The 57,671-nt window shown below is 49.5% G+C and carries 54 protein-coding genes and 1 tRNA gene (1 of these 55 running past the window's edge); 25 read left to right on the top strand and 30 right to left on the bottom strand.

The annotated features are described in order from the left end of the window. From flgH to WG68_RS17780, 9 genes are all read right to left on the bottom strand, one after another. Positions 1 to 108: the beginning of a flagellar basal body L-ring protein FlgH gene (flgH, locus tag WG68_RS17820; RefSeq protein WP_046559079.1), read on the bottom strand. Its footprint begins 567 nt before the window's first position; only the first 108 of its 675 coding nucleotides appear in the window; it begins with the start codon at positions 106 to 108; its stop codon lies off the left edge, out of view. A gap of 11 nt (positions 109 to 119) precedes the next feature. After that, positions 120 to 908, bottom strand: coding sequence for a flagellar basal-body rod protein FlgG (gene flgG / locus WG68_RS17815; protein ID WP_046559078.1), 789 nt, complete (start codon positions 906 to 908; stop codon positions 120 to 122). Between the two features lie 38 nt (positions 909 to 946). Continuing rightward, positions 947 to 1,693, bottom strand: a complete 747-nt coding sequence (gene flgF / locus WG68_RS17810) for a flagellar basal-body rod protein FlgF (protein ID WP_046559077.1) — start codon at positions 1,691 to 1,693, stop codon at positions 947 to 949. 129 nt (positions 1,694 to 1,822) lie between these two features. Continuing rightward, complete coding sequence (flgE, locus tag WG68_RS17805) at positions 1,823 to 3,178, bottom strand: flagellar hook protein FlgE (RefSeq protein ID WP_046559076.1); 1,356 nt, start codon at positions 3,176 to 3,178, stop codon at positions 1,823 to 1,825. A gap of 25 nt (positions 3,179 to 3,203) precedes the next feature. Further along, positions 3,204 to 3,887, bottom strand: coding sequence for a flagellar hook assembly protein FlgD (locus WG68_RS17800; RefSeq protein ID WP_046559075.1), 684 nt, complete (start codon positions 3,885 to 3,887; stop codon positions 3,204 to 3,206). Between the two features lie 10 nt (positions 3,888 to 3,897). After that, the gene (gene flgC / locus WG68_RS17795; RefSeq protein ID WP_046559074.1) at positions 3,898 to 4,320 is read right to left on the bottom strand and encodes a flagellar basal body rod protein FlgC; all 423 of its coding nucleotides are present in this window, start codon (positions 4,318 to 4,320) and stop codon (positions 3,898 to 3,900) included. A 2-nt stretch (positions 4,321 to 4,322) separates the two neighbouring features. Next, the gene (gene flgB, locus WG68_RS17790; protein WP_046559073.1) at positions 4,323 to 4,724 is read right to left on the bottom strand and encodes a flagellar basal body rod protein FlgB; all 402 of its coding nucleotides are present in this window, start codon (positions 4,722 to 4,724) and stop codon (positions 4,323 to 4,325) included. Positions 4,725 to 4,795: 71 nt separating this feature from the next. Then, positions 4,796 to 5,629 (bottom strand): CheR family methyltransferase, encoded by an 834-nt coding sequence (locus tag WG68_RS17785; protein ID WP_046559072.1) that lies wholly within the window; start codon positions 5,627 to 5,629, stop codon positions 4,796 to 4,798. A 16-nt stretch (positions 5,630 to 5,645) separates the two neighbouring features. Further along, positions 5,646 to 6,575, bottom strand: a complete 930-nt coding sequence (locus tag WG68_RS17780; RefSeq protein WP_046559071.1) for a chemotaxis protein CheV — start codon at positions 6,573 to 6,575, stop codon at positions 5,646 to 5,648. Positions 6,576 to 6,752: 177 nt separating this feature from the next. On the opposite strand from WG68_RS17780, the gene flgA reads away from it, so the two are divergent. From flgA to flgN, 3 genes are all read left to right on the top strand, one after another. After that, a complete protein-coding gene (gene flgA / locus WG68_RS17775; protein WP_046559070.1) occupies positions 6,753 to 7,463 on the top strand; it encodes a flagellar basal body P-ring formation chaperone FlgA in 711 nt (236 codons plus the stop codon). 77 nt (positions 7,464 to 7,540) lie between these two features. Next, positions 7,541 to 7,870: a flagellar biosynthesis anti-sigma factor FlgM gene (flgM, locus tag WG68_RS17770; RefSeq protein WP_046559069.1), complete on the top strand. Its 330-nt coding sequence runs from the start codon at positions 7,541 to 7,543 to the stop codon at positions 7,868 to 7,870. Then, on the top strand, positions 7,870 to 8,304 hold the full coding sequence (gene flgN, locus WG68_RS17765; RefSeq protein WP_046559068.1) for a flagellar protein FlgN: 435 nt from the start codon (positions 7,870 to 7,872) through the stop codon (positions 8,302 to 8,304). Before flgM ends, flgN begins: the two co-directional genes overlap by 1 nt. 29 nt (positions 8,305 to 8,333) lie before the next feature. Here the strand turns inward: flgN and WG68_RS17760 are convergent, their stop codons facing one another. Next, positions 8,334 to 8,789 carry an LPP20 family lipoprotein gene (locus WG68_RS17760; RefSeq protein WP_046559067.1) on the bottom strand — a complete coding sequence of 152 codons (456 nt, stop codon included), beginning with the start codon at positions 8,787 to 8,789 and terminating at the stop codon, positions 8,334 to 8,336. Between the two features lie 184 nt (positions 8,790 to 8,973). On the opposite strand from WG68_RS17760, the gene WG68_RS17755 reads away from it, so the two are divergent. Together WG68_RS17755 and WG68_RS17750 are read left to right on the top strand one after the other, a co-directional pair. Then, a complete protein-coding gene (locus tag WG68_RS17755) occupies positions 8,974 to 10,107 on the top strand; it encodes a flagellar assembly protein T N-terminal domain-containing protein (protein ID WP_046559066.1) in 1,134 nt (377 codons plus the stop codon). Positions 10,108 to 10,207: 100 nt separating this feature from the next. Then, positions 10,208 to 10,282: transfer RNA gene (locus WG68_RS17750), tRNA-Arg, on the top strand. A 23-nt stretch (positions 10,283 to 10,305) separates the two neighbouring features. Here WG68_RS17750 and WG68_RS17745 read toward each other — a convergent pair. The 8 genes from WG68_RS17745 to rppH all read right to left on the bottom strand — a co-directional run bounded on the left by WG68_RS17745 (position 10,306) and on the right by rppH (position 17,810). After that, positions 10,306 to 10,980, bottom strand: a complete 675-nt coding sequence (locus tag WG68_RS17745) for a FlgO family outer membrane protein (protein ID WP_052749159.1) — start codon at positions 10,978 to 10,980, stop codon at positions 10,306 to 10,308. 70 nt (positions 10,981 to 11,050) lie between these two features. Continuing rightward, positions 11,051 to 11,707 carry a FlgO family outer membrane protein gene (locus WG68_RS17740; protein WP_052749158.1) on the bottom strand — a complete coding sequence of 219 codons (657 nt, stop codon included), beginning with the start codon at positions 11,705 to 11,707 and terminating at the stop codon, positions 11,051 to 11,053. After that, positions 11,704 to 12,324, bottom strand: coding sequence for a FlgO family outer membrane protein (locus tag WG68_RS17735; RefSeq protein ID WP_046559065.1), 621 nt, complete (start codon positions 12,322 to 12,324; stop codon positions 11,704 to 11,706). The genes WG68_RS17740 and WG68_RS17735 overlap by 4 nt, the downstream gene beginning before the upstream one ends. A 92-nt stretch (positions 12,325 to 12,416) precedes the next feature. Continuing rightward, entirely contained in the window at positions 12,417 to 13,250 is an 834-nt protein-coding gene (locus tag WG68_RS17730; protein WP_046559064.1) for a thymidylate synthase, read from the bottom strand. Continuing rightward, positions 13,247 to 14,080, bottom strand: a complete 834-nt coding sequence (gene lgt / locus WG68_RS17725; RefSeq protein ID WP_046559063.1) for a prolipoprotein diacylglyceryl transferase — start codon at positions 14,078 to 14,080, stop codon at positions 13,247 to 13,249. Before lgt ends, WG68_RS17730 begins: the two co-directional genes overlap by 4 nt. Positions 14,081 to 14,130: 50 nt before the next feature. Further along, on the bottom strand, positions 14,131 to 14,925 hold the full coding sequence (locus WG68_RS17720) for a sulfite exporter TauE/SafE family protein (protein ID WP_046559062.1): 795 nt from the start codon (positions 14,923 to 14,925) through the stop codon (positions 14,131 to 14,133). A gap of 76 nt (positions 14,926 to 15,001) precedes the next feature. After that, the gene (gene ptsP, locus WG68_RS17715; RefSeq protein WP_046559061.1) at positions 15,002 to 17,260 is read right to left on the bottom strand and encodes a phosphoenolpyruvate--protein phosphotransferase; all 2,259 of its coding nucleotides are present in this window, start codon (positions 17,258 to 17,260) and stop codon (positions 15,002 to 15,004) included. 46 nt (positions 17,261 to 17,306) lie between these two features. Continuing rightward, positions 17,307 to 17,810, bottom strand: coding sequence for an RNA pyrophosphohydrolase (rppH, locus tag WG68_RS17710; protein WP_019676950.1), 504 nt, complete (start codon positions 17,808 to 17,810; stop codon positions 17,307 to 17,309). Positions 17,811 to 18,197: 387 nt separating this feature from the next. Between rppH and mutH the strand changes: the two genes are divergently transcribed. Continuing rightward, entirely contained in the window at positions 18,198 to 18,887 is a 690-nt protein-coding gene (mutH, locus tag WG68_RS17705) for a DNA mismatch repair endonuclease MutH (RefSeq protein WP_046559060.1), read from the top strand. Here the strand turns inward: mutH and WG68_RS17700 are convergent. From WG68_RS17700 to WG68_RS17690, 3 genes are all read right to left on the bottom strand, one after another. Further along, complete coding sequence (locus WG68_RS17700; RefSeq protein WP_046559059.1) at positions 18,884 to 19,708, bottom strand: substrate-binding periplasmic protein; 825 nt, start codon at positions 19,706 to 19,708, stop codon at positions 18,884 to 18,886. The two genes, mutH and WG68_RS17700, sit on opposite strands and share 4 nt — an antisense overlap. A 72-nt stretch (positions 19,709 to 19,780) precedes the next feature. Beyond that, the gene (locus WG68_RS17695) at positions 19,781 to 20,635 is read right to left on the bottom strand and encodes a sterol desaturase family protein (RefSeq protein ID WP_046559058.1); all 855 of its coding nucleotides are present in this window, start codon (positions 20,633 to 20,635) and stop codon (positions 19,781 to 19,783) included. A gap of 39 nt (positions 20,636 to 20,674) precedes the next feature. Continuing rightward, positions 20,675 to 21,592: a LysR substrate-binding domain-containing protein gene (locus WG68_RS17690; RefSeq protein WP_046559057.1), complete on the bottom strand. Its 918-nt coding sequence runs from the start codon at positions 21,590 to 21,592 to the stop codon at positions 20,675 to 20,677. Positions 21,593 to 21,698: 106 nt separating this feature from the next. Here WG68_RS17690 and metE point away from each other — a divergent pair, with 106 nt between their 5' ends. Further along, complete coding sequence (gene metE, locus WG68_RS17685) at positions 21,699 to 23,966, top strand: 5-methyltetrahydropteroyltriglutamate--homocysteine S-methyltransferase (RefSeq protein WP_046559056.1); 2,268 nt, start codon at positions 21,699 to 21,701, stop codon at positions 23,964 to 23,966. A gap of 91 nt (positions 23,967 to 24,057) precedes the next feature. Here metE and cysB read toward each other — a convergent pair whose 3' ends face one another. After that, positions 24,058 to 25,035 (bottom strand): HTH-type transcriptional regulator CysB, encoded by a 978-nt coding sequence (cysB, locus tag WG68_RS17680; protein WP_046559055.1) that lies wholly within the window; start codon positions 25,033 to 25,035, stop codon positions 24,058 to 24,060. A gap of 156 nt (positions 25,036 to 25,191) precedes the next feature. Here cysB and WG68_RS17675 point away from each other — a divergent pair, with 156 nt between their 5' ends. Together WG68_RS17675 and WG68_RS17670 are read left to right on the top strand one after the other, a co-directional pair. Next, positions 25,192 to 25,881 carry a sensor histidine kinase gene (locus tag WG68_RS17675; RefSeq protein WP_046559054.1) on the top strand — a complete coding sequence of 230 codons (690 nt, stop codon included), beginning with the start codon at positions 25,192 to 25,194 and terminating at the stop codon, positions 25,879 to 25,881. Between the two features lie 74 nt (positions 25,882 to 25,955). Next, positions 25,956 to 26,720, top strand: a complete 765-nt coding sequence (locus WG68_RS17670; RefSeq protein WP_046559053.1) for a hypothetical protein — start codon at positions 25,956 to 25,958, stop codon at positions 26,718 to 26,720. Between the two features lie 65 nt (positions 26,721 to 26,785). Here WG68_RS17670 and topA read toward each other — a convergent pair whose 3' ends face one another. After that, positions 26,786 to 29,392, bottom strand: a complete 2,607-nt coding sequence (gene topA / locus WG68_RS17665) for a type I DNA topoisomerase (protein WP_046559052.1) — start codon at positions 29,390 to 29,392, stop codon at positions 26,786 to 26,788. Positions 29,393 to 29,620: 228 nt separating this feature from the next. On the opposite strand from topA, the gene astB reads away from it, so the two are divergent. Further along, positions 29,621 to 30,961, top strand: coding sequence for an N-succinylarginine dihydrolase (astB, locus tag WG68_RS17660; protein WP_046559051.1), 1,341 nt, complete (start codon positions 29,621 to 29,623; stop codon positions 30,959 to 30,961). A gap of 59 nt (positions 30,962 to 31,020) precedes the next feature. Here the strand turns inward: astB and WG68_RS17655 are convergent, their stop codons facing one another. Further along, the gene (locus WG68_RS17655; RefSeq protein WP_046559050.1) at positions 31,021 to 33,285 is read right to left on the bottom strand and encodes an Ig-like domain-containing protein; all 2,265 of its coding nucleotides are present in this window, start codon (positions 33,283 to 33,285) and stop codon (positions 31,021 to 31,023) included. A 168-nt stretch (positions 33,286 to 33,453) separates the two neighbouring features. On the opposite strand from WG68_RS17655, the gene WG68_RS17650 reads away from it, so the two are divergent. Next, the gene (locus WG68_RS17650) at positions 33,454 to 34,788 is read left to right on the top strand and encodes a dicarboxylate/amino acid:cation symporter (protein ID WP_046559049.1); all 1,335 of its coding nucleotides are present in this window, start codon (positions 33,454 to 33,456) and stop codon (positions 34,786 to 34,788) included. 58 nt (positions 34,789 to 34,846) lie between these two features. Here WG68_RS17650 and sohB read toward each other — a convergent pair whose 3' ends face one another. Together sohB and WG68_RS17640 are read right to left on the bottom strand one after the other, a co-directional pair. After that, on the bottom strand, positions 34,847 to 35,848 hold the full coding sequence (sohB, locus tag WG68_RS17645; protein WP_046559048.1) for a protease SohB: 1,002 nt from the start codon (positions 35,846 to 35,848) through the stop codon (positions 34,847 to 34,849). Between the two features lie 108 nt (positions 35,849 to 35,956). Then, positions 35,957 to 38,320 carry a VolA/Pla-1 family phospholipase gene (locus WG68_RS17640; protein ID WP_046559047.1) on the bottom strand — a complete coding sequence of 788 codons (2,364 nt, stop codon included), beginning with the start codon at positions 38,318 to 38,320 and terminating at the stop codon, positions 35,957 to 35,959. A 238-nt stretch (positions 38,321 to 38,558) separates the two neighbouring features. Between WG68_RS17640 and WG68_RS17635 the strand changes: the two genes are divergently transcribed. Next, positions 38,559 to 39,302: a YciK family oxidoreductase gene (locus tag WG68_RS17635; RefSeq protein WP_046559088.1), complete on the top strand. Its 744-nt coding sequence runs from the start codon at positions 38,559 to 38,561 to the stop codon at positions 39,300 to 39,302. A 72-nt stretch (positions 39,303 to 39,374) separates the two neighbouring features. On the opposite strand, the gene WG68_RS17630 is transcribed toward WG68_RS17635, so the two are convergent. The 3 genes from WG68_RS17630 to WG68_RS17620 form a co-directional block, all read right to left on the bottom strand. After that, the gene (locus WG68_RS17630; protein WP_046559087.1) at positions 39,375 to 39,899 is read right to left on the bottom strand and encodes an H-NS family histone-like protein; all 525 of its coding nucleotides are present in this window, start codon (positions 39,897 to 39,899) and stop codon (positions 39,375 to 39,377) included. Between the two features lie 104 nt (positions 39,900 to 40,003). After that, complete coding sequence (locus WG68_RS17625; protein WP_407637688.1) at positions 40,004 to 41,482, bottom strand: phosphohexomutase domain-containing protein; 1,479 nt, start codon at positions 41,480 to 41,482, stop codon at positions 40,004 to 40,006. Then, on the bottom strand, positions 41,442 to 42,866 hold the full coding sequence (locus WG68_RS17620; protein ID WP_046559046.1) for a mannose-1-phosphate guanylyltransferase/mannose-6-phosphate isomerase: 1,425 nt from the start codon (positions 42,864 to 42,866) through the stop codon (positions 41,442 to 41,444). Before WG68_RS17620 ends, WG68_RS17625 begins: the two co-directional genes overlap by 41 nt. A gap of 202 nt (positions 42,867 to 43,068) precedes the next feature. On the opposite strand from WG68_RS17620, the gene can reads away from it, so the two are divergent. Further along, positions 43,069 to 43,713 (top strand): carbonate dehydratase, encoded by a 645-nt coding sequence (gene can / locus WG68_RS17615; protein ID WP_046559045.1) that lies wholly within the window; start codon positions 43,069 to 43,071, stop codon positions 43,711 to 43,713. 80 nt (positions 43,714 to 43,793) lie between these two features. Here can and purU read toward each other — a convergent pair whose 3' ends face one another. Further along, positions 43,794 to 44,627, bottom strand: a complete 834-nt coding sequence (gene purU / locus WG68_RS17610) for a formyltetrahydrofolate deformylase (protein ID WP_046559044.1) — start codon at positions 44,625 to 44,627, stop codon at positions 43,794 to 43,796. Between the two features lie 151 nt (positions 44,628 to 44,778). On the opposite strand from purU, the gene tsaA reads away from it, so the two are divergent. The 12 genes from tsaA (at position 44,779) to WG68_RS17550 (ending at position 57,417) form a co-directional block, all read left to right on the top strand. Next, entirely contained in the window at positions 44,779 to 45,486 is a 708-nt protein-coding gene (gene tsaA / locus WG68_RS17605) for a tRNA (N6-threonylcarbamoyladenosine(37)-N6)-methyltransferase TrmO (RefSeq protein WP_046559043.1), read from the top strand. After that, positions 45,443 to 46,516, top strand: coding sequence for a Kelch repeat-containing protein (locus WG68_RS17600; protein WP_235357780.1), 1,074 nt, complete (start codon positions 45,443 to 45,445; stop codon positions 46,514 to 46,516). The genes tsaA and WG68_RS17600 overlap by 44 nt, the downstream gene beginning before the upstream one ends. Before the next feature lie 49 nt (positions 46,517 to 46,565). Further along, positions 46,566 to 48,290 carry a proline--tRNA ligase gene (locus WG68_RS17595; protein WP_046559041.1) on the top strand — a complete coding sequence of 575 codons (1,725 nt, stop codon included), beginning with the start codon at positions 46,566 to 46,568 and terminating at the stop codon, positions 48,288 to 48,290. A gap of 202 nt (positions 48,291 to 48,492) precedes the next feature. Further along, positions 48,493 to 49,242 (top strand): sulfite exporter TauE/SafE family protein, encoded by a 750-nt coding sequence (locus WG68_RS17590; protein ID WP_046559040.1) that lies wholly within the window; start codon positions 48,493 to 48,495, stop codon positions 49,240 to 49,242. Positions 49,243 to 49,259: 17 nt separating this feature from the next. Further along, on the top strand, positions 49,260 to 49,661 hold the full coding sequence (locus WG68_RS17585; protein ID WP_046559039.1) for a rhodanese-like domain-containing protein: 402 nt from the start codon (positions 49,260 to 49,262) through the stop codon (positions 49,659 to 49,661). A gap of 9 nt (positions 49,662 to 49,670) precedes the next feature. Continuing rightward, positions 49,671 to 50,072, top strand: a complete 402-nt coding sequence (locus WG68_RS17580; RefSeq protein ID WP_046559038.1) for a YeeE/YedE family protein — start codon at positions 49,671 to 49,673, stop codon at positions 50,070 to 50,072. Positions 50,073 to 50,083: 11 nt separating this feature from the next. Then, on the top strand, positions 50,084 to 50,515 hold the full coding sequence (locus WG68_RS17575; protein WP_046559085.1) for a DUF6691 family protein: 432 nt from the start codon (positions 50,084 to 50,086) through the stop codon (positions 50,513 to 50,515). Next, entirely contained in the window at positions 50,512 to 50,715 is a 204-nt protein-coding gene (locus WG68_RS17570; protein WP_046559037.1) for a YgaP family membrane protein, read from the top strand. Before WG68_RS17575 ends, WG68_RS17570 begins: the two co-directional genes overlap by 4 nt. Positions 50,716 to 50,744: 29 nt before the next feature. After that, complete coding sequence (locus tag WG68_RS17565; protein ID WP_046559036.1) at positions 50,745 to 54,077, top strand: efflux RND transporter permease subunit; 3,333 nt, start codon at positions 50,745 to 50,747, stop codon at positions 54,075 to 54,077. Continuing rightward, positions 54,074 to 55,150 carry an efflux RND transporter periplasmic adaptor subunit gene (locus tag WG68_RS17560; RefSeq protein WP_046559035.1) on the top strand — a complete coding sequence of 359 codons (1,077 nt, stop codon included), beginning with the start codon at positions 54,074 to 54,076 and terminating at the stop codon, positions 55,148 to 55,150. Before WG68_RS17565 ends, WG68_RS17560 begins: the two co-directional genes overlap by 4 nt. Beyond that, the gene (locus tag WG68_RS17555; protein WP_046559034.1) at positions 55,147 to 56,310 is read left to right on the top strand and encodes a cation diffusion facilitator family transporter; all 1,164 of its coding nucleotides are present in this window, start codon (positions 55,147 to 55,149) and stop codon (positions 56,308 to 56,310) included. Before WG68_RS17560 ends, WG68_RS17555 begins: the two co-directional genes overlap by 4 nt. Positions 56,311 to 56,382: 72 nt before the next feature. Beyond that, positions 56,383 to 57,417, top strand: coding sequence for a porin (locus WG68_RS17550; RefSeq protein ID WP_046559033.1), 1,035 nt, complete (start codon positions 56,383 to 56,385; stop codon positions 57,415 to 57,417). Positions 57,418 to 57,671: the final 254 nt, after the last annotated feature.

The following is a 57,671-nucleotide window of genomic DNA, read 5'->3' as shown; positions in this document are numbered from 1 at the left end:
CGGCTCCGGCGGAATAGGCGAATAGTACGGATCGTCAGCAAACGGCTGCTGCATAGACGAACATGCCGATAGCAGTAAGGCTGATAACACTGCAATAATAGTACGCATAACGCCTCCGCTTATAATTGCTGGATAGCAAAGCCCAGCATTTGATCCACCGATGAAATCACTTTAGAGTTCATTTCGTAAACCCGCTGCGACTCAATCAGGCTGACCAGCTCTTCAGTAACATTAACATTCGACGTTTCCAGTGCACCCTGAACAATAATACCCAGCCCTTCCAGGCCCGGAATGCCCTGCACCGGATCACCACTTGCCGCGGTTTCTTTAAATAAATTCTGCCCCGTAGGCTCTAAGCCTGCCGGATTAATAAAGTTGGTTACCGTCAGCTGCCCCAGCACGGCATTATCTACCTGCCCGGCCAGACGCACCGATACTTCACCGTCTTGTGATACGGTAATACTGGTCGCATCAGGCGGAATAACAATATTTGGCTGTACCTGAAAGCCAGCACCTGACGTCACCAGATTGCCATCACCATCGACAGTAAACTGACCATTGCGGGTATAGGAAATCGTGCCATCTGGCATTAGTACTTCAAAAAACCCGTGGCCCTGAACCATCATATCCAGGCTATTCTCAGTGGTAATCATATTGCCCTGAGTAAAGTTTTTCTGAGTCGCCACCACCTTAGTACCGGCGCCAATCATTAAACCGTTTGGCAGCTCGGAGTTTTGCGACGAGCGCCCGCCAGGCTGATTGACGTTCTGATACAGCAAGTCTTCGAACACTGCGCGGCTTTTTTTAAAACCGATGGTGCTGGCGTTAGCCAGGTTATTTGAAATAACCGAAATATCCCGCTGTTTGGCGTCTAAGCCGGTTTTACTTATCCACAGAGCTGGATGCATCTGCTACCTCCCGGGGCTGTCGCCCATTAATCAGTTAACTAGCCCATGATCCGCAGCAAGGCGTTTTGCTGACGGTCCATATCTTCGGCACTCTTCATCATTTTCACCTGCAGTTCAAACTGACGCTGCAGGCTTATCATATAGGTCATTTCACCTACGGCATTCACGTTGCTGCCTTCGTAAGCACCGTGCAGTAAGCTGACATTGATGTCCGCCGCCGCTAACTGGCCGTCTTTACGCCGGAACAAGCCATCAGTACCTTTGGTAAGATCGGCGTAGACCGGGTTTACCAGTTTAATCCGCGCCACCTCTTCCATGGCATTAGCAGGTGCGCCCTGAGGTAACGCACTTATCGTACCGTCCAGACCTATTTCTAATTTGGCCAGAGGAATGGGCAGCTGAATTGGCCCGTCATCGCCTATGACCGCCCTGCCATTGGCAGTTTCCAGCATGCCGGTTGGGCTTAATTGTAAATTACCGGCCCGGCTATACGCTTCATTGCCATTGGCGTCTTGTACCGCAAACCAACCATCGCCCTGAATGGCAATATCCAGTTCACGGTCGGTCATAATCATCGGCCCTGCGTCAAAGTTTTGACCGGGCTGCTCAGTCATTGCAAACACCCGGGTAGGCAAGCCTTCACCAAACGCCTGCATCGCCCGCGCTTGCTCAAAGTCAGCTTTAAAGCCCACCGTATTGCTGTTGGCCAGATTATTCGCCCGCACGCTGATGCCATGCATATTTTCTTTGGCACCGCTCATGGCGATATATAATAAATGGTCCATAACCTGCTCCGCTTGTTATCGCTGTATACTAGATAAGCAAAAATAGTGCCACTTAGCTTGACCTTGAGCTGATGAATAAAAAAACACCACCCGCAGGTGGTGTATACTCACATGACTACGCCATCAAGCTTAGCGGATCTGCAACACTGTCTGTTGCAGCGTGCTGTTCACTTCCAGCGCCCTTGAGTTGGCCTGGAAATTGCGTTGGGCACTGATTAAATCAACCAGCTCGGTGGTCAGGTTAACGTTTGACTGCTCCAGCGCTGATGCGTTTATCGCGCCAAAAGTCCCGGTATTGCCCTGACCGCCTATAGGCTCACCTGAGGTTAAGCTTTGTTTCCACGAGGTATTTCCCACTTGCTTTAAGCCCTGCACATTAGCAAACCGCACCAACGTCACCTGAGATAAGTAAGAGGAGTCACCATTACTGTAAGTAGCCAGCACCCGGCCAAAGGAGTCAATATCAACCCCGGTTAAATTGCCTACGGTAGTGCCATCCTGGCTCAGGTTGGTAACATCAAACGCGGCCGCATACTGAGTGGGTCTTCTTACCCCTGAAGCATCACGGAAATTCACTACTACGTCAGTTAAAAACTGGGCGCCATTAGTCAGGTAACCATTGTTAGGTTCATTTAAATCTGCAAACGGCAAGCCAATAGTTGGCGCAGGTATGATGTCGACAAAATTACCATTAGAGTCAAACTGAATATTGTTACCCTGGAAGAAGGAATTAGGGTTTCGGGTAGCGGGTGGCACCGGCGCAGGCAATAATGGATTGGCGGTATTATCATCCCAAACCACAAAAGTTTCCCACTCACTGTTGGCCGGTGGCACCGTTTCAAGTTTTCTGAAATAGGTGGTTACGACATGCGACTCACCCAGACTGTCATATACCGTTACCGACGTGGAATGGTTGTATGAAGCCCGATCTGTTGGATCAAACGCTAAGGCAACGTTGGGAGCAACCACTCGCGAATCGAGGTTCATGCTAAGGAAGATATTATTGGTTGCCCTTGGTGCGCCGGCAGAAGTGGGTATCGAAATCGGCTGGCTGGTACTTAAGCTGACTGACTGATTCTCACCGGTTACCGGGTCGACAGTAAAGCCCTGCAAAAAGTTGCCATTGTTATCGACAATAAAGTTGTCTTTATTCAGTTTAAACGCACCAGCACGGGTATAGGTCATATCCTGTGAAAAACGATCCGGTGTGGTGGTAAAAAAGCCCTCACCGGTGATCGCCAAATCCAGCGAGTTATTGGTAAATTGTAATGCGCCCTGATTAAACTGCTGCGCCACCGTTGAAGTTGCTACACCATCACCGACCTTGGTACGTCCGGATGAAAAGATCGATGTAGCGTATACATCTGCAAATTCTGCCCGCGACTCTTTAAAGCCCGTGGTATTAACGTTAGCAATATTGTTTGCCGTGGTATCCAGATCTTTCTGGGCTGCCGCCAGGCCGCTTAATGCTATTTGAAAACTCATAAATCACCTCACCTTAAACGGTTGTTTAACCGTAAGAAACTTCCAGAACATCAGTTAATTTTACTGCCCCTAACCCAATCAGGTTAAGGGTAATACCTTTGCCATTACCGGCCAGGCTGACGCTCGATACCGGGGTAAATACGTGCACCGGTATCGACTCATTCTTGCCATTAAAACTGGCTTCAACTTTAATTTTATAAACACCTGGTGGCATAGGCTCGCCATTGGCATCAGTACCATCCCAGACGAACTCATTTTTACCCAACGCCGGGCTGGCCACATTAAAATTGGTTACCAGCTCGCCATTCGGTTTTTCAATGCTTACCCGCATACTGTCGGCAGCCCGGTCCAGGTTAATATGGCCCCGGGATAAGGTTTCGCCGGTAAACACTATCTGATCAGACTGAGTTAACACGCTGCGCCCAACCAGTGATGAGGCCTGTAACGCCTGATTAGAGGTCATGCTGTCGGCAAAGCCTTTGAAACTTTCGTTTAACTGGCCGATACCATCTGCCATGGTAAAATTAGTCATCTGAGCAATCATCTGATCATTTTCAACCGGCTTGGTTGGATCCTGAAAGGCCAGTTGCTGGGTCAGCAGCGCAAAAAAATCAGATTGGGTCAGCGCACCGTTATTCTTATCCGGCACTTTATTGCCGTTGTCCCAGTACATGCCATCTAGGGCCGGGGATTTATTAATAGTACTCATAGCTTATTCCTTATTGTCCCTGGCCCATGCGTAACGTCCGCATCAGCATTTGCTTGGCGGCATCAGCCGTTTGCACATTAGTCTCATAAGAGCGGGACGCCGAAATCATATTGGCCATTTCTTCCATAATGTTGACATTGGGCTTATAGATATAGCCATTCTCATCAGCCAGCGGATGATTGGGCGCATACTCTACGTTCAGTGGTGCATCAGACTCAACAATGCCTAACACTCTGACGCCGGCACTATCGCCCTGCTGGCGCCGGGCTTCGGATAACTCAGTAGCAAACACCGGATGGCGGCCACGATAGGTTTCTTCAACACTGCTGCTGACACTGTTGGCATTAGCAATGTTGCTGGCGGTGGTATTCATCCGCACCGACTGGGCAGTCATGCCGCTACCGGCGATATCAAACACTTTTGAGATGCTCATAGTTATTGTCCTGTACCGGTAATGGCTTTTTTCAACCCCATAATGCGGTTGTTTAGAAAGGTTAAGCTGGTCTGATACTCGAGGCTGTTTTGCATTACTGCGTTGCGCTCGCGATGAATATCGACACTGTTGCCATCGCCAGTATCAGGTTGATCGGGATTGCGAAATAAGGTGTCTTTGCGCATAGTAGACGCAATATGGAAGTGTTGTTCATGGGTGCGGCTGGCACTTTGCCCCTGGCGCGACTGGGCTAAAGACAGCGCTTGCTGAAAATCAATATCCTTAGCCTTATAGCCCGGCGTATCGGCATTAGCAATATTCTCGGCCAACACTTCTGAGCGCTTTTCACGAATTAATAAAGCGTGGGGGTGCATCCCAAATGCTTTTTCAAAACTGATTGCCATTTTTTTGCCACCTCATTTGCAACTATGGCAAATCAAATGCAAAACACAGGCCAGTTTTTCAGCTGTTACCGTTAAACCTTTTTACGGTAAATAATGCCTGGGTTGCAGCGGATCATTTCGAAGTCATTATTCACGCTGGAAATAGATTCAGATGCCCCCAGAAACAAATAGCCTCTGGGGTTAAGGGATTGGGCGAACTGTTTGATAATCTTGGCTTTTAGATCGGGTGAAAAATAAATAAGTACGTTGCGGCAAAATATAATATCGAACTTACCCAGTAAGGTGTAGCTGTCTAACAGGTTTAAGTGGCGGAAACTGACATTCTTACGCACAAAATCTTTGACCCGCATCATACCGTTGCCGCTGTCGTCAAAAAACTTGCTACGCCGCTCTGGCGATAAACCGCGGGATAAGGCTAAGCCGTCGTACTCTGCCCGCTGACAATGTTCCAGCATAGTGTTCGAGATATCCGTCCCCAGAATATTCAAACCTAAACTAAAAGCACCAGGCCGGCCTTGCTGATACTCCAGTCCGGTCATCGCTATAGAATAGGGCTCCTGACCACTTGAGCTGGCGGCAGACCAGATTTTTAAAGTGCGGCAGCTTTTTTCCAGCTCCGGCAAAATTTGTTTCTTCAATAGCTCATACGGATAAGTGTCACGAAACCATAAAGTTTCATTGGTTGTCATGGCGTCGATCACGGCCGAGCGCAACTGCCGCTCGAACGGGCTCAGGGTTTTACTTACCAGCTCAGATAAGGTAGCAATACTAAACCGCTGCATTAATGGCCCCAGCCGGCTTTTTACCAGGTATTGTTTATTCTCACCCAGCACGATGCCACACTGCTGCTCGAGAAAATCCCGAAACAGTTTATATTCACTTTCCTGCAGCTCTTTATTAGTCACTAGGTACCCTTAGCGCTTATTCTGTATGTAACCACTTTTGCACCGACTCAGCCAACTCATCCGGATTAAACTTGGCGATAAAGTCGTTAGCGCCCACTTTTTGCACCATTTGCTGATTAAACACTCCGCTTAACGAAGTATGCAAAATCACATGCAGGTTTTTTAATTGTGGGTCGAGCTTTATCTCAGCCGTCAGGGTGTAACCATCCATTTCTGGCATTTCTATATCGGATATCAGCAGACCAACTTTTTCGGTCACGGATACACTACATTCCTTCGCCACCTGCTGCAGGTACTGTAATGCTTCACGGCCATTATTAACCAGGTGCATTTTTACGCCCAGCCCTTCCAGCGCCCTTTTAACCTGATTACGTGCAACGGCAGAATCGTCAGCAATTAAAATCAGCCGGTCGCCTAAATCTGAGCTGATACTTGCCGTATCCACCGTAGTGCTGATAGTGGTTGGTGAGGGTGAAATTTCTTCGAGAATTTTTTCGACATCCAGAATTTCAACCAGCTCTTTGTCAATTTCAGTTACCGCCGTCAGATAACTTTGTTTACCGCCGGTACCCTTGGGCGGCGGCATAATGGCTTCCCAGTTGATATTAATGATCCGCTCAACTGAACTGACCAAAAAACCCTGCACCGAGCGATTATACTCAGCAATAATAATAAAGGCGGTACTCAAATCCTCGATCGGCTTACCACCGGTAGCCAGACTTAAGTCAATTACCGAAATTGTCTGGCCACGGATATGGGCAATACCCCGGACAAATTTATTGCGTTTAGGTATAGCCGTTAATGCAGGACATTGCAGCACTTCACGCACTTTAAAGACATTAATTCCGTAACGTTGCCGGCCGGCAAGTTTAAACATCAGCAATTCCAGGCGGTTTTGACCAACCAATTGGGTTCGCTGATTAACAGAATCTAAAATGCTGGCCATCTGCCACTCCTGTTGCCTTTGTTCTGGCGCTATATTTGCATAACTAAACCCAATCGCCAGAATAGGTTGTCTTTGGCTCAGAAACCCCTTTGCAGTTTCTTAACCAAGGCCATTTATTGAAACTGGTTATACCGGCAATGGTATAACTGTTAGCCAGTAAAGCATAGCTGAAACCATATGAAGAAGTACGAAAAATTTTATTTACTCAACTTTATCTTGTTATTTTTTATCAGCAATCTGAGCTGGGCGGATAGTGCTGACCCGGGGCATTATAGCCCGGAACAACTGACTGACATGACAGCACAATGGCTAAACCAGGAACTGGCTATTACACCAGAGGGCGCAATCAAACTAGAGGTAACCCCGCTGGACAACCGGATTGGCACTAAGATTTGTGATGAACAACCCCAATTTAATCGGCCGCAAAACGCCAACAACCGCCAGTTTACGGTAAATATCAGCTGTAATCTGCCGGTAGCATGGCAATTATATCTCCCGGTCAGAATCACAGAAATGGTTGCTGCGGCGACGGTTCGACAAAATATTGCTACAGGTACGGTGTTAACGGCCGATATGTTAGAAATCAGCGAGCGGGAGCGGCGGTTCGTACGCGGCAATCTGGTGACTGACCTGCGTCAGATTGTTGGCGCACGAAGTAAACGCTCATTAAGTAATGGCCAGCTGATCACAATGCAGGATCTTTGCCTTGTCTGTCGCGGGGATGTTGTTACAATAGTGATTGACAATAGTGGCCTTGTCGTTTCGGCCAGTGGTATTGCTGAGCAGGACGGTACGCTTGGTGATACCATCGCCGTTCAGAATCAGCAGTCTGGACGTAAAGTGCAAACAGAAGTGGTCGCTGTTAATCAGGTAAGAGTAAAATTTTAAAAAATTTATTAAAGTTTTTTAAAGCGCAGCCGTTAACCTGAACATAGGGAACTGGTTTAAGGTAAAGAGGTTCTATCATGGCTATAAATATCAATAACCTGCAGAGTAATCCGCAGGTAAAAAACGACAAAGTTGAACAAAATGTTCAGCGGCAGCAAACAACTGTGCAGCAAAATGCTACGCAACAGGCTGCCCAGCAAGGTGCCCAGCGCCAGGATTCGGTATCGATAACCCCGCAGGCCAAGCAGTTTACTAAACTGCAGGAAAAAGCTAATGCGGCCAGTGGTATCGATCAGGAAAAGGTTGATAAAATTAAGCAGGCGATCGCTGAAGGCAAATACAAGGTTAATGTTGAACAACTTGCCCGGCGAATCATGCAATTTGAAGGTGACTTGTTCAAAAAATAATGACTAGCCACTATGAACCTCTGACCACACTGCTGCAACAGCAACAAGCGCAATTGGATGCGCTGTTGCTGTTATTACGGCAAGAACTTGTCGCCCTGGCCAGCCGCGATATTGATACCTTAAATACCTTAACGGCAGACAAACAAAGCTTACTGAATGAAATCCAGCTAACCGACAGCCAGATAGCTGGCAATGATTTATTGCCAAGTGCTAAAGCAGAAGCCTGGTTTGAACAGCACATTGCTGAATTAGATAAGATATTGGCTCAGTGTAAACAGCAAAATGCTGTCAATCAACAGACAGTAGAACACAGCCAGCTAACCTTGCAACGCCTGAAAACCGAATTATTGTCGTCCCAGGGCAAATCTGGTTTAACCTATACCAATAAAGGCAAACCCACTGTTGATAACATGGGTAAAGGTATCAAAGCCTGACATTTGCGTAATTCATCCTTATCTTACAGCTAATAATAATGAATACTTTTTAGCGTCTGACGCGGATAGACATTCTGGTACAAGTGATACACCTGCTGAAAATCCAGTTCTAACTCGGTAAAGTATGCATCGTCCACCGCATAGGTTCTAATCACTTTCGCACCACGGATCACTCCTTGCACTGAAGCACCAAACTGATCGTTCCCCGCCACCATGGCGCTGACACTGTTGCTGCTGTCAATTCTTTGACCATATACCTGCTCGGCCAACTCGCGATACGCTTCTAGCTTGGATGCCCGCATCGCCAGCAAGATTTTCTGGCTGTCTGATGTACCCGGTTGCAATGAAATCGGTGCCATACCTACCGCATGTAACAGCGGAAATACCTCAGGCTTAACCTGGGTATATTCGACATGCTTATCGAAGATCTGGCTGCAGCCAGTCAACAGTAGTGCAGAGAGTGTGATACCAGCTAATTTCATCATGTTACATCCATCATCAGGCTTGCCCGAGTTAATTTAGATTGATCAGCAGATTTAAAGCAAATTCTGCGCCAGTTTCTGGTTAATCCAGCAGACAAGCGTTGCTAAACACATGGCTTGCCAATAAAGGCATAGTTTTTGCTTTATCCAGCTAACCAAGAGAGTTTCAACTAATGATTGGCGAACTATGAAATTATCAATAGTAATAAGTGCCTGTTGTACGGTGTTGTTAAGCGCCCCACTTTATGCCAACTGGTATGAAATGACCGGGCAGGCGCCAATAGAGCAAGGTAATATCAACCAGGCCAAGCAAGCAGCCATTAGTGATGCACTGGAGCGGGCGGCACTGTTTGCCGGCGTGCGGGTAACCAGCCAACAGCAGCTGGTGGCCGGGATAATGCAACAACATCAGCTTAGCCTGGACAGCAGTTCAGAGATCCGGGAAATCAGGCTGCTGAGTGAAAACTACGGCAACGACAGGGTGACGGTTACCCTGCAAGCAGAAATTCTGCCACAGCGCCAAAGTTGCCAGGGCGCAATGCAGAAAAAGCCACTGCTGCTTACTCAGGTAGAACTGGCCGCCCGGCGCGATGCCATTCATGGCCAGCTATTTGAGCTTGGCCAAAGCGCGACCAGTCAGTTAGCCCGCCACCTGCAGGATTACAGCCCGGCACTGTCTGTCAGTAGTGCAGATTACAGTTTAAAACCCGGGCAAATGACCGACAATGTTAACCGCCAGCTGTTCGCTGACGGGCAGCAGTTTGTGCTGCTGACCAGCATCAGCGATTTATCACTGGGTAAGCGCACCAGCCGCTTCTGGCAGGATGATCGCTGGCAGCGCTATTTCGCGCTGGATGTTGCCTTATTCGACTTATTTAATAACCAGCTGGTATATCAGCAGCAATACCGCACCCAGGCAGAATGGCATAGCGATACAAGCGCAGGCAGCAGCCACAGTCAGCAGTTCTGGCAGCAAGCCTATGGCCGGAAAATTGATACTGTACTTAAAGCGGTAGCAAAAGATGTGCAACAGCACACCCATTGTCAGGGTTTGCTGGCTCAGGTCAGCCATATTAACCAGCATCAACTGGCAATGAATAAAGGCTCACGTCAGGGACTAAAGCTGGGCGACACGGTAACAGTAATGCAAATTCAGCGCTTTGCCGGCAAAGATGGCCTGCAAAAACTGCATAAAAGCCCGGTACAACTGAAAATTACCGAAATAAGCACCGATAACGCCTGGGCCAGCGCCAGCACCCCTGCGTTGTTAAGCCATTTGCAAATTGGTGATTTAATCAGTATCGGCAGTGCCAGGTTCTAACTCGGCTGTTCTGATCTGCAACGCTAAAACGGCACACTGTTTTACCGTTCACTTAAGCTATTTATTCTGTTAAACTTTCGCGCGTTAATAACCGCACTCTTGCCCTATAGTTAAATGGATATAACGGCCCCCTCCTAAGGGGCAGTTGCAGGTTCGATTCCTGCTGGGGCAGCCATTTTTATCCCAACAACTTCACTTTTACCATCTGAATGGCTCAGTATCTAACACAAACTGTGGGATCAACTGGCTGGCGCTGGCAAGTACTGCATTGCTTTTTAAATTCATAATACGTACATGCACCATGGCACCGCGCTGGCTTTGTTGCACCGTGCCGCTAAGCACATAATCGATATGCTGGTTAGCAGCAATCTGCCCTGCCCTGTTACTGAACACCTGATCGCCTGCGGCAGTAAGCGTAATACTGCCGGTCAGCTTATGATCAACCATGCTGATGCCATAACGTGGCAGTTGCTGTAAAAAGCGCTCGGCCAGGGCGTTACCCAATGGGTGCAAGGTATCCCGTGCCGGTGATAAATTTGCAAAGCCGGCTACCGCGACGGTACCGTTTGTAAGGGGCGCAGCGCTGTTCTGATACAACTGCATCGCAAGTTCGGCCACGTAATCATCCAGCAGTTTATGGCTGGCATAAAGCCCGCCGGCTTGCGGATAGCTGGCCATCTGGTAGTCAGCAGTGGCTTGCTGCATATCAGTATCAGACGTCAGAATATAAGCGCTAGCCGAGTATGGTTGCGCCGATGGCGCGCTCTGCTGGCTTTGCCAGGGTAATTGCAGCGTGCTGCAGCCGGTTAACAGCAGAGCTGCGCTCAGGCTGGTGACAAATAAGCGGCAAGTGACAAGCAAGGTTTTAGACATAACGGGCCCGATATACTGACAATCTGTTACAGTGTATCGGCCCTGAGTATCACTTCTTTAGGGTAATGCCTTATTTAATCCGCATAACCTGCTCGCCCTGACGGGACACGACGGCCTGCACTATATGGCGTGGAATAAAGGTGCGGGCGGCTGATATCACCCTTTTATTATCAATTTGTACCAGCCGGGCATTCACTAATACTCCTTGCTGATGCGTGGTCAGGGTGCCGGTGACCACATAACGAATAGCCACGGTTTCAGATAGCTCCTGAAAGTTACGGCTTAACACAAAGTCGCCGCTGTCAGTCACTCTGATGTAATCTGTAACTTTGTAATCCAGCACGGGTACGCCAAATTTATGCAGATCGTAAATCATCGCTTCGCTCAGATAATTACTGAATACCGTACCCTGATCTAAGCCGGTGTCTACATAACTAAAGTCCGTTACGCCAAGCTGGCTGTCACTGTCCAGGCTATGCTGCAGCGCCATTAACTCATGCACCAGATTACGCACATAATCGTTTACTGTCAGCAGGGGTTGCTGCGACGGGCTGTGTTGTTCATGGCCTGACGGCGCAGCGTGAGATGGCTGTAACGCAATGCGCTCTGCCCGACTATCCGGTTTGCCCACCTGCCCCGCCACATTTACCGTGCGCTGGGCTGATGCACAGCTGCTCAGCACCATAGCTGCCACTATGCTTACTGTTAACATTACTAACCACTTCATTTGCGCTCTCCTGCCGGGCTTTGCCGGTAAAACATTTCACCACGCTTATTAACCTGTTGCATGCCCCACAATACGTTTGTCGGAATATAATCAGTTACTGCTGCCAGTACCTGTCTGGATGGAATATGAATCAGCCGGGCATTTACAATAATGGCATCTTGCTGCAGGGTATAGGTGCCCGTCAGCAAAGTATTTGCATTGCTTTGACTATTTATTTCGCTAAGCTGCCGACTGAGTGCCTGTTCATAATCGGCTGCCAGCGTCACCTGATTACTCAATCGATACTCATATACCGGATAGCCAAACTGGCGGCCATGCGCCAGCATGCTCTCGCTAAGCTGATTGGCGAAATCACGTTGCTCACTGTTGGCATCGCGCAAGTGCAGCGCTGTTGCCGGTAAAAAGCTGCTTACGGCAATTTGTGGCCGGGTTAGCCAAAGCGGGCTGTCGTCCAGCTGGGCAAACAATTGCCGCGCTAACCGCTCAGTGTAAAACCCCAGCGGCTGGGCGCTAAGCTCAGTATTTGCCGATGTGGCCTGGTACTGGGTTGCGGGTTGAGCGCAGCCTAGCAATACAGCTGGCAACACAGTTAGCAACACTAACCTTGAAAATCTCATATCCACCTCATTGCTGTGGCCTGCATGCTTATGTCATGCCTGTAGCACCACAAAAGCAAGAACCAGGCCAAAAAACTAAAGGGATGGCGCCATTAAATCGCCACTGGCGCCTTAATATGCGGATGAGCCTGATAATTCTCTAAGGTAAAATCATCAATAGTAAAGCCAAAAATATCGGCAACCTCTGGATTTAAGCGCATGGTCGGCAAGGGGTGGGGCTGGCGCGCCAGCTGAGTATTAACCTGCTCTAAGTGGTTTAAGTAAAGATGGGCATCGCCAAAGGTATGCACAAAATCACCCGGTTTTAAGCCACAGACCTGCGCCACCATCAGCGTTAATAAGGCATAGCTGGCGATATTAAATGGCACGCCGAGAAAAATATCGGCGCTGCGCTGATACAGCTGGCAAGACAAGCGACCATCATTCACATAAAACTGAAACAGCGTATGACAAGGCGGCAGAGCCTGTTTACCCATGGCGGCGTTTTCTTTAGGCGAATAGCGGGTGTCGGGTAATACGGCGGGGTTCCAGGCGCTGACAATTAACCGGCGTGAATCCGGTGTGCGCTTAATATCGCTAATCAGCTGGCTGATCTGGTCAACCACCTGACCGTCAGAACTGGTCCAGCTGCGCCACTGCGCACCATACACCGGCCCCAGTTCTCCGGCATCGGTTGCCCACTCATTCCAGATTGATACCCCGTTATCCTGCAGATAACCAATATTGGTTTCACCTTTTAAAAACCATAGCAACTCATGAATAATAGAGCGCAAATGACACTTTTTAGTGGTGATAAGCGGAAAACCCTGCTGTAAATCGAAACGCATCTGGTAACCAAACACACTGATGGTACCAGTTCCCGTGCGGTCCGTTTTTTTGTGTCCATGTTCCAGCACATGGCGCATTAAATCCAGATATTGCTTCATTTACTCCCCCGTGCAGGCACTGCAGGTTTACGGTTAACATATATTATCAGACCCAGACCTATCGCGATCATTGGCAGGCATAACCATTGGCCCATGGTCATGCCGGCTTCTGCAAGTTGACGTAGATGGGCATCGGGTTCACGGAAAAATTCCACGAAAAAGCGAAACACGCCATAGCCCAGTAAAAACACGCCGCCCAGGGTACCGGTAGCTGGCTTTAAACGCCTTACAAACACAATAATAATGAACAGCAAAATGCCCTCAAGCAGCACATGATACAACTGTGATGGGTGGCGGGGAACACCGCCGGCATTAGGGAACATCATCGCCCAGGGCACATCAGTCGTGCGGCCCCAGAGTTCGGCGTTAATAAAGTTGCCCAGCCGGCCGGCTGCCAGGCCTAGTGGAATTAAAGGGGCCACAAAATCGCCCAGCGCCAGGTAAGATTTCTGATGGCGCCGGGCAAACCACAGCATCGCCAGTAAAACGCCAAGTAAGCCACCATGAAACGACATGCCGCCCTGCCAGGTTTTAAATAAATATAACGGTTCAGCCAGTAACTGCTCGAAATTATAAAACAACACATAGCCTAAGCGGCCACCCACTATAACCCCTAAAAAGCCATAGAACAGCAAATCACTAACCTGCTCTTTGCTCCAGCCAGAGCCTGGTTTAGCCGCTGCCCGACTGGCCAGCCAGTAAGCTAAAGCAAACGCCACCGCGTACATCACGCCATACCAATGAATGTTTAGCGGCCCAAAGCCAAACAGAGGCCCAATAGACACTAATACCGGATCGATATTGGGGAACTCGAGATAGGAACTTGTCATACTTACCCTTATAAACGCCTGCCCAATGGCTAAAGCTGAAAAAAACCTGACTAACTGAATACCATTCTGGCCGCGACCAGCATCAGAAACACCCCAAATACCCGTTTAATTGTCAATACAGGCAGGCGCTGCGTCATGGCAGCCCCCCACGTTGCGGTAAATACTGAGGTAGAAACAATACCAATTAATGCCGGCAGATAAATGTAACCCAAAAAACCATCGGCAAACTGGTAGTGTTGCCAGCCGGCAATAACATACCCCAGGGTACCAAACACAGCAATAGCAATACCACTGGCCGCAGCACAGCCAATAGCCCGGCGCATGTCAACCGAGAAATAATTTAACACCGGCACGACCAGTGCGCCGCCCCCGATCCCCATCAGGGCCGCAATACCCCCCAGGGCGGCGGCAATAGCGGCCAGTAGTGGCTTTGCCGGCAACAGCGCCCGGCCAAGCACCGCGCGCGAACCCAGCATGCGCAACGCTAACAGGAATACAGCCACCCCAAAAAATATTTTTAAGGTAGCGCCATCAAGATGATGAGCAACCAAGCCAGTGATCCCGGCACCAATGCCAGCACCAAGCATCACGGTGCCAGCCAGCGACCAGCTGACGTTATTGCGTTTATGATGAGCGCGGATAGACGAGCCCGATGTAATAATAATTGAGGCCAGAGAGGTCGCAATCGCTACCACCATGATTTCCTCGCTGCTAACCACCCCCAGAGCAGGTAATAACACCACCAATACCGGCACGATAACCAGGCCGCCACCAATTCCGAGCAAGCCAGCCAGAAAGCCCGCCAAACAACCAACCAGTGCAGAAATAAGGATTACTGTTAACAAGGTATTTCTCAACCATGAAACGCAGCACCGCACAGCGGGCTGGTTTGTAAAATTTATACCAGAGCGTCGTGTTAACTCAGGCTCTTAGCTGACTCAGCAGCTGCTTGTGTTCCAAAAAGCGCTGCACCTGCTGTTTCACCTGCTTGGGTGACTGGCAGGCCAACACCTCGGGCAGCAAGGCTTCCAACTCAGCGATATTTACCCGCCGTAATAACCATTTAATTTTCGCCAGGTTACTGTTGTTCATACTAAAACGACTATAACCCATTGCGGCCAGCACCAGCACGCCTGCCGGTTCGCCAGCCAGTTCGCCACAAATGCTGATCGGAAACTGCAGTTGTCTGGCCTCTGCTGCCAGCCGGTGTAAGGCTCGCAGCACCGAAGGATGCAAGGCATCGTATAGATTCGCCACCCTGGCGTTATTGCGATCTACCGCCAACAGATACTGAGTAAGATCATTGGTACCCACCGAGCAGAAATCGACCCGAGCCGCCAGCTCAGGTAACTGATACATAATAGAGGGTACTTCAATCATCACCCCGATTTTCGGCTTAGGCAGGGCGATGTTCAGCTCATCACTGACTTCAAAACTTGCTTGTTTAATCAGGCGGATCGCTTCGTCTACTTCTGCCAAATCAGAAATCATCGGCAGCAAAATATGCAAATTATCGACGTTAATGTTCGCTTTTAGCATCGCCCGGATTTGGACCAGGAAAATTTCTGGATGATCAAGCGTCAGCCGAATCCCCCGCCAGCCTAAAAACGGGTTTTCTTCCACAATACTAAAATACGGCAGGGCCTTATCGCCACCCACATCTAAAGTGCGCATCACCACGCCTTTGCCGGCGTAACTATTTAGCACTTTGCGATACAGCTCCACCTGCTCTTGTTCAGTAGGAAAGCGATTTCGCATAATAAAAGGGAATTCAGTACGATACAGACCAACCCCATCGGTGTATTCAGCATTGCTGGTTTCAAGCTCTATCGCCAGACCACAGTTTACCATCAGCTTAAAAGGTTTACCGCAGGCCGACTGTGACGGCAACGCCACCTCTTGCTGATAACGAGCGCTTAGCGCGGCATCTTCGCTGATTAACCGTTGATACTCGGCGCAAATAGCGTCAACCGGCGATAACAAAATATGGCCTTCGTAGCCATCAACGATCACTTGCTGACTTTGCCAATGCAGCAACGGCAACTCGTTAACTCCCATCACTGCCGGGATACCGAGTGCCCTGGCCATAATGGCTGCATGGGAGTTAACCGATCCGCGCAACGAGACAATGGCAACCAGTTGCTCACGCGGCACTTCTGCCAGCATCGTTGCTGTGACATTGTCAGCTACCAGCACTACCTGCTTCGGCAATTTCACCTTGCGCTGCTCAGAATCAAGCAGGTTATTCAGCACACGCTGGCCTAAATCACGAATATCTGTACCCCGCTCGCGCAGGTAAGGGTCGTCCATATCATCAAACTGACGGGCAAATTTCTCTACCACCCGTTTCAGGGCACTCTTGGCGCACCAGCCTTCAGCAATTTGCTGTTCAATTTCCCGCCCCAGGCTGGCGGCATCCAGCAGCTGGTGATACACATCAAATATGGCCAGCGCATCGGTTGGGATATGCCCAGCCATTCGCTCTGCCAGCCGGTTAAACTCAGCCTTGGTGATTTTTACTGACCGGTAAAACAGCGCCAGCTCTTTCTCTGGTTCATCTGATTTTTTCAGGGAGATAGCGTCAAAATCACTCGACGGCTGCAGCACATAGGCCTCACCAATGGCCATCCCCGGTGCACCAGGCAAACCAGTTAACTGGCCGGCCTGCGTCATGGTTGAAGGGCTTTGGCTGGCAGCATCACGCATTTCAGCATTGGCCAACACCGACGCCAGTTGCGCACCAAGCGTAACCAGAAAGGATTCTTCATCTTCGCTAAACACCCGCTCAGCAGACTGCTGAATGGTCAGTACCCCAAGCACTTTACGATGATGAATAATAGGACAGCCCAAAAAGGCCGAGAAACGGTCTTCACTTACCTCTGGGGTAACCCGAAACCGCGGATGCAGCTGAGCTTGTGCCAGGTTGATAGGCTCTTCCCGTTGGCCCACCCAGCCAATTAAGCCTTCAGAAAAACCAATAGCCACCTTACCAACGGCATCCTGGTTTAAGCCGTCGGTGGCCATTAACATAAAATGTTGCTGCTGATAGTCAGCCAGATAAACCGAACAGCATTCTGTGGCCAGTGCTGTTTTAATACTGGATACCAGGCCAGCTAAAGCATTGTCTAGAGCTGGCTCCTGGGCCACATCCTGAACAATTCGCCGTAACTGGCTTAGCATAAGAACCTCATTGTACTGTCGGTTTTGGCACGTTTAATATTTTTTCTTAATACTTTTTCTTAACATCTCTGCGGGTAAAAGGCAAAGCAACCGGGGCAAATTCGCGCATGACTTTACGATACACTTCTCGTTTAAAAGCCACCACCTGCCGCACCGGATACCAATAACTGACCCAGCGCCAGTTATCAAACTCGGGATGCGACGTTACAGCCAGATTTACATCTTCTTCCCGGCAGGTCAAACGCAATAAAAACCACTTCTGCTTTTGCCCAATACACACAGGATTACTGTCTTTACGAATTAAACGTTTCGGAAGTTTGTATCTTAACCAATGTTTGGTAACACTGATAATTTCAACATCTTCAGGCCTTAAGCCTACTTCCTCATGCAGTTCGCGATACATGGCCTGTTCTGGCGTCTCGCCATCATCAATGCCACCCTGTGGATACTGCCAGGAATGCTGGCCATATCTTTTTGCCCAAAACACCTGTCCCTGGGTGTTACAAATTACTATGCCGACATTGGCCCGAAAACCTTCGGCATCGATCACACAAACCTCTAGCGAGTCTAATTCAGCTATAACAAAGATTCTTTCACAAAGTCGCACTTACAGCAAACGGAATTTAACCCCCAGCTCAGCCCTGGGCCTACCCAACTTATCCACATTTGTTGTTTTTATTACCCACCCTATGTGAACTTCTTCACAGCATCTGTGGATAAGGTTGTTGTTAAGTTGCGGATGCTACCAGAATAAGCCAGGGAACCAATAAAACTAACGTCATAACTTTGAACCTAAAATATATAATTACAATAACTTATAAAGATATCCTGCGTAATATTTGATAATGCCGGCTGTGCATAAGTTGGTTTGTTGGGTTTTTAAGCAGCGCCCGCCGTGCAAAAGTGCTAGGGTAGTGTTTTGCTGCAACCGTTGACGATGGCGACATATCCAGTGCACGATACGCTATTAACTACAGAGCAATTACTGCAACGCTGTCAACTGATTGCAGGCTTAACCCTTGGCCAGCTGGCAAACCAGTTACAGGTTAGCGTACCTGCCGATCTGAAACGGGATAAAGGCTGGGTTGGCCAGCTGCTTGAGCTGGCACTTGGCGCAGAAGCCGGTTCTCAGGCACTGCCAGACTTTCCCAATTTAGGTATAGAACTAAAAACCTTACCTATCGATCAGCAAGGTAAGCCGCTGGAAAGCACCTATGTGTGTGTGGCTCCGCTTACCGGTGTAACCAACCAAAGCTGGCAGCAATCCTGGATCTGTCAGAAGCTGCAACAGGTGCTATGGGTGCCCATCCTGGCTGAACGGCAGATACCGGTTGCAGACCGGATTATTGGCTCTGCTTTTTTATGGCGCCCCAATGCGACAGAACAACAAGCATTGCAGCAGGATTGGGAAGAATTAATGGAATTAATTGCGCTGGGTGGTATCGACCACATTCGCGGCGCACATGGCAAGGTACTGCAGTTAAGGCCCAAGGCGGCTGATAGCAAAGCGCTGACCGCCGCCGTTGGCGCCGGCGGAGAGCCTATTCTGACCCTGCCCCGCGGGTTCTATCTGAAAGCCAGCTTTACTGCCGCCATTCTACGCCGGCAGTTTGGTCTGATCATTTAATCCTGATACCGCTGCAAAATTTGCTGATATAAGCCATTTTGCTTAATGGTGGCCAAACCGCGATTAAACTCTTCTACCAGCTGTTCCTCCACTGAGGCTTTACTAAACATCACGTAGACATCGTTATTGCCCAACGTGATCTGATGCGGTTTAATCAGCGCATCTAAACCCTTACGCCGTAAAATTGACGTGGCCACAAAACTATCTTCCAGGAAACCATCAATTTCTTCGTCTAACAAACGGGCCATGTTCATTTCACTGATAATGGCCCCGACAAACTGTGGCCGATACTCTGCAGACGCATACAGCTCAGCGATTTCATCACCGTAATAGTATTCATTAACGATACCCAGTTTATGGCCTGCGCTGATAAAGGCGCGAATATCGGTAACGGCCAGCTCGGCATCATCTCTTCGTACATACAACGAAAATTGTTCCTGCCGATAGGGCTCAGAAAAATAGGCAAAGGCCTGACGGTCTTCAGTTACCGACGCCCCCAGCACAAAATCTATTTTGCCCTCTTTTAGCAGACCAAGCAGTTCCACCCAGCTGCCTTGCACAATATTTAGCTCACACTGCATATTGGCGGCAACCGCGCGCACTAATTCAACATCCAACCCGGTTACCGTATTGCCTACCGTCATATACTGGTAGGGCTCCCAGGCATCAAAGCCCATCGTCAGTGAGCATTGCGGCGGCACGGCTGACATCCGCTGCGCGGCAGGCTCAACAGGAACCGCAATATCAGGAGCAGTGGCAGGTTTACAGGAAACCACCAATGTTAAGATAACGAATGACACTAAAAGCTTGATAGACTTCATAAATCACCTCAGGCGTTATGACTTTATACAAGCTTAGTGCAAGATGTTTTTTTTGCGCTGCCGCAGTGTCACTTATTCTGACATTTTTTGTGCAAGGTCGGCTTTGGGCTTAGCAGGCATTTTTAATAAAACTTGCCAAAGTGGTTGCTGTCGCTGTTTACACCGAGCCTCCTGCCACATTTTACGCCATTCGTAAAAGGTAATGGTGAACGGATTGTTAGAGTTAAAATCGTCGGTGATGCCAAATCGGCAGGGCTCGTTAGCTTGTTCAGGGACAAAGGTACCAAACAATTTATCCCAGATAATCAATACCCCGGCAAAATTCCGATCGATATAACACGGATTACAGGCATGATGGACTCTGTGGTGCGACGGCGTATTAAAGATCTGCTCCAGCCTGCCCAGTTTGCCAATTGCCTGGGTATGCACAAAAAACTGAAATGCTAAATTGAGCGCCACGACGGCAAACACCAGCATTGGCTCATAACCTATTAGTATCATCGGTAACCAGAACAACCACATACCCGATAACGGATACGTCAGGCTCTGGCGAAAAGCGGTGCTGAAATTCATTAAACGCGAGCTGTGATGCGCCACATGCGATGCCCATAGCCAGCGAATATGGTGCGAGCCACGATGAAACCAGTAATACAGAAAATCTTGCAGAATAAACGCCAGTAACAGGTTGAACACGGTCAGCTCAATATTAACCAGGCTGTACTGGTGCAACCAGTAAAAAAAAGGCATTAACAGTAACAATGCCAGCATGTCTGCGCCCTGATGCAGCAGCGCCAGCATGGCATTGGCCAGCGTATCACGCCACTGGTACCAATTTTGTTGTCTGAGCAAGGCAAAGCGCCATTCCAGCACCACACAGAGCAGAAAAACCGGACTTAGCAGCAATAAAATTAATTCAACGGGTGGCATAGTGATTCACTGTTCGCTGACTCGGCCATAAATAGTACGTTAATCGGCCACCTCAGCACAAGCGGCGCGGGTGCTTGGCGGACGGTTAGCGCACAGCGCATCAACCAGCCGCTTAATAGCTTGCGAACCAGCATCCTGTTGCCGGCAACACAGATACATGGGTCGCCACAGCCCTGCGCGGGTCAGTGCCACACTGGTAAGCAACCCTTGCTGCAAAAAGGGTTGGGCCATCCAGTCTGGTAACACTGCCACCCCCTGGTTGGCTGCCACCAGTTGTAAAATCTGGCTGGCCTGGCTTATCTGGCGCTGCACCCCCTGAAACGGCAAATCCGCCAGGAAAAAGCGGAAAACATCTTGTCGGGCCTGCGGCAGCGGATAGCCCAGCAATGTCTGTTGCTGCAAATCGGCAGGTTTCAGCCAGCGCTTGCTGGCCAGGCTATGCTCTGGGCTTAACAAGGCGCGCAACTGCATACTAAATAACGGTTGATAGCTCACTCTGTTATCAGGCCGTTTGTCCGATGTCAGCACCACGTCCAGCTCCCCCTGCAGCAGCTTTTCTACCGCCTGATGTTCAATTTCAGCAACCCACTCTATCTGATGGTGCGGTGGTTCTCTGGTAAACACCTTAACTGCCGGCATCAGCCAGTGAAAGCAGGCATGGCACTCGACACAGAGCTTCAGCAAAGTCGCTTTGCCAAGCGCAGGCTTTAGCAGCTGGGTTAGAGCATTAATTTCAGGTAACACCTTCGCCGCACTGCTTAACAGTAACTGGCCGGTTTGAGTAAACAGCACAGGTTGGCTCTTACGAACAAACAAGGGCTGCCCCAAGCGCCGCTCCAGCTCAGCCAACTGATGCGACAACGCCGATTGGGTTATACACAGCTGCTCAGCTGCGCTCTGCACGGTGCCTTGCTCTGCAATCGCCTGAACGGCCTTTAAATGCTTAATCTCAATCATTATGAATTTTCTTCATCTGCACCGCGCCATTTTTTCATTTGTCAGCAACAGCATAATCACAAACAATGGACGTATCAACATCTAGATGTCTAAACAGGAGAATGAGATGCTAACACACAACCTGGGATTCCCCCGTATTGGTCGCAAGCGTGAATTAAAAAAGGCGTTAGAAGCTTACTGGCAAGGTGAGATAAGCCAACAGCAGCTGCTGCAAACCGGTAGCACGTTACGCCAGCAAAACTGGCAACTGCAGGCAGATGCCGGCATCGACCTGGTGCCGGTGGGTGATTTTGCCTGGTATGATCATGTGCTGGCGACTTCCTTGCTACTTGGAGTAGTGCCTGAGCGCCACCGCAGTGATACCGATACAGTAGATCTGAATACGTTGTTCCGGATAGCCCGAGGCCGGGCTGCCAAAGGCAAACCGGCAGCCGCCAGCGATATGACCAAATGGTTTAATACCAATTATCACTATATAGTGCCGGAGTTTGCCGAAGACCAGGCATTTGTACTGACAGACGATTTCTGGTTCGAGCAGATTGCCCAAGCGCAGCAAGCCGGGGTCAACGCCAAGCCGGTATTGCTGGGGCCTTTGAGTTACCTGTACTTAGGAAAAAGTGTCACTGGCCAGCACAAATTAGCCCTGCTGCCGCAGCTGCTACAGGCTTACCAGCACATTTTCGATAAACTCAATACCATGGGTATCAGTTGGCTGCAAATTGATGAGCCGATATTAGTGCTGGAACTGGACGAGAGCTGGTGTCAGGCACTTGCCGCCGGCTACCGCCAACTGCAAAAAGGCCAGCTGAAATTGCTGCTGGCCAGCTACTTTGGTGAGATTAATCACCAGTTGCCATTACTGGCCAGTCTGCCACTGGACGGCCTGCATCTTGACCTGGTTGCCGACAGCAGCGATATTGCGGCGCTTGATCAGGCGCTGCCACCGCACTGGGTGCTATCTGCCGGGGTAATTAATGGCCGCAACGTCTGGCGCAGTGATTTAACGGCGCTGTACCGGCAGTTGGCACCGGTGTACCAGCAACGGGCTGACAAGCTCTGGCTGGCGCCATCGTGCTCACTACTGCACTGCCCGGTCGATCTGGAACTGGAAACCGCGCTGGACAGTGAATGCCGCAGCTGGTTTGCCTTTGCCAAACAAAAGTGTCAGGAGCTGGCCCTGCTAAAACAGGCGCTGCAAACTAATGATCTGAGTCAGATTGAGCAATACAGCCTGCCGGTTAAAGCACGTGCGCAGTCGGCCAGGGTAAATAACCCAGTCGTGCAACACGCTGTTACCAAGCTGAAAACTACCACAACAGATCGTCGCGAACCTTTCGCGGTGCGCCAGCAGGCCCAGCGGGCCCATTTTAAACTGCCGCTGTTGCCTACCACGACGATTGGCTCTTTTCCGCAAACGGCAGATATCCGTCAATGCCGCTTAGCTGTTAAAACCGGTAAGATTGATAAAACCCGCTACCAGCAGCTTATTCAGCAGCATATTCAGCTGGCAATTGCCGAGCAGGAGCAGATTGGGCTGGATGTGCTGGTACATGGTGAGGCCGAACGCAATGACATGGTGGAATACTTTGGCGAATTACTGGACGGCTTTGTGTTTAGCCAGTTTGGCTGGGTGCAAAGTTATGGCTCGCGCTGTGTTAAACCGCCGATTATTATTGGGGATATCAGTCGGCCGCAGCCGATGACCGTCGAGTGGAGTCGCTATGCCCAGTCGCTGACCAGTAAACCGGTGAAAGGCATGCTGACCGGGCCGGTGACCATTTTAGGCTGGTCTTTTCCGCGCGATGATATCAGCCGCCAGGATATTGCGCTGCAACTTAGCCTGGCATTAGCAGCAGAAGTACAGGACTTGCAAGCGGCGGGCATTGATATTATTCAAATAGATGAGCCGGCATTTCGTGAAGGCTTACCGCTGAAACACAGCCAGTGGCAACCTTACCTGGACTGGGCAGTCGCCGCCTTTAAGTTGTGCTGCCACAACGTACGCGCTAGCACCCAAATTCACACTCATATGTGCTACAGCGAGTTTAATGACATTATCGAAGCCATCGCTGCGCTGGATGCCGATGTGATTACTATTGAAACCTCGCGCTCCAATATGGAATTGCTCAGTGCTTTTGAGCACTTTGCTTATCCAAATGAAATTGGCCCTGGCGTGTATGACATTCACTCACCAAATGTACCAACCGTCAGCTGGATAAAACAGCTGGTCGAACAGGCCGCCACTAAAATTCCGGCCGAACGGTTGTGGGTAAACCCGGACTGCGGTTTAAAAACCCGCGGCTGGAATGAAACCCGCTCTGCGCTGGTTAATATGGTGAAAGCCTGCAAACAACTGCGCAGCGAATTGCTGTAACGGATGATTTGTAGCAAAAATAAGGTAACGGCTTAGCATAAAAAACAGCCAGAGTGCAGCACTGCGTTCTGGCCGTTTTCAGTAACAACGTTTAGCGTACCGGTAGCACAAAACTATCAAACATCCGGTCAATTTCTTCCTGATTTCTCAGCAAATTCGCCCGCTCAACCACATCTTTGGTCAGATGCGGGGCAAAACGTTCGATAAAGTCATACATGTAGGTGCGTAAAAAGGCTCCCTTGCGAAAACCGATTTTAGTGGTAGAGGCTTCAAACAAATGGCTGGCATCTAAGGCTACCAGATCTTTGTCTAATTGCGGGTCAATCGCCATAGAAGCAATTACCCCAACGCCCAGCCCCAGCCTGACATAGGTTTTCAACACATCAGCATCGGTCGCGGTAAAGACTATCCGGGGCTCCAGCCCTTTGGCACCAAAAGCTCGATCCAGCTCTGAGCGGCCGGTAAAGCCAAATACGTAGGTTACGATAGGATGTTGCGCCACATCTTCTACCGCAATTTTCCGGCCTAACTGCGCCAGCGGATGGTCCTGGCGCACAATAACACTGCGGTTCCAGTGGTAGCAGGGCAACATCACTAAATCACTATATAAATGCAGGGCTTCGGTGGCAATAGCAAAATCGGCCTCACCACGCGAGGCCGCTTCGGAGATTTGCTGCGGCGAGCCCTGATGCATATGCAGTGATACTTTGGGGTATTTCTGCATAAAGCCACTGATCACCGGTGGCAAAGCGTAACGCGCCTGCGTATGGGTGGTAGCGATGTTAAGTTTCCCCTGATCTGGCAAGGTATGTTCTTTGGCAACAGCCTTGATGCTTTCTACCTTAGCCAGAATTTGCTGGGCGATTTCAATCACATCACGCCCGGCAGGGGTAACATGAGTCAAATGTTTGCCACTGCGGCCAAACACCTGGATCCCTAATTCGTCTTCTAACATGCGAACCTGTTTACTGATCCCAGGTTGCGAGGTATAAAGGCTTTCTGCCGTTGCCGACACATTTAAGTTATGATTAAGCACCTCAACAATGTAGCGCAATTGCTGTAATTTCATCTGGCCCAGGTCCGGTAAAGAATGATCACCGTTCAATATACCCGTCTTGTCAGATATTCCAACTAATTTTTATAACAGACGATGCTATAACTATTAGTAGCAAAAAACAGTTAACAACTCACTGACCGCTGTCATAGTCAGTTCCGGGGAACCCTTATGTCTGCATCAACAGAAATTGATTTTGCCACTGTGCTGGCCTGCAGTGTGCACGATATGAAGAATTCGCTCTGCATGCTTATTCAGTCGGCGGAGTTAATTCAGGCCGAAGGTAATAAATTGTCCAGTGATGCCAGGGACGAGTTGGCACGTTTGCATTATGAAGCCAATCGGCTTAACTCTAATTTATTGCAACTGTTGTCACTGTATCGATTAGAACGAGAGCAACTGCCCATTCAGATTGATCAGCACTTTTTAGCCGAGATTTTCGAAGAGCTGTTGCTGAAAAACCAGTATTTCGCCGCGCAGCGTGGTATTGAGGTGCGGGTGGAAGTTGATGAGAACTTAAGCTGGTTTTTCGACCGGGATTTGGTGTTAAACATGCTGAACGATGCCATAGCCAATGCGCTACGCTACAGTAACAAGCGCATTTCCCTTAGTGCCTGGGTGGTGGCCGATACCCTGCAAATCAGCGTGGCCGACGATGGCCCGGGCTTTCCTGACTTTATGTTACAAGACGCCAGCCCTGATATGAATAAACTTAATTTAAAGCATGGCCACACCGGACTTGGAATATTTTTTGCAAAACTGATTGCCAAGGCGCATCGAAATAAAAACCTGCGCGGTAAAGTGTGTCTGGAAAATGGCGGAGTACATAACGGTGGCGTTTTTAGCCTGAGTTTGCCCTGATGTGCAGAAAACTGTTCATTATTGCCAATTCAGATTACTATCATTTATAAACGCAAAGTCGATCAGAGGTCTGCATGCTTTTACCCATTATCATCTCGCTAATTATAGCTTTGGTGATTATTGCTGTTATCGTCAATGTCGTGCAACAACATAAAGAGCGGATAGCCAGCCTGAAGCGGGCAGAATTTACCAAATTACGTCATTTACTCGACGATACTGAAGATATGCTGGTCAATAGTGCTAATGTGCCTTTAACACCGATTATTGGCAATATGCTGTTAAAGCGCACCGCATTTGCATTGCGGGCTATGGTGGAGTTAGACCCTACAGCCCGGGATTTAAAGCAGCGGCTGCACGAAACCGAAAACCGCCTGAAAGAGCCGCTAAATCCCGATGCCGCCAGCAATGACAACCTCACCCTACCCGACAACGATCAGCAACTGATTGCCTTAATTCGTGGCATCAAAAAGCTGCGTACGACTTTACGAAGTGAGCACGCCCGCGGCAATATCGAGACCGCGGCGGTGATTGCTGAAGACAAACGTTTAGAGGTGCTGCAATTACGGATCAATGTCGAAAGTCAGATTAAAAGGGGCAAGCAAGCCCGCAGCAACAATATGCTGGGTTCAGCCCGGCAGTATTTTGAAAAAGCACTCACCTCACTCACTAATACCAGCCATCAGGATGAGTATGTAGTAAGCAGGAAAGCTGAGGTAATCCAAACTCTGGAAGATATTGCCACTGAACTGAAAGCAGGCAATTTAAGGGACAGAGAGAAAAAAGAAGAAAAAGAAAACAAAGATATCGACGAGTTATTTGCACCAAAACGTAAATGGTAAGATACCACGCTTAATAACAACAAAGGCACCTGCGGGTGCCTTTGTTGTTTACGTCTCTGAACGGGCTAGCCGGTTGCCGGTTTATCTTTACTGGCTACAACCCATTTGCCGTTCTCATACCAGGCGGCCCAACCGGTGGCTTTACCGTCTTTTTCTGTCATGACATATTGCTGTTTGGTTTTACGGCTCCAGCGCACAATACTGGGGTTACCCTCTTTATCTTTTACTGGCGCATCGGCCAGATAATAGAATTTAGGCGAAATCCGTTCACGAAACGCCTTTAATTCACTGACCAATGGCGCGCGGGTTTCCCGCGATTTAGGGAAGGTTGAAGCAGCCATAAATAAGCCGGCAGCACCATCACGCAACACAAAATAGGCCTCAGATTTTTCGCATTTCAGCTCAGGCAAATGCACCGGATCTTCTTTTGGTGGTGCGGCTTCACCGCTACGTAACAGCTTACGGGTATTTTTGCATTCACTGTTGGTACAGCCAAAATACTTACCAAAACGACCAGACTTTAACTGCATATCACTGCCGCATTTGTCACATTCAAGCAGCGGGCCGTCATAACCTTTAATTTTGAAATTACCGGCTTCCAGCTCGTACCCATCGCATTGAGGGTTATTACCACACACGTGCAGTTTACGCTGCTCATCAATCAAGTAGCTATCCATTGCTGTGCCACATTTGCCACAGCGCTTTTTCTGGCGTAGCGCTTCGGTTTCCAGCTCTTCATCGTCAGCCACCTTGATGGCTTCATCACCGGGCAGCAAATTAAGGGTAGTGGTACAACGCTCCTTTGGTGGCAGATTGTAGCCCGAGCAGCCCAGAAACACCCCGGTAGACGCAGTACGAATACCCATAGGACGGCCACAGCTGGGGCAGACGATATCGGTCAGCACAAACTGGTTAGCTCGCATACCACCTTGCTCAGGGTCATTTTCTGCGGTTTTTAATTTCTGGTAAAATTCGCCATAGAAATTATCCAGTTCTTTGCGCCACTGCGCCTGGCCATTGGCAATATCATCCAGCTTCAGTTCCATATTGGCGGTAAAATCGTAGTTCATCAGATCGTTAAAATTCTCAACTAATCTGTCAGTCACAATTTCACCCATTTTCTCGGCATAGAAACGTTTATTTTCTACCCGCACATAGCCACGATCCTGAATGGTTGAAATAATCGATGCGTAAGTAGACGGTCGGCCGATGCCCCGTTTTTCCAGCTCTTTTACCAAACTGGCTTCACTAAACCGCGCGGTGGGTTTAGTGAAATGCTGGGCACTGTGAAGTTGCTGCAGTTGTAATATTTCGCCCGGCTTAACATCAGGTAGCAGGCTGTCTTCTTCATCTTTGCGTTTTACCGCTGGTTGCACCCGGGTCCAACCATCAAAACGCAACACCCTGCCTTTGGCTTTTAATTCAAAATCGGCAGCCTGCACAATAATATTGCTGACATCATACTGCGCTGGAGGCATTTGACAGGCCACAAACTGGCGCCAGATAAGCTCATATAACTTGCGCGCATCAGCTTCCATCTCGCCGAGACTGCTGGCCAGCACATTGACATCTGACGGGCGTATCGCCTCGTGCGCTTCCTGAGCATTTGCTTTGCTGCCATAGCTCAGCGGCTGCTCCGGCAAATACTGCTTACCAAACTGGGCACTGATATAATCGCGACAGGCACTGACGGCATCGCTACTTAAATTGGTTGAATCGGTACGCATATAAGTAATATGGCCGGCTTCATACAAGCGCTGCGCCAGCATCATGGTTTTTTTCACACCATAGCCCATGCGGGTGCTGGCCGCTTGCTGCAAGGTTGAGGTAATAAAAGGTGCCTGAGGTTTGCTGCTGCTGGGTTTATCTTCGCGCTCCAGTACCTTGTATGCCGCGCTATTTAACACCGCCAGTGCCGTATCAGCTTCGGCTTTATTAACCGGCTTAAAGGCTTTACCCTGCTGTTTAGTGACATCCAGTTGCAACGCCTGCTTAGCAGCAGTGAATGTGTCAGCAGCAACGGTCCAGTATTCTTCAGGCACAAAGGCTTTGATCTCGCGCTCACGCTCAACCACCAGGCGCACGGCAACCGATTGCACCCTGCCAGCAGACAAGCCTCGGGCGACCTTTTTCCAAAGCAAAGGCGACACCATAAACCCCACGACCCGGTCCAGAAACCGGCGCGCTTGCTGGGCATTCACCCGGTCGACGTTAACATCACCCGGCTCTTCAAAAGCGCTTTGAATGGCATTTTTAGTAATTTCGTTAAACACCACCCGCTTAAAACGAGCCGGTTCGCCGCCAATAATTTGCTGTAAATGCCAGGCAATCGCTTCTCCTTCGCGATCCAAATCCGTTGCCAGATAAATAGTATCGGCTTTGTCAGCTAACGCTTTGAGTTCCTTCACCACCTTTTCTTTGCCTGGCAAAATCTCGTAACGGGCTTTCCAGCCATGCGCCGGGTCTATGCCCATCCGGTCAACCAGCGCTTTGTAATCCTTTTCTTCTTTACTCAGGCTTTTATCAGTAGTGCGGGCTTTATCCTTACTGCTGCTGGTGGGCAGATCACGGATATGGCCAACGCTGGATTTAACGACATAATCGTTTCCTAAATATTTATTGATTGTCTTTGCTTTTGCCGGTGATTCGACTATTACCAGTGATTTCGCCATCTTAAAACCTGAATTCCCTAACTGTGACTGCCTTTTGGCCGCCCTTTTTTAACATATATCCGCAAACCGCAGTTGTGACAAGTGAATAAACTCATTATTATGCAATCCGGGCTATTTTACAGGCCCAACGGCTATTTGATAGCCAACTCCTAAATGAAGCATAAAAAAATAAGCGGCCGCAATAATAATAAAAACAGTGCCCCTTCCAACAGAAGGATATAAAGCAAAATGAAGTACTTTGAAGCAAATTTCGATGGTCTGGTAGGACCAACCCATAACTATGCCGGTTTATCAGTCGGCAATGTTGCCTCTTTATCTAACGCTAACAATACTTCCAGCCCAAAACAAGCGGCGAAGCAAGGTTTGCAAAAAATGAAAGCCTTACACGACTTAGGTTTAGTGCAAGGCGTACTGGCTCCGCAAGAGCGTCCTGATGTCTATACCCTACGCCGGCTCGGCTTTACTGGTTCAGACAGCGATATTATTGCCAAAGCGGCAAAACAGGCCCCGGCAGTGTTTCGCGCGGTGTGTTCTGCATCCAGTATGTGGACGGCAAATGCCGCAACCATTTCACCCAGTGCCGATACCAGCGACAACAAGGTGCACTTTACACCGGCAAATTTAACCAATAAATTTCATCGCTCGCTGGAACCACAAACTACCGGCAGAATATTACAGGCGATGTTTGCTGATCCGGCGCACTTTGCACATCATCAGCATTTGCCTGACAACGATCACTTTGGCGACGAAGGTGCAGCGAATCATACCAGATTATGCAGTGCCTACGGCAAAAAAGGTGTGGAGTTGTTTGTGTTTGGTCGTTATGCGTTCGATCAAAGCAAACCGGCACCTAAGCGCTTTCCGGCACGGCACACACTGGAAGCCTGTGAGGCGGTAGCGCGCTTACATGGCTTAAGTAATGACCATGTGGTGTACATGCAACAAAACCCTGAGGTGATTGATCAGGGCGTGTTTCACAACGATGTGATTGCCGTGGGTAACCAGAATGTGTTGTTTTACCACCAGCAAGCCTTTGTTGACACCCAGAGTAAACTGGATGAGCTAAAGCGTAAATTTGGCAACGACAGCGAGTTATTCCTGATAGAGGTGAATGATAACGAGGTGTCGGTGCAAGAAGCTATTAACACCTACTTATTTAACACCCAGGTGATTACCCTTGCCAATGGCGAGATGGCGATTATTGCGCCAACTGAATGTCAGGATAATCCGGCAGTACACCGTTACCTGAGCGAACTAACCAGTCGCGGTACGCCGATTAAACAGGTGCATTATTATGATGTAAAACAAAGCATGCGTAATGGTGGCGGCCCGGCGTGTTTAAGGCTGCGGGTGGCATTAAGTGAGCAGGAGCGACAGGCGGTAAACCCGCACGTGCTGATGAACGACCAACTGTTTGCTACGTTAAACAGCTGGGTAGACAAGCACTATCGCGATCAAATCTCTGAAGCCGATTTAGCCGATCCGCAACTGCTAAAAGAATCCCGGGCCGCGCTGGATGAGCTAACCCAGATTTTAAACTTAGGTTCTGTGTATCAGTTTCAGCGGTAAATAAAAAAACAGTATAAAAAAAGGGGAGCTTATTAAGCTCCCCTTTTTATGTCTGAGGTTTAACCTGGCACTGAGCAATTCTGAACAACCCCGAATGGGTTGCTTGCAGGTTGCGAGGTCTCGGTGGTTAAATCATCCGCAGCGGTTGGCAGTGAATACTCTCTGAAACTAATGTTCTCAGTTCCAGAAGCAAAACCTGATACCTGCATCCGCACATCCAACCAGCTACCTACGTCTTGCGGATAGGTTATTTCAAAGCTGGCGATACCATTGGTATCCGACGTAACCAGGCCCGGTGCCACTACAAAATTACCCGGAGTCAGCTGACCATCGCCGTTAATATCTTCACCATCGTCCAGGATACCATTGAAGTTCGCATCTTCTGATATACAGTTTATTGGCGCGACCCTGCCCTCTGGAGGCAAGGTACCTGAAGTTATCCAATTCTTGAAGGCTGCAGGCGCAGCAGGAAATGGAACCCAATACCCCTTACGATAATTAATAGAGGTAACCGCAACATTTAACTGCTGACCGGCTACGGCATTGCCAGAGCTATCAGTAACAATAATCGAAAACTCTTTAGCATAGGTGCTGGCGCTTGGTTTAGTAATCACGTTACCGGTACCAAAACGGAAAAATAACGTGCGCTGACCCACTGCTATATCGGTACTGTCAAAAATATTGTTATTGGTTTGCAAACTGGCTCTGATCACCAGATTTTCACCATTAATGCCAGCTCCCGTTGTCGCATCTGCAGTAAACACCGTAGATGCCACCCCCTGCGAATTGGTAATGGCAGTACCCGTACTAATAGTGCCACCTGCTGAATTATCCAGTGAAAATACGATAGTCTCATTTTTAACCGGATTGTTGTTGATATCACGCACTATTGCCCTGATAGCACTGGACTCGCCAACGCCAACTTGTGCAGGAAATGCCTGGGCTTCAATTTTGGTCGGATTAACCGCAACAAACTCAACTACTTTCTTAGCACTAACAGCATTTTCACCGTCACCCCCTACGGCGCTGATTGTCGCCAGCCCGGCAAACTGCGAGCGGATGAAAGCACTCGCCTTACCCTGCGCGTTGGTAAAGCCGGTTGACGTTACGCTGCTTGCCAGGTTAGCCGCAGAGTTAGCGATGACACCACGGGTGGTATTGAATGTAACTTCGGACGGTGCAGGTGGGGCGTTATTTACTTTCCACTCTACTTCGACTTGCTGCGCAGTATTTAACGGCACTTCCTGCACTGGCTCTCCAGTGCGCGGCACACCATTACCGTCAACCAATGTTGAAAATGCGAACTCATCGGCACTGATGTTGATAGTCTTGCTGTTAGTTACACCTAAAGCGGTTACCGATAAGGTATCAATACCACTGTTAGTAGCAGTGTAAGTCAGGCTCGCTTTACCTGCACTTCCTGCGGTAACAGGACTGGTAACGCTAAGCGTATTACCCAGTGCTGACGACACTTCAATTACCGTACCTTGTATACCGATACCATTTGCATCTGTCAGGAACAAATCAATGGTGGAAGTATCCGCCAACACCACAGAATTCGGTGCAGCAATTTCGATGCTGGTGCCAACGACGGCTACCGTTAGTTGCGAACTCTGCTGCTGAACCCGGGCAGTCACAACAACATCACGATTAGTTTTATTCGTCTGCGATGTCAGGGTCGCTTTGGCAACACCGTTGGCTGCGGTGACACTGTCAAGCTGCACCAACTCACCAGAATCTGTGGCGAAGGTTACCGGAATGTCGGCTAACACCACGTTATTAGTGTCACGCACCAGTGCAGTAAGCTCTATTTTGCTGGATGCGCCAGTGCCAAGCTGCAACGTATCGGCAATCAGTGACACTGAGCCAATAGTAATATCAACCTGATCCCCACCATCGCCAGCAGAATTAAATACGGCCGTAGCAGAGGTTTCGCCAAAAGCAGCGCTCACCTGGCCAGCGCCAGAGCGATTACCGACATTCAGGGTAATTATTGCCACACCATTGGCATTGGTCGCAGCAGCGCCAGAATCATTGCCAAGACTGGCTAAATTCTCACCAGAGACATCAAAACTAATCAACTGATTAGCTACATTGCCGTTATTGGTGGCGGTTAAAGTTGCGGTCACGGTTAACGGTGTCGCCTGCGACAAGTTAGTTGACTCAGTGCCAGCCGCATTGGTTAAGGTCAGTGCCAGCGTAAACACTGGCGTGTTACCACCTGTACCGCCGCCATCGCCGCCACCGCCCAAGGTACCGCCGCCGCCGCAAGCGGCCAGCGATGTAATCATTAATGCAACCAGTAGTTGCCGGATGTTTCGCATGAAAACTCTCCCTAGCTGTTTTTTATATATAGTTTTTGTTAATTGCATCTTAAACCATTAATTATCACTACGTCACAGCAATTTTCAAAAAAATTTTTGTCTACCCTGCCCAACGGCGCTGCAAACTGATAGTCTTAACGATATTCCACACTGATATATCACAAAAAAATGAGTAATAATAAAAAAATGGGGCTTACCGCCCGTATCGTTGTTGGTATGGCTGCCGGCATCTTAGTTGGCTTCTTATTTAAAGCCATTCTGTCTGGCCAGGACGAACGGGAACTGGTATTTTTTGGCTTATCGATACCACTCAAAGCCTTATTTGTAGATGGCGTTTTTCATGTTGGTGGTGAAATTTTTATTGCCAGCTTAAAGATGCTGGTCGTGCCACTGGTATTTGTTTCTCTGGTTTGCGGCACCTGCTCATTGTCTGACACGTCCAGTCTGGGTCGGCTGGGCGGTAAAACGATTGGCCTGTATCTTATTACCACCGCTGTGGCGATTAGCCTGGCGATGACTGCAGCATTGCTGATTGGCCCGGGTAAAGGGGTAGATATGCAATCTGCTGCCCGCTTTGATGTATCAGAGGCCCCGTCGCTGGCTCAGGTGTTCATTAACATCTTTCCGAGTAACCCTATTGCATCAATGGCCCAGGGTAACATGCTGCAGATTATCGTATTTGCCGTTTTATTTGGCCTGGCCATGGCATTGAGTGGTAAACCAGGCGAGCGCCTGGCTGCCGTTTTTACGGACCTTAGCGACGTTATTATGAAGCTGGTAACTATTCTGATGAACTTAGCCCCATATGGGGTGTTTTTTCTGATGGCAAAACTCTTTACTACACTCGGTTTTGAAACCATTGCCAGCCTGGCAAAGTATTTTGGGGTAGTGTTAACGGTATTAATTTTCCATGGTCTGGTCAGTTACAGCGTCATCTTAAAACTACTTACCGGCTTAAACCCTCTGATATTTCTGCGTAAAATGCGCGACGCAGCATTGTTTGGCTTTAGCACCTCCAGCAGTAACGCCACTATGCCCGTCACTATGGAAACCGTCACCAAAAAGCTGGGGGTTAAAAATAGCGTAGCGTCTTTTACTGTGCCTCTTGGTGCCACCATAAATATGGATGGCACCGCCATTATGCAGGGCGTGGCCACTATATTTATTGCTCAGGTATTTTTAGTAGACCTGACCATGGGGGATTACCTGATGGTTATCCTGACAGCGACGCTGGCCTCAATAGGTACAGCTGGTGTGCCGGGTGTAGGGTTGATTATGCTGGCAATGGTGCTGCAGCAGGTTGGCTTACCGGTTGAGGGTATCGCGCTGATTATTGGTGTTGACAGGCTGCTGGACATGACCCGCACTGCGGTAAATGTGACCGGTGATGCGATGGTGTCTTGTATTGTTGGTAAAAGTGAACAGCAATTTGACCAGGCGGTGTTTGATGATGCTAACGCTGGCGTCAAAGACGAAAGCGTCGATTTCCATCATCTACGTTAAAGCATCTGAAAATAACAACAGGCTGAATTTGCCTGTTGTTACTTTTTAACGCCCTTACTTAGCGCTGCCAATACTGCTGCGTCAGCTTTTGCCACCAAAGTGATAAAACATTAGCGGAACCCATCCCCACCTTTTCTGCCAACCCCTTTTTCAGCTGATATTTCACTGCAAATAAACGATGGCTTGTCATTTTATCCAGCAGATAGTCATCACTGGTCTGGATCTGGTCAACCAACTGTAAATCTAATGCCTGATAGCCAAACCAGTGCTCCCCTGTTGCCACCCGGGCCATGTCCAGCTGTGGCCGGTGTTGCTGGACAAAGGTTTTAAACAAACCATGGGTTTCTTCCAGTTCCTGCTGAAACTTCTGCCGGCCTTTGTCAGTATTTTCACCAAACAGGGTTACGGTGCGTTTAAACTCCCCTGCGGTAAACTGTTCAAAGTCGACATGATTTTTCTGTAATAACTTATGAAAGTTTGGTAACTGAGCAATCACCCCAATTGACCCCAGAATGGCGAATGGCGCAGCCAGAATTTTGTTGCCAATACAGGCCATCATATAGCCGCCACTGGCCGCGACCTTGTCTACCGCTACCGTCAACGAGATACCCCTGGCACGGATCCGGTCCAGCTGTGATGCGGCTAAACCATAACCGTGTACTACCCCACCGCCACTCTCCAAACGCAACAGCACTTCATCCTCGGGTTTGGCAATAGCCAGCAATGCCGACACTTCCTCGCGCAGCGATTCCGTCTCCCGGGCGTCCATAGAGCCATTAAATTCCACCACAAATAAACAAGGCTGCGCGTGAGCCTGTTGCTTTTGCCCCTTTTGCAGGCCCTTTTGCCACTGCTTAAACCCTTTCTTGTCCAGTAAGCTTTGCTGCAACGCTGTGGTCTGTTGCTGGTAATATTTACTGAGATCGGTAAATTCCAGCTGACCTTTTTTTGCTTTTGGTTTATGACTGGCACTGACGACAATGCCAACCACCAAGGCTATCGCAAACACTACCGTTGCGGCTTTTGCCAGAAACATGCCGTATTCCATTAAAAATGCCAAAATAACGCTCCTGTTTTGTTGAATAAACTTATTCTATCGGGATTTACAAAAAGAAAAAGCCCGGCGTAGAGTACGCCGGGCTTTTTACCAAAACAGATTATAGGGGACTTAGTTGCCGCCAGCTAACACTGTCGGGTTTGCAACCACTACACTTTGACCGCCGCTTGAGAAGAAGGTCACGCTTTGAGTTTGCATTTCAACCGTGGCCGCACCGCTGGCTGCCGGACTTAAAATGGAACCGTGATCACCTGCCGTAAAGCGGGCAATCGCGTTGCTTCCATTTAAATTAATACCACCTGCACTGGCAGGAATACTGGCCGCACCTAACAAACGAGCCAATGGTTCGGTACCCGCCAATGGCATTTTGCCTGCCGCCAGTGCCACAAAGGGGTTGAAGTAGCCATTTGGAATAACTTGATCAGGTAAGCTGCTGGCGCCATCGCCTACCACTTCAATCATGTACACCGGTGTTTCACTATTTACCAATCGCTCTGCGTAATTATTTGGGTCACCAGCATCGGTTACCGTTTGTGCAGCAAAAGCAAACTGGTTCAGCGTCGCGGCCACGCGTTGCTGTTGAGCAGCATTTGCTGGCTCCATCAGGGTAATTAAGTAGTCATTTACCACCGGCGCAGCGCAGGCAGGGTAAGTTGCTGCAGTCTCTGCACTTGGTATACCGCAATTGGTGTTCGTGGCCACATAAGTCACAAAGTGGCTGGTTAACTCACCACCGGCGCCCAGCATAACACTGGCTTTAATCAGCGGGCCAAACGCAGCAGAATCGAGCAGGAAATTAGCCACTGCGCCACCAGGCATCGCCAGCGTAGCTGATTCAACACGATACAGTGCATCAAGTTGTGCTACACCAGTACTGGTATTTGCCAAGGCCACCATAGAGGTACCGGTAATGCCCCCTAAAGAATGACCTAAAAACTGCACCCGGCTGGTATCTAAATCGACCCCTTGAGCAAAGTTAAGGGCTAAGCGCAGGGCCAGCATATCAGCAATACTCTGCCGTAAGTTATCGCGGGTAACCAATAAGTTGCTCAGGTTCATATAAACCGTGGCATTGCCACCACTGGCATTGAATGGTCCAAAACCACGATCACCATGTAACGGATGATCAATCGCTACCGTGGCAAAACCCTGTGATGCCAACGTGCCGGTTATCGCCAGCATATCGGAACGACGAGAAGTAATACCGTGCTGTAAAATAACAATCGGCCAGCCTGCTGCAGGCATCGGAATGACGTTAGCATCGGGTACTGTCATCTGCACATCGACAGCTTGATAACCATTAATTTTTGGAATCGTATTAAATTTAGTTAAATGACGGGCAGCATCAACCCCCAAATCACGCAATGCGCCACCGCTGAATGCCTGGCAAGCACCGTCATTTTCAGATACTGGCGTTTCTGGCTTCATTGCCGGTGGCAGCGCCGCAATAATAGCACCACTATCACACCGCGCCATCCAGCGGGTATTTAACGGTGCCATTGGGTTTGCTTCTGTCGGCGTGCCCAGGTAATAAGGCAGCGTTAAGGTGCCAGTATAGTAACGGGTAATCGCAAACGCCGGATTCGCTGCAAATGCAGGATTTAACTGCGATACGGTTAAACCAGTGTTATTCACTACCAGCGGCGATGGGCCATAACCAGTTGGGGTAGGTGACGCCATTAATTGCTTCAAAGTTGACAGCACCACACCGGTTGACTGGGTAGTCATAGCGGCGGTGTAAATAATGTTATCTTTATTCAGGCCTTCATCCCGCACCATAACATTTTCAAAACTGTTAATAACACCCTGCAACGCACGTTGGGAATCTGACGCCAGTGGCAAGGTAGTAATGTCTTGTTTTACCAGCTCATAGGTCGTAGATGGCTTAACAGCTTGACCATTGCTGTCCCGTAATACATTAGTCAGGGCCAGCAAATAAGTGGTGGCGCTTTCCAGGGGTTTTAAAGGGATAACGGCGACGCTGTTACCACGACCCGCCGTGACAAAGTCCTGGCCAAACACCAGCTCTTTGACAATTTGACAGGCTGCGCCACGAGGAACTTCAGTACAAGCTGCTTCAGGTGACATCGGGTCACCCATCAGGGCTTTAAAGACCCGCACTGCACCAGGCGTCTGCGCCGTATCCATATTCAGGCCAACACCCGTTGCAAAACTCAGTTCAATCGCAAACGGGTTTTGGGTAGACCAGCCATCCAATGCCCCAAGCGCTGTTTGAGGGTTGGTATAATCTGGGTTGGCACCACTATCCAGCGTTAAGGTGCCATCAGTTGTGCCTTGAAACAATAAATCATTTGGCACGGAAACCCGACCCGCGCTTGGATCAAATATCACTCTGGATGCCGGTGCGACCGGCCCCTGTTCTGCCACTTCTTGTTTGATGTCTTCTAGTGAATCACCACAACCAGCCAGGCCGACCGCCGCCGCAACAGCGATGCTAATAGCAAGCTTTTTCATATGTTCTCCCCGTCCTTAACGCCTATTTTTTTATTGCAAAGCAAAACCTTGCTTCGCTTATTACGAATTCTTTTGGGTATAAAGTGGCTGCCCCTGTTGAACAGCTACGACCAGTTAAAGTTAACTCAAAGTGTGACAGATCGCTAGCGTAAAAATACAGTTGGCAGCAAGAAAGATGCAAAATAGTTGTTTTAGGCGTATGCTTGCGCCGTTTTTTCGCGCTAACAGGTTAAATTTTATGTATAACTACACCGCGCCTGCAGGGGCCCTACACGACAAAGTTATTTTAGTGACCGGCGCCGGTGACGGCATAGGCCGTTGCGCAGCATTAACATATGCCAGCTATGGCGCCACCGTGATCTTACTGGGAAAAACGGTTAAAAAACTGGAAGCAGTTTACGACGAAATTATTGCCGCCGGTGGTGCTGAGCCTGCTATTATTCCGTTAGATTTAAAAGGCGCAACGGCGTCGCACTATAAAGATATGGCAACTACCATCAGCAGTGAATTCGGTAAACTTGATGGCGTTCTACACAACGCCGGTTTACTGGGTGTGCTAAGCCCGTTCGAGCACATTAATCTGGCCAGCTGGCACGACATTATGCAAATCAATGTTACCGGCGCTATGCTGATGACTCAGGCTTTACTCCCCGTACTTAAACAAGCCCCCGCTGCGTCCATTATTTTCACCTCGTCGGGCGTCGGCCGCACGGGTAAAGCCTATTGGGGCCCTTATGCGGTATCTAAATTTGCCACCGAGGGTTTAATGCAAGTGATGGCAGATGAATTTGCCGGTAGCAGCATCCGGGTAAACTGCATTAACCCGGGAGCCACCCGCACAGCAATGCGCGCCAAAGCATATCCGGGCGAAGACCCAATGCGCTTAAAAACACCTGCTGAGTTAATGTGGCTTTATTTGTATTTAATGGCCGATGCCAGTATTGATGTCAATGGTCAGTCGCTGGATGCTCAGCCAAAATAGCCGGTTACCACACAGAACATGCAGCGAAAAAAACCGGCAGTTTTGCCGGTTTTTTTTTCACTATAACGAATATTAGCGTTTTTCCAGAATTTCGCCGCCATTCGCTGCAGCCCACTCATTCCAGATAGTCACTTTTGCATTAAAATTCTCTACCGCTTGCACCGTAGCTTCCGCAATTAGCTTATCAATATCTTTGGCAAACTTCTTATCGACCTTAGCCAATGGCACAACCTGAATACCGCGCTGTTGCAGTCCTTTCTTCATGGTATGCGTACGCAACAATTGTAACTGGCCATTTTCTACATAGAAAAACTGACTGCCTTTGTTAATCGTTTTAAACTTAGGCTTCACCGGACGCTTGCGGCCACTGCCCTCAGAGCTGTCAGCCACGACCACATCGCTGCTCTGTTTATAGCCAAGCTGCTCCAGCGTATAACCCTGTGCTTTAGCCATTTGCTCTAACTGGGCAATTAACTCAACTTCCTGCTGACGCTCAGCTAAAACACCATTAAGGGTTTCAATCACCTCTGTTAATTTAACCAGAGTTAATTCTTTAGCCGCTTTTTTCAATTCTCTTTTATCTATTAATAAAGACACAGTTTGCTCCTTTATATGAAATTCCATAAAGAATAAACAATTTACCAGATGAAATAAAGCCAACCATGATTTTAAAGTTAATATAAACAATAAAAAACTTGCTTTTATTCAGCTTCAGTTAAGAAAGACTTTAACTCGGCTGTTTTTTGCTGCATTAATTGTATATCACCTTTTGATTCTACATTTAATCTTACAACATTTTCTGTATTGGAAACGCGAACATTGAAGCGCCAATTCCCGAAACTCATACTAAGACCATCAATATCATCCGTCGCCAACGCCATTGATGCGTAATGCTCTGCTAATTTAGTGATAACTTTTTGCGGACTGGCAATAGAAAAGTTTATTTCACCGGACGATGGGTATTCAATGATCATCTGCTTAACTAAGTGTGACAGCCGTTTACCTGATACAGATATTAGTTCGGCTACCAGTAACCATGGGATCATGCCACTGTCACAGTATGCAAAATCCCGGAAGTAATGATGCGCACTCATCTCGCCACCATAAATTGCATCTTCGGCTCGCATCCGCTCTTTAATAAAAGCGTGTCCCGTTTTACTGCATACCGTCTGGCCTTTATGCTGCGATACGACAGCTTGCGTGTTCCAGTATAAACGTGGATCGTGGATAATTTTTTCACCTGGGTACTTTTTCAAAAATGCAGCTGCCAGCAAGCCTACGATATAATAGCCTTCAATAAACTCACCGTGCTCATCAAATAAAAAACAGCGATCAAAATCACCATCCCATGCTATGCCAAAATCAGCCTGATAATGTCTCACTGCCTCGGCTGTAGCCTGGCGGTTTTCTACCAGTAACGGGTTCGGAATACCATTAGGAAAGTTACCATCAGCCTGATGATGGATTTTAATCAGGCTGATGGGAATATTATGCTCAGCAAATGCCTGCTCCAGCGCGTCAACAACGTGTCCAGCTGCACCATTACCAGCATTAACCACCAAATTAAGCGGGGTGATGTTTGTGCCATTAATATACGTCAGTAAATGCTTAATATAGGGTGACAAAATACTATATTTTCTAAAGCTGGCACTCCCTAGTTGCCAGCCACCATCATCTGCCAGACGGCTACTTTGCTCAGTTAATCGTGCCAGCAGCGCTGGCTCAAAAGCATCAACCAGTAAGCGTTGCGCTTCGTCCCTTATCGCAAATAAACCAGAATCACCACTGATCGGCCGCGACTGAGCCCGTACCAGTTTCATACCGTTATAATCAATAGGATTATGACTGGCTGTCACTTCAATTGCGCCATCAATCGCCAGATGCTGGGCCGCAAAGTAAACTTCTTCAGTGCCCGTCAGCCCCAGATCCAGTACATTAACGCCTTCGACCAACAACCCAAGCGACAATGCCAATTTCAGCGAATCAGAGCTATGGCGTATATCACCGCCCACAGCCACCAACGCGGGTTTCAACACCCGGGCAAATGCTCTGCCAATACTATAAGCAATTTGCTCGTTCAGTTCTTCGCCCAGTTTGCCGCGGATATCGTACGCTTTAAAGCAAGTTAAACTACTCATCTCAGCCTCGGCCATATTTATCAGCAAAGCGGACAATATCATCTTCCCCTAAGTAGCTACCCGACTGTACCTCTATCAGCTCCAGCGGGATTTTTCCCGGGTTCTCCAGCGAATGCACTGCACCAATCGGAATATAGGTTGACTCGTTTTCAGTGACCATAAATTCATTGTCACCATTTCTGACTAAGGCCGTGCCGCTAACCACTACCCAGTGCTCCGCACGATGATGATGTTTTTGTACCGATAACTTTGCGCCGGGTTTAACCGTAATATGTTTTACCTGGTAGCGATTGCCCTGATCGACCGAGTCGTACTTTCCCCATGGCCGGAACACCTCGCGATGCAAATCAACTTCTGTACGGCCATAGCTTTGCAGGCGCTGCACAATATTTTTTACTTGCTGGATATCATCTTTATTGGCTACGAGCACCGCATCTTTGGTTTCCACCACAATAACGTTGTTCAGGCCAATTACCGCAACCAGTTTTTCTTCGGCGTTTACGTAGCTATTATGAGTTGACTCCAGCATGACATCACCACGACAGGCATTACCCTCGGCATCTTTCGCCATCACTTCCCACAAGGCATCGTAACTGCCCACATCGCTCCAGCCGGCATTTAACGGCACCATTACCGTGTTGTCTGATTTTTCTAACACTGCGTAGTCCAGCGAATCAGCAGGGCTGGCGCTAAATGCGGCACTCCCTACCCGCACAAAATCCAGGTCGCGACTGGCAGCAGCAACCGCTTGCTGACATGCGTTGACTATGTCGGGGGCAAACTTCTCCAGCTCAGCCAGTAAACTGCTGGCTTTGAACATAAACATGCCGCTATTCCAGCAGTATTCACCTGAAGCCAGATAATGCAGGGCGGTCTTTTTATCAGGCTTTTCTTTAAACTCGGCCACCTGGTAGGTATTGGGCATCTGCTGAAGTGGTTCTGTCGTGCGCCGAATATAGCCATAGCCGGTATGAGCGCTGTCCGGCACTATACCAAAAGTAACTAACTTGCCGGCTTCAGCTGCCACCCGTGCATCCGCAACGGCCTGCTGAAAGGCCGGAATATCCTGGATAACATGATCAGCCGCCAGCACCAGTAATAAAGGGTCTTGCTGCTCTTGCAGCAGTTGCATCGCCTGGATGGCCGCAATGGCAATGGCAGGCGCAGTATTACGGCCAACCGGCTCTAACATGATGCAGGCATCATTAATATTCAGTTCGCGAAGCTGCTCCGCGACCATAAACCGATGATCTTCATTGCAGACCAGTAACGGCGCGGCTAAGTCATCAATACCTTTTAAACGCAGCAAGGTGTTTTGCAGCATGCTTTTTTCGTTCACTAATGGCAAAAATTGTTTAGGCTTTTTAGCGCGGGATAAAGGCCAGAGCCGGGTACCGGACCCACCTGATAGAATAACCGGGATCATTGCAACTCCTTGCTGTAATTTCCATAATAGTAAAATATTGAGCCGATGTTAGTATAGCCAGCTTTGCTGGTAAACGTCACCCGTTATGTTCGGGCCAGAAGCCGTCTTATCGTCCATTTACCATAATAAACAGGGCTGGTCGGTGCTCTTAATTCAGTTAACATCGGCTATCTTAGCGCGACTATATTGCAGGATCAGTGTAATGCCAAAATTTAAAGATCTCTTTGTGAACAATAAAAACTGGGCAGACCGGATTGAACGCGAGCAACCCGGCTTTTTTAAACAACTGTCGGAACAGCAAGCGCCAGAGTATTTATGGATTGGCTGCTCTGACAGCCGGGTACCGGCAAATGAAATTGTCGGTTTACTACCCGGCGAATTGTTTGTGCACCGTAATGTCGCCAATCTGGTGTTGCACTCTGACATGAACTGCTTATCAGTTTTACAATATGCAATTGATATTCTTAAAGTTAAGCATATTTTAGTGGTAGGGCATTATGGTTGTGGTGGCGTTAAAGCGGCCATGATGAAACAGCGCGTCGGTTTTGTGGATAACTGGTTGCGTAACGTAAAAGACGTTTATGCCATGCACCGGGATGAAGTTGACAACCTGACAGATGAAAATGAGCGTTTGAATCGTTTAATAGAATTAAATGTGATGGAGCAAGTTCGCAACCTCTGTCATACCAGTTTTGTGCAGGAGGCCTGGGAGCGCGGCCAGCCATTAGCTGTTCATGGCTGGGTATACAGTTTACGCAACGGCAGAGTAAAAGACCTGAGAGTCAGCCACTCCTGTGCCGATGAAATCGATAACATTTATACTATGGACCCATTGGAAAGCGAATAAGCCGGTTGCCTGCTTTCACTTAAAGTGTATTTATTGTGGCGCCACAGCGTGATAGACCGCCCTGTGGTTAAAATTCACGGCTATAACACCACCGTTTTATTGCCATGTACCAATACCCGGTTTTCAACCACCAGTTGTAATGCCCGGCTAAGTGCCGCTTTCTCAACATCACGACCGGCTTTTGCCATATCCTGGGCACTAAAGTTATGATCGACATGGCGCACCATCTGCTCAATAATCGGCCCTTCGTCCAGTTGTTCATTCACGAAATGAGCGGTAGCGCCGATAATTTTCACGCCGCGCTCAAACGCTTGCTGATAAGGGTTTGCCCCAATAAACGCAGGCAAAAAGCTATGGTGAATATTAATGATCCGATTGCGATACCGCGCCACAAAATCGGCGCTTAAAATCCGCATAAATTTTGCCAGTACCAAATACTCCGGCTGGTAAGCTGCGATTGTTGCCAGCAAGTGTTGCTCATGCTCAAGCCGGCTTACCCCCTGATGAGGAACATAATGAAAGGGTATTGAAAATTTATCGGCCAGGCTTTGTAACTCTGGGTAGTTGCCTACTATCGCCGCAATATCTAAGGCTAATGAACCATCAAACACTTTCATTAAGATATCACCCAGACAATGGGCCTCTTTCGTCACCAGCACCACTACCTTCTTAGCGCCTTCAGATAACAAACTACGACGACTGCCCTGTGGCAGCGCCCGGTCTAAGTCAAACAGCAAAGTGGTGTCGTTAAATACGCCTTCAAGCACGGTCCGCATATAAAACTGCCCTGTTACCGGGTCAACATATTCCGTATTGCGAACAATATTAAGCTGATGCTTGTAGCAAATATTAGTAATTTGGGCGATCAGGCCTTTTGAATCGGGGCATTCTGTTAACAGGGTTTTTCGTTCCATCTTCTACTCTTAACTTAACATTGGCCAGGCTATTCTCACTCAATAACCGTATAGCGTCAAAGATATTTAGATGGCCATGCTATTGCTTGTTGTTTCGCCACTGCAATTGCATAATGCGGCTCAAACCAGGACGGGGGCGTATAATTTAACGATGAGTGTTTATCAGTTTGATGTTATTGGTACTATTGAATCTCCTTACAAGCAAAAATTTGCGATTCCGCGCCAACCGGGCCTGATTCCAGAAGCTCGTGGTAAGCTGGTGTTAACGCCACCTTATGCCAACGATGAGATTGTGCGAGGCATTACCAGCTTTAGTCATTTATGGCTGGTGTTTGTGTTTCATGAAACGGCAGACAAAGGTTGGTCATCGCTGGTGAGGCCTCCTCGCCTGGGTGGCAACACCCGCAAAGGGGTTTTTGCCACCAGAGCCACCTTCCGACCTAATCCAATTGGCCTGTCTGTCGTAAAACTAGAACGGGTGTACCGGCAGAACGACACTCTAATTCTGGAACTGAGCGGTATTGATTTGTTAGACGGTACGCCGATTTTAGACATTAAACCGTATTTGCCCTATGCTGATGCCCTGCCTGATGCTGTGGGTGGTTTTGCCGACAGTGCCCCCGAGACACAAATGACGGTAAGCTTTAGCGAACAGGCCATAACGTTTTGTAATACACAACTGAATTATCCGGAATTAACCGGCTTAATTACCAAAGTATTAAAACAGGATCCGCGGCCATCCTATAAAAAACAACGTCATACCGAGCAGCGCTATGGCATGACCTTGTATCACTTTAATATAAAATGGACAGTCAATGGAGAACATAACCATGTTACTGAAATCACTCAGCTACCTTAGTTTATTAACGGCTGCAGCCAGTAGCATTGCCATCCCTGATTTACCCGAACCGGTTAGCAGCAACAGTATAGCCAGCACTACGGTGCGCGGCAAAACCTATATTATCAGCGCGATGGGTATGGGCCCTGGCAAACAAGCAGCCGATTTTCACAACAAAGTCTGGATGCATACCTTAGGCGAGTTTGGCTGGACTGAGCTACCTCAGGTACCCAGTCAGCAGCGATTAACCGGCCGCGCAGCCGCCAGTGCCGTGGCGCTGAATAATAATTTTTTCTTATTTGCTGGCTATACCTTAGCCGCTGATGGCACTAAGCAAACGGCAACCGACAGCTACCGGCTGGATCCGATAACCCGCCGCTACACCCGGATTAATGATATGCCGGTACCGGTTGATGAGGCAGTCGCCCTGCCGTATCAGAACCGTTACATTTATCTGGCCAGTGGCTGGAGTGACCATGGCAACGTCAACCTGATGCAGCTGTTTGATAACTTTACCCAAGGCTGGTCACAAGCCACGCCCTTTCCTGGTAAACCGGTATTTGGTTTAGCTGGCGGCATCATCGGCAATACCTTATTGCTGTGTGACGGCGTAGCGATTGAATACCCTGCGCATAAACCGAGGAACTTTGTCAATGAACCGGCCTGCTGGCAAGGCACTATTGGCAGCAAACCCAATGAAATTAACTGGCAACAGGTACCCCATCCCACCGGTAAAGCACGTTATCGTATGGCGGCTACCGGCGTAAAAGTGCAGGGTGAAGAAGCCATCGTGTTTGTCGGTGGCAGCCACACAGCCCATAACCATCAGGGTGTTGGCTTTAATGGCCAACCTGCCGAGCCAGACAGTGAGGTTTGGGTATATTCAGTAACCCGACAACAATGGTTGAATGCGCAAAAATCGACAGCAGTAATGGATTTGCGCACTCTGCTGGACGTTAATGGCGAGCTATACACCCTTGGCGGCATGATTTCCGGGCAACAAGTGACAAATAAGCCAATTAAACATCAGATTGAACTTCTGCCAGACTAAATGACTTGCTAGAATGTGAGCAATTTTTTGATTACTTTTTGAGAGCAGTATGCGCACCAGCCAGTATTTATTATCTACGGTTAAGGAAACACCGGCCGACGCCGAAATTATCAGCCATAAACTGATGCTAAGAGCAGGTATGGTTCGCCGGCTCGGTTCAGGCATGTTTAGCTACCTGCCAACCGGTGTGCGGGTACTGCGCAAAGTTGAGCAGATTGTTCGTGAAGAAATGAACAAAGCCGGCGCAATTGAAGTTCTGCTGCCGATGGTGCAACCGGCCGAATTATGGCAGGAGTCTGGCCGCTGGGATACCATGGATGCCGAGCTGCTGCGTTTTAAAGACCGCCATCAGCGTGACTATGTGCTGGGGCCCACTCACGAGGAAGTGATTACTGATTTAGTGCGGCGGGAAATTACCAGCTATAAACAGCTACCGCTGAATTTGTATCAAATACAAACCAAGTTTCGTGATGAACGCCGGCCAAGATTTGGTGTAATGCGCGCCCGTGAATTTTTGATGAAAGACGCCTATTCATTTCACTTGGGCCAGGCCAGCTTGCAACAAACCTATGATGCCATGTATAGCGCCTATTGTAATATTTTTAACCGTTTAGGGCTGGATTACCGGCCTGTGCAGGCTGACAGTGGCGCTATTGGTGGCAGTGTGTCGCATGAGTTTCACGTATTGGCAGAGTCGGGTGAGGACGCCATTGCGTTCTCTGATACCAGTGATTATGCCGCCAACATTGAAATGGCTGAAGCGTTAGCGCCCACAGGTGACAAGCCAACCCCCTCACAAGCACTGCGTGAAGTGGCAACGCCCTCAGCAGGCAGTGTTAGCGACGTCGCAGCGTTATTACAGGTGGCAAACACCCGCATTGCTAAAACTTTGTTCGTACTGGCAGAGGCCGATGAGCAAGGCAAGCAGCAATTAGTCGCGCTGGTGTTACGAGGCGATCATGAGCTCAATGAATTGAAAGCCGAGAAACTGGCCGGGGTTGCCAGCCCACTGCAATTTGCCACGGATGAGCAAATCCGGGCTCTTTGCCATGCAGGCCCCGGCTCGGTTGGCCCTGTTGGTTTAAACATAAAAATTATTGCTGATCGTAGTGCCGCTCACCTGGCTGACTTTATCGTCGGTGCCAATAAAGAGGGGTATCATTTCAACGGCGTCAATTGGGAGCGTGATATCAGCGACTATCAGATTGCTGACATTCGTAATATCGTGGCCGGCGACCCCAGCCCTTGTGGCTTTGGCCATATCGTCATTAAACGCGGTATTGAAGTCGGTCATATATTCCAGCTGGGTGAAAAGTATTCAAAAGCACTGAAGGCAGGCGTGCTGAATGAAGAAGGAAAACATCAGATAATGACCATGGGTTGTTATGGTGTTGGCGTGTCACGTATTGTCGCCGCTGCCATTGAACAAAACCATGACGATAACGGTATTATCTGGCCGGATGCGATAGCGCCATTTCAGGTAGCCTTGATCCCAATGAACATGCATAAATCAGTACGCATCGCCGAAGTAACAGAACAGCTGTATCAGCAGTTAACCGCTGCCGGTATTGACGTACTGTTTGATGACAGACGTGAACGCCCGGGAGTGATGTTTGCAGATATGGAATTAATTGGTGTACCGCATAGTATTGTGATTGGCGAGCGTAATCTCGATAACCAGCAAGTTGAATATAAAAACCGCCGTAGCGGTGAAAAAGCCATGCTGGATATTGCCAGTGTCGTTACCGATATCCAGCAAAAAATTACGCGTTAATTCCCTCTTGCCTATTTACAGACCCTGTTTAGTCAATTGCTGAACAGGGCCTGCTCTACCTTTCATCACCATAGTTAAATTAAATGCCACGCTGCTACCTATTAAATTAGTATATGCTAAATTTTAATTGCTTCCCCGGCAAAACCTCATTAGAATAGAACTAAGTTATAAGCTTATTCTATTTAGCTATATAGGGGGCGAAGTGTTAGCATTACTTGGTGCGCTGATTATTGGTTTAAGCCTTGGCCTGTTTGGCTCAGGCGGTTCTATCCTGACGGTACCAGTATTATTGTATCTGATTGGCATGCCGGCAGAATTAGCTATTGCCTCATCATTATTTATTGTTGCCGCTATCAGTGCTTTTGGCTCTTTCCATAATGGCATTAAGCGGCTGATCAGCTGGCGCCATGTACGCTGGTTTGGTATCCCTGGTATGTTGGGGACTTATGTGGGGGCCTGGGGCGGCACCTTAGTCGACAGCCGTTGGCAATTGTTGGTGTTTTCACTGCTGATGTTGGTCGCTGCCGTCTTTATGTGGCGCAGCAAATTGAAGGATACCACTCATCCGTTGGTCTTTAATAAGCCCAAAGTACTGGCAGATGGTTTGCTCGTTGGTGCCATCACCGGTTTTGTTGGTGTGGGCGGCGGTTTTTTAATCGTGCCTGCCTTGGTGCTGATGGGCGGCTTGCCTATTGTTATTGGCGTGGCTACCAGTTTAGTGATTATCGCGTTAAAGTCTTTTGTCGGCTTTGCCAAATACTATGCGGTATTCAGCAGCCAGGGTATCAGTTTTGACTGGATTGTTATTGGCTTAATGGTAATAGCCGGTATTGCCGGCAGCTATCTGGGCGCCTGGATTGGCCGGCGCTTACCCAAAGAAAAACTGCAGCGAGGTTTTGCGGTGTTTTTAGCCATCATGGCCGTCGTCGTCATTACCCAGTCCGTTATCTAACTTAAAGGAAGATACAAATGAAAACAGCTCAGCAATTGGTAGCAGAAGCAAAAGCCACTATTCAAGAAGTTAATCTGGAGCAGTTATCGCATTACTTGCAGCTGCATGCAGAACCCAGGTTAATTGATGTACGGGAGCCGGCTGAATTTGCGCAAGGTCATATCGCAGGCGCCGTCAATTACCCACGCGGTGTGCTGGAAATGCAGTTAGCCAACCATCCTGCTGTTGCAGCCAGTGGCTGTGCGGCAGATGTAGCTTTGGCGCAACTGGCGGCCGAGCCCTTGTATTTAATTTGCCGCTCAGGCGCCCGCTCTGCTTTGGCTACTGAATCATTGCAACGCATGGGGTTTACTCAGGTATATTCTGTGGCACCTGGCATGCAAGGCTGGCTAGATGCTCAACTGCCTGTTATCCGTTAAGAGGAATATATGGACAATTTTACCCCGATAGCGGCATTGGTTGGTGGCACCTTTATTGGCCTGGGTGCCTTGTTATTGATGGTGGCCCTTGGCAGGGTTGCCGGTATTTCCGGCATTAGCAGCCTGGCTATTTTTCAGCGTGAGGGGCGCAGTTGGCGGCTGGCCTTTGTGGTGGGTTTATTAGTTGGCCCCTTGGCTGTCAGTGTGTTGATCAGTGATTTTAGCTTTAGCACCCCAGAATTATCCTTGCGTACTGTGATTGCCGGCTTACTGGTAGGCCTTGGCACCGCCTGGGGCAGTGGCTGCACCTCCGGTCACGGCATTTGTGGTATCGGTCGCTTCTCTGCACGCTCGATCACCGCGACCCTGGTATTTATGGCAGCCGGCGTCTTTGTCGCCAGCCTGTTTTAACGGAGATGACCATGCAAATTTTTATCGCTTTTCTCGCTGGCCTGTTAATGTCTGTTGGCATTGCCGTGTCAAAAATGATCGATCCAGCTAAGGTGTTGGCGTTTTTGGATCTCAGCGGCAATTGGGATCCCAGCCTGGCGTTGGTTATGGCTGGCGCATTAGCGGTTTATAGCATAGGATTTTGGCTGATTCGGCATAAGCCTGCTCCTGTGGTAGCAGAAAAATTTCAGTTACCGCTTCTGAGCAAACCAGATAAACCGCTGCTAATCGGTGCCGTTATTTTCGGCCTGGGTTGGGGCTTGGTAGGTTATTGTCCTGGGCCCGCTATCAGTGCATTAAGCGCCGGCAGCGTGGGCACCCTCGGCTTTGTGCTGGCGATGATCGCAGGCTGGTATCTGGCCAGAAGATGGCCTTTAACAAAAATAATCTCGAGGTTATCATGAATCAGGATCGTATCGTTCTTGCCTTTGCTGGCACTGTTATTCTGCTATCGTTACTACTGGCTACCTTTGCCAGCAACTGGTGGTTGCTGCTAACCGCTTTTGTGGGTGCCAATTTATTGCAAAGCGCTTTTACCGGCTTTTGCCCACTGGCCATGGTGCTGAAAACTTTTGGTGTTAAATCCGGCTGCGCCTTCAAATAGTTAGCACCTTTAAATAGCAAGGGAATCGCATGAACGAAACGCCCACACCGCAATCGCAGGGGCTGGTCGGCTGGTTTATGTCCAGCTACTTCCCCCCAATGCTGATCTTGCTGGCTTTACTGCTGGGCGCGGTGTCGCTCTGGCTGACACCACGAGAGGAAGATCCACAAATCGTGGTGCCGATGGCCGATGTGCTGATCGACGCCCCCGGTTTATCCGCCCGTCAGGTGGCCACTCAGGTGACCGAGCCGTTAGAGCGCTTGCTGTCACAGATTGATGGGGTGGAGTACGTTTACTCACAATCGATGACTGGCCAGGCCATGGTCATCGTGCGTTTTTATGTTGGCGAAGATCGCGAAGATTCACTGGTTAAGCTTTACAACAAGCTCTACGCCAATCAGGATCAGATCCCGGCGGTGGTCAGTAACTGGTCGGTTAAACCTATCGAAATCGACGATGTGCCCATTCTGGTGGCTGCTCTGTATAGCACCGATGCCGCGGTCGATCATTATCAACTGCGTCGGCTGGCCGAACAAGCCTCGCAAAAACTGAAAGCTATTCGTCACACTAATCAGGTCAATGTCAGTGGTGGTTTATCCCGCCTGATCCAGATTGAACTGGATAACGAAGCCCTGGCCGCTCACCACACCAGTGTGCAGGATGTCGAGCGGGCTATTCGCCTGAGCAATCAGCGCCAGCAAGCTGGCACTTTGCAGCGTGATAATCACAGCATTGTCCTGCAAAGTGGTGACTTCTTGCGCTCTGCCAGCGACATCGGCCAGACAGTGGTCAATGTTATCAATGGCCAGCCGGTCTATTTACGTGATATTGCAAGCGTTACGGATGGCCCGGCCGAACCTGGCCAGTACAGCTTTTTTTACCCTGGAGCCGCCTTTAGCGAGAAAGCGTTAAGCCAGAGTGAAGGTCTGCCGGCAGTCTTCCTGGCGGTCGGTAAACAAAAAGGGGCCAATGCCGTCTGGGTCGCCAACGACGTGCTGCAAGCCTTTGCCGAGCTGGAACAAGACTGGCTGCCGACCGGTGTCAAGCTGGAGGTGATCCGTAACTACGGCGAAACCGCTGATGAGAAAGTACTGGATCTGGTATCCAGCCTGGCTATCGCCATTGTTACCGTCGTTATCTTTGTCGGCTTGTTTTTAAATTGGCGCGCAGCGCTGGTGGTGGCTATCGCCATCCCTATCAGCTATGGCGCTACCCTGGGCATGGACTTGTTGTTTGGCTATACCATCAACCGGGTTACCTTATTTGCCCTGATCCTGGCACTTGGTTTGATTGTCGACGATCCTATTGCCTCCATTGACAACATCGAGCGGTTTCTAAGGGAAAAAGGCCTGCCTCCCAAGCGCTCCATTGTGCTGGCGATGGCCGAAATTCGCAGCGCTCTGCTGATGTCAACCCTGGCCATAGTTATCGTCTTTACGCCGATGTTTTTTATCACCGGCATGATGGGCCCCTATATGGCACCGATGGCCTTTAATGTGCCTGTCAGTGTAATTTTCTCAACCGCTGTGGCTTTTCTCATCACGCCCTGGCTGGCCCGTCGTATCATGGTGGGTGCCCGCCAGCAAGGCCACTATCAACCACAAAGTACTTTACTCTATCGAGGCTACAAAGCACTGCTTGGCCCGTTGCTGCACAGCCCAAAACGCAGCACGCTATTTTTGTGGGCCATCGCCGGGCTATTTGTGCTGGCAGCCGCCCTGCCCGCTTTGCGATTGGTGCCGCTTAAGCTGCTGCCTAACGACAACAAGAGTGAATTTCAGCTGGTGGTGGATATGCCCTTTGGTAGCAGCGTCGAGCGCACTGCCGCCACTCTGGAGCAACTGGCGCGCCATCTGCAGCAGGTGCCAGAAATCAGCTCCATTACCAGTTTTGCCGGCCTGCCCTCCCCCATGGATTTCAATGGCATGGTGCGACATTACTTTATGCGCCAGCAACCCCATCAGGGCGAGCTTCGGGTGGTGTTGGTGGATAAAAAGCAGCGCCGCCTGCAATCGCATGAAATTCTGTTGCGGCTGCGCGACGAGTTGCAAACCATTGCGCTGAACAATGATGCCAAGCTAAAGCTGGTGCAGGTGCCGCCTGGCCCGCCGGTGATCAGCACACTGGTGGCTGAAGTATACGGCAGTGACAGCAGCGACTATGTTGCACTGGAACAGGCTGCCCTGACGGTTGCTGCACGACTGCGTCGCGAAGACTTTGTCCACGAGGTGGATACCTCGGTGCCGGAAGAAGCCATGCTCTGGCGGTTTGTGGTCGATCAGGAAAAAGCCGCTTTATCCGGTATTTCAGTGCAGCAAATCAATCAGACACTGACAGCCGCCGCATCCGGCCTGGTGATAGATCACTTGCAGTTGCCTGCGGAAGTGAACCCGCTACCAATTGAAATTCGCCTGCCCCGTGGTCAGCGCGATAACCCGGATCGCTTGCTATCCTTGTATGTTCGTGGTGAAGCTGGTTTAAGCCGCACCCGGCAAGCGCAGGGAGTGGCTGATGCCGCCTTGCCGATGGTTCAGCTCAGTGAGCTTGGCCATTTTCAGCAGTTAGCGGTCGATCGGCCCATTTTTCATAAAAACCTGCGCCCGGTCAGCTATGTTTATGGCGAAACCGTTGGTCGGGTACCGGCAGATGTTGTAGTCGATGTGATGGTTGACAGGGGCCGTGAAGACGATAATTACCGGCCACTGTGGCGCCGTCACTATTTTGGCAATGGCGCCGGTCTTGGCTGGTCGGTACCGGATGATATTCAGGTCATCTGGAGTGGTGAAGGCGAGTGGAACATCACCCTGGATGTGTTTCGCGATCTCGGCATTGCCTATGGCGTTGCCTTACTCGGTGTTTTTGTGGTGATGGTGCTGCAAACCGGCCTAAAAGCCGTGTCTGGCATCATGATGCTGGCCATTCCGCTGACCATTATCGGCATTATGCCAGGCTTCTGGCTGCTGAATGTGTTTAGCGCCGACATAGCCGGCTACCCCAACCCCACACTTTTTACCGCCACGGCGATGATAGGCATGATAGCGCTGGCGGGTATAGTGGTGCGAAACTCACTGATCTTAATTGAGTTTATTCAACAACGGCTGCGTGAAGGCTGTGAGCTAAAAGAAGCCCTGTTTGAAGCCGGCGCAGTGCGTACCCGCCCTATCCTGCTCACCGCCGGTACCACCATGCTGGCCAATGTAGTTATCACGCTGGACCCGATTTTTAACGGCCTGGCCTGGGCCATTATTTTTGGTATTGGTGCCTCAACCCTCTTTACCTTGCTGGTGATCCCGGTGGTTTATCATCAGGTGTACCGCAATCACCCAAGCCATGGTCTGAAAGTCGCTGGAGACGATGAATGAAAACAATTTTTTTAACGCCAGCCAAACGTCTGGCACTGGCTATACTGGCAGCCGTGCTATTTTTAACGCTGATATTTTTATGGCTGGCGGGTGCCTTTGTCAGCAAAGTTGCTGACGAGAGCCGCCCGCTTGCCATAGCGCAAAATGGACAGCTGTATACCGTCAGCCGGCAACCGCTGGCTGAATACCGTTATTTTAGCGGTAACCTGCAAGCCCGCCAACAAACGGCTTTGTCGGCCCGTATCACCGCCCGTGTCGCCGAAGTACTGGTAGAAGCCGGTGACAGAGTACAAGCCGGTGATGTGTTGCTGCGACTGGATAACGACGACTTAAGCGCCAGGGTGCGCCAGCAGGAACAAGCCCTGGCTTCGGCCCAGGCCAGAGTCAATGAAGCGCGCAGCCAGTATCAGCGTACCACCACCCTGGTTACACAAGGCTTATTACCGGCCGCTCAGCGCGATGAAGTGCGCGCCAATCGCGATACCGCCGAAGCCGAGTTGCAGCGCAGCCGGGCGGCCTTATTTGAAGCGCAGACCAGTGAAGGCTTTAGCATCATGACAGCCCCTTATAATGGTGTCATCAGCCAACGTCTGGTCAATACCGGTGATACCGCTACGCCAGGAGCCTTACTACTGACCTTGTATGCGCCGGAAAGCCTGCGTTTTGAAGCCTCTATCAGTGAATCCGTACTTGGCTTGCTGCAGTTTGGCCAGCAACTACAGGTGCAACTGGATGCCAGCCAGCAACCATTGCTGGCCACTGTCAGCGAAATAGAGCCTGCGGCCGATACCAGTTCGCGCAACTTTCGGGTGCGTCTGGACATCAACCGTACTGCAGGCCTCTACCCTGGCATGTTTGGCAGGTTAGCCGTACCAATTGGTGAGCGTGATGCCGTACTGATACCCAGCTTACTTATTGAACAGCGTGGTCAGTTACATTATGTGCAGGTACGAACTGCCGCCGGTATTGAGCGTCGGCTGATCCGCCCTGGCGAACAGCATTTGCAAAACGGCCAAGCCATGCATGAAGTACTAACCGGTCTTGCAGCTGGCGAGCAATTGCAACCAAGATGAGCGATTATCAACACCCGATTGCAACTGGCAATACCGCTCACGCGGCTAAGGTCACCCTGATAGGGGCTTTGTTTGACCTGGCGCTAGGCGTGCTGAAAATTATCACCGGCATTCTGGGCCACTCTGCCGCCCTGATAGCCGATGGCATCCATTCACTGTCAGACCTGGCCACCGATGCTGTGGTACTGCTTAGTATTCGGCTGGGCGGCCGGGCTGCGGATAAAAGCCACCCTTTTGGCCATCGCCGTATTGAAACTCTGGGCACAGTTTTGCTGGGCCTCATCTTGCTGGCCGTCGCCTTAAGCCTGCTCTGGCACAACACCATTTCTTTGTGGCAAGGCCAGCTCAGCCCAACACCAGCCTGGCCGGTACTACTGGTCGCAGTCTTGTCCTGGTTTATCAAGGAAGGCCTCTATTGGTACACCATCAAAGCGGCTCGTGCCATGAATTCGGATTTACTCAGCGCCAACGCCTGGCATAGCCGCAGCGATGCGTTCTCTTCCATAGTGGTATTGATTGGTGCTGGCGGTGCCATGCTGGGATTCTGGTGGCTGGATGCAGTAGCCGCCCTGCTGGTTGCCATACTGATTGCTGCCATTAGCTTGCAGCTGTTAAAGCGCAGTCTGGCTGAGCTAATTGATACCGCCATTCCTGAGCCACAGCAACAAGGCTACCGCCAGCATATTTTACAGACCCAGGGCATTCTGGCCGTCAATGAGCTGCGCAGTCGCACCAGCGGTGGCAAAGTGTTGCTGGAGTTGAAGCTGGAAGTGGCGCCACGGTTAAGTGCTTCCGAAGCGCATTGGCTCGGCACCCAGGTCAAACAGCAATTGCAGCAGCAGTTTTCTGAAATCGGCGATATCCTGGTGCACATCAATAGCCCGGCTACCGAAACCGCAACGGCAGAATCAACACTGAATATCCGCCCGGCTTTAACGGCAGCGCTAAACCAACTGCTGCTTCGTTACCAAACTGATGCTGATAACATTGAACTGATCTTGTATTACCAGGATCCGATCCGGGCCAATGTTTTGCTCAGTAGCAATGCCCGGCAGCTAGTTGATAGCGTCAGCGCCAGCGAGCTCTTGCAGCAACTGCAACAACTTTGGCCGCCAGCCGCTCAGTTGCAGATACACTTTTACCTTAAAAAAGCAGATTAACCTTTGTTGTTACTTTCATTTGCATGATCAGACAACTACCATTATGACAAAATTATGACGAGTAATTTCCTTATGAAAAAACACCCTCTCCTTTGCAGCCTGAGCGCCACTGCGGCCTTGCTGTTAGCACCGGTTCACGCCACTGAATTTGGCATCTACGGCCGGGCACATTTGTCAGTTGACCAGCTTGATAACGGTAACGACAGCGGTCTGAATATTTCCAGCAATTCAAGTCGCTTTGGTATCAAAGGCGCTCATCAGGTGCAGGACAACCTGAAAGTGCTGCTGCAAATTGAAAGTCTGATCAGGCTGGATGAAGGCAGTGGTGACTGGGCATCGCGCAATAGTTTTATTGGCTTACAGGGTGATTTTGGCCTGGTACGTGCAGGCTTTTTTGATACACCGCTGAAAAATGTGCGCAGCCGTACCGACTTATTTGCCGATCAGGTTGGAGATGCACGTAATATAGTACGTGGTGGCGGGGTTGATTTAGACCGCCGTTTTCGCAATGGCCTGCACTATCAAAGCCCGACCATGGATAACCTCACTCTGGATGTGCACTATTCCACCCATGATCGTACCGGCAGCACCAGTGACAACAAAGATGATGCCATTAGCAGCTCGGTGACCTTTGACAATAAAGCGCTGATGCTGATATTAGCTTACGAAAGGCGAAACCGGCTGGACAACAGTGCATTAAGCGGCATCCGCGCCGGCCTCAGTTATCAGTTGAATGAGCAATTACGCCTAAACGCCTTTTGGCAAAGCAGCGACAACTTTGCCGGTGGCGATCGCACCGCTTATGGTGTCGGGGCAGCCTACCGCTTAAGTGAAGCCTACAGCATCAAAGCGCAGCTATATCAGGCCTCGTCAGCCGACAATGATGACAGTGGCGCTACCATGCTGGCACTTGGGGTAGACCGACGTTTTGGGCGAAACCTGACACTCTATGGTGCACTGGCTATGACCAACAACCAGCAGAACGCCAGTTTCAATGCATCTGCTGGTGGGGGTCATGGCAAATCCCTGACTATCAACACCGGGCAAGACCCTTACGCCCTGTCGCTGGGGTTGATTTACAATTTCTCTGCCAATTTCAGTCGCTAAACCAATCTTGTATTCATGCCCCAGATTGCTGGGGCTAATGCTGTAAAGCTTTGAGAGGAAAATAAAAAAACTACCGCTTGGCATTGGAGTGAGCTGATGCGCTTTGGAAACTGAATAAAATGGCTTCGCTGCCGGGACTCGAACCCGCGAGCAACATAGCTTTGGGCGTGACAGGCCGGCTAAGCTGTTAACAGAGAGCAACCGACTGAACTACCGCTTGGCATTGGAGTGAGCTGATGCGCTTTGGAAACTGA

The sequence above is a fragment of the Arsukibacterium ikkense genome (assembly GCF_000987775.1).
Lineage (GTDB): Bacteria > Pseudomonadota > Gammaproteobacteria > Enterobacterales > Alteromonadaceae > Alishewanella > Alishewanella ikkense.
The sequence above is the reverse complement of the archived record's forward strand: the minus strand, read 5'-3'. Positions and strand labels throughout refer to the sequence as shown.

What these genes read in the sequence shown, in the direction of transcription:
- flgN (WP_046559068.1), top strand. Translation starts at nt 7,870, where the DNA reads ATGACTAGCCACTATGAACCTCTGACCACACTGCTGCAACAGCAACAA.
- WG68_RS17570 (WP_046559037.1), top strand. Translation starts at nt 50,512, where the DNA reads ATGAATCAGGATCGTATCGTTCTTGCCTTTGCTGGCACTGTTATTCTG.
- purU (WP_046559044.1), bottom strand. Translation starts at nt 44,627, where the DNA reads ATGGAACGAAAAACCCTGTTAACAGAATGCCCCGATTCAAAAGGCCTG.
- flgC (WP_046559074.1), bottom strand. Translation starts at nt 4,320, where the DNA reads ATGAGCATCTCAAAAGTGTTTGATATCGCCGGTAGCGGCATGACTGCC.
- cysB (WP_046559055.1), bottom strand. Translation starts at nt 25,035, where the DNA reads ATGAAATTACAGCAATTGCGCTACATTGTTGAGGTGCTTAATCATAAC.
- WG68_RS17640 (WP_046559047.1), bottom strand. Translation starts at nt 38,320, where the DNA reads ATGAAAAAGCTTGCTATTAGCATCGCTGTTGCGGCGGCGGTCGGCCTG.
- WG68_RS17670 (WP_046559053.1), top strand. Translation starts at nt 25,956, where the DNA reads ATGCTTTTACCCATTATCATCTCGCTAATTATAGCTTTGGTGATTATT.
- WG68_RS17595 (WP_046559041.1), top strand. Translation starts at nt 46,566, where the DNA reads ATGCGCACCAGCCAGTATTTATTATCTACGGTTAAGGAAACACCGGCC.
- WG68_RS17580 (WP_046559038.1), top strand. Translation starts at nt 49,671, where the DNA reads ATGGACAATTTTACCCCGATAGCGGCATTGGTTGGTGGCACCTTTATT.
- WG68_RS17600 (WP_235357780.1), top strand. Translation starts at nt 45,443, where the DNA reads ATGGAGAACATAACCATGTTACTGAAATCACTCAGCTACCTTAGTTTA.
- WG68_RS17690 (WP_046559057.1), bottom strand. Translation starts at nt 21,592, where the DNA reads ATGATTGAGATTAAGCATTTAAAGGCCGTTCAGGCGATTGCAGAGCAA.
- WG68_RS17760 (WP_046559067.1), bottom strand. Translation starts at nt 8,789, where the DNA reads ATGATGAAATTAGCTGGTATCACACTCTCTGCACTACTGTTGACTGGC.
- WG68_RS17560 (WP_046559035.1), top strand. Translation starts at nt 54,074, where the DNA reads ATGAAAACAATTTTTTTAACGCCAGCCAAACGTCTGGCACTGGCTATA.
- flgF (WP_046559077.1), bottom strand. Translation starts at nt 1,693, where the DNA reads ATGGACCATTTATTATATATCGCCATGAGCGGTGCCAAAGAAAATATG.
- WG68_RS17655 (WP_046559050.1), bottom strand. Translation starts at nt 33,285, where the DNA reads ATGCGAAACATCCGGCAACTACTGGTTGCATTAATGATTACATCGCTG.
- WG68_RS17625 (WP_407637688.1), bottom strand. Translation starts at nt 41,482, where the DNA reads ATGATATTGTCCGCTTTGCTGATAAATATGGCCGAGGCTGAGATGAGT.
- WG68_RS17550 (WP_046559033.1), top strand. Translation starts at nt 56,383, where the DNA reads ATGAAAAAACACCCTCTCCTTTGCAGCCTGAGCGCCACTGCGGCCTTG.
- can (WP_046559045.1), top strand. Translation starts at nt 43,069, where the DNA reads ATGCCAAAATTTAAAGATCTCTTTGTGAACAATAAAAACTGGGCAGAC.
- flgA (WP_046559070.1), top strand. Translation starts at nt 6,753, where the DNA reads ATGAAGAAGTACGAAAAATTTTATTTACTCAACTTTATCTTGTTATTT.
- WG68_RS17650 (WP_046559049.1), top strand. Translation starts at nt 33,454, where the DNA reads ATGAGTAATAATAAAAAAATGGGGCTTACCGCCCGTATCGTTGTTGGT.
- topA (WP_046559052.1), bottom strand. Translation starts at nt 29,392, where the DNA reads ATGGCGAAATCACTGGTAATAGTCGAATCACCGGCAAAAGCAAAGACA.
- flgB (WP_046559073.1), bottom strand. Translation starts at nt 4,724, where the DNA reads ATGGCAATCAGTTTTGAAAAAGCATTTGGGATGCACCCCCACGCTTTA.
- WG68_RS17700 (WP_046559059.1), bottom strand. Translation starts at nt 19,708, where the DNA reads ATGAAGTCTATCAAGCTTTTAGTGTCATTCGTTATCTTAACATTGGTG.
- WG68_RS17620 (WP_046559046.1), bottom strand. Translation starts at nt 42,866, where the DNA reads ATGATCCCGGTTATTCTATCAGGTGGGTCCGGTACCCGGCTCTGGCCT.
- WG68_RS17555 (WP_046559034.1), top strand. Translation starts at nt 55,147, where the DNA reads ATGAGCGATTATCAACACCCGATTGCAACTGGCAATACCGCTCACGCG.
- WG68_RS17745 (WP_052749159.1), bottom strand. Translation starts at nt 10,980, where the DNA reads ATGTCTAAAACCTTGCTTGTCACTTGCCGCTTATTTGTCACCAGCCTG.
- WG68_RS17730 (WP_046559064.1), bottom strand. Translation starts at nt 13,250, where the DNA reads ATGAAGCAATATCTGGATTTAATGCGCCATGTGCTGGAACATGGACAC.
- WG68_RS17675 (WP_046559054.1), top strand. Translation starts at nt 25,192, where the DNA reads ATGTCTGCATCAACAGAAATTGATTTTGCCACTGTGCTGGCCTGCAGT.
- WG68_RS17575 (WP_046559085.1), top strand. Translation starts at nt 50,084, where the DNA reads ATGCAAATTTTTATCGCTTTTCTCGCTGGCCTGTTAATGTCTGTTGGC.
- lgt (WP_046559063.1), bottom strand. Translation starts at nt 14,080, where the DNA reads ATGACAAGTTCCTATCTCGAGTTCCCCAATATCGATCCGGTATTAGTG.
- WG68_RS17635 (WP_046559088.1), top strand. Translation starts at nt 38,559, where the DNA reads ATGTATAACTACACCGCGCCTGCAGGGGCCCTACACGACAAAGTTATT.
- tsaA (WP_046559043.1), top strand. Translation starts at nt 44,779, where the DNA reads ATGAGTGTTTATCAGTTTGATGTTATTGGTACTATTGAATCTCCTTAC.
- WG68_RS17565 (WP_046559036.1), top strand. Translation starts at nt 50,745, where the DNA reads ATGAACGAAACGCCCACACCGCAATCGCAGGGGCTGGTCGGCTGGTTT.
- WG68_RS17585 (WP_046559039.1), top strand. Translation starts at nt 49,260, where the DNA reads ATGAAAACAGCTCAGCAATTGGTAGCAGAAGCAAAAGCCACTATTCAA.
- flgM (WP_046559069.1), top strand. Translation starts at nt 7,541, where the DNA reads ATGGCTATAAATATCAATAACCTGCAGAGTAATCCGCAGGTAAAAAAC.
- flgE (WP_046559076.1), bottom strand. Translation starts at nt 3,178, where the DNA reads ATGAGTTTTCAAATAGCATTAAGCGGCCTGGCGGCAGCCCAGAAAGAT.
- WG68_RS17695 (WP_046559058.1), bottom strand. Translation starts at nt 20,635, where the DNA reads ATGCCACCCGTTGAATTAATTTTATTGCTGCTAAGTCCGGTTTTTCTG.
- metE (WP_046559056.1), top strand. Translation starts at nt 21,699, where the DNA reads ATGCTAACACACAACCTGGGATTCCCCCGTATTGGTCGCAAGCGTGAA.
- WG68_RS17780 (WP_046559071.1), bottom strand. Translation starts at nt 6,575, where the DNA reads ATGGCCAGCATTTTAGATTCTGTTAATCAGCGAACCCAATTGGTTGGT.
- mutH (WP_046559060.1), top strand. Translation starts at nt 18,198, where the DNA reads ATGGCGACATATCCAGTGCACGATACGCTATTAACTACAGAGCAATTA.
- flgG (WP_046559078.1), bottom strand. Translation starts at nt 908, where the DNA reads ATGCATCCAGCTCTGTGGATAAGTAAAACCGGCTTAGACGCCAAACAG.
- WG68_RS17800 (WP_046559075.1), bottom strand. Translation starts at nt 3,887, where the DNA reads ATGAGTACTATTAATAAATCCCCGGCCCTAGATGGCATGTACTGGGAC.
- astB (WP_046559051.1), top strand. Translation starts at nt 29,621, where the DNA reads ATGAAGTACTTTGAAGCAAATTTCGATGGTCTGGTAGGACCAACCCAT.
- ptsP (WP_046559061.1), bottom strand. Translation starts at nt 17,260, where the DNA reads ATGCTAAGCCAGTTACGGCGAATTGTTCAGGATGTGGCCCAGGAGCCA.
- WG68_RS17740 (WP_052749158.1), bottom strand. Translation starts at nt 11,707, where the DNA reads ATGAAGTGGTTAGTAATGTTAACAGTAAGCATAGTGGCAGCTATGGTG.
- WG68_RS17735 (WP_046559065.1), bottom strand. Translation starts at nt 12,324, where the DNA reads ATGAGATTTTCAAGGTTAGTGTTGCTAACTGTGTTGCCAGCTGTATTG.
- WG68_RS17755 (WP_046559066.1), top strand. Translation starts at nt 8,974, where the DNA reads ATGAAATTATCAATAGTAATAAGTGCCTGTTGTACGGTGTTGTTAAGC.